The sequence below is a fragment of the Ensifer adhaerens genome (genome assembly GCF_002007205.1).
In the GTDB taxonomy this organism is placed as follows: domain Bacteria; phylum Pseudomonadota; class Alphaproteobacteria; order Rhizobiales; family Rhizobiaceae; genus Ensifer; species Ensifer adhaerens_D.
This window is the reverse complement of the sequence record NZ_LAZS01000001.1, coordinates 171,378-228,435: the sequence shown is the minus strand read 5'-3', so window position 1 is coordinate 228,435 and position 57,058 is coordinate 171,378. Positions and strand designations below refer to the sequence as shown.

Sequence of the window (57,058 nt, the reverse complement as noted above, 5' to 3'; positions counted from 1 at the left end):
GGGTTGGTAATCTCGCGATCGCGCGCCTCTATCTGCTGGCGCAGGTGCTCCAGCGACAGCCGGTTCTCGCCGGTCAGCGCATTCATCGCCGGCACGAGATCTTCGAGCCGGTCGCGCAGGATGAAGTCCTCGCCCCGGTCCATGAAGGCCTGGACCGGCCCCGGCGGGTTCTTGCCGAGCCGCTTCAGGAGAAGCGCGATGCTCTTGCCGGTGAGATCGGGATTCTGCTCGGAGCCGGAAAGCGCGAACTCTTTCTTGATGATCGCCCGCGTCAGCACGAACCAGCTGTAGTCATGGCCGCTGTCGCGGATCGCCTGCAACGTGCCGAGCGTGTCGAAGCCGGGCATGGCCGGGGCGGGAAAACGGTTGCCGTCCGCGTCGCACCAGAAGGACGAAGGACCCGGCAGGATGCGGATGCCGTGGTCCGGCCAGATCGGATCGAAGTTCTTCAGGCCCTCCGTGTAGTGCCACATGCGGTCCGCGTTGATGACCGCACCGCGCGCCCGGCTGGCGATCTCCAGCATGCGCCCGTCGACATGGTGCGGCACGCCCGCGACCATCGTCGCCGGCGGCTGGCCGAGCCGCTTGCGCGGCCAGTTGCGGCGTACCAGATCGTGGTTGCCGCCGATGCCGCCTGACGTGACGACGATCGCGTCCGCCGAAATCTCGAAATCGCCGACCACGTCGCGGGAACTGCGCTCGCCGCGCCCGACCGGATCCTCCTTCAGGAGCACACCGCGCGCACCCGCCACCCGGCCGTCGGTGGTCACGAGTTCGTCCACCCGGTGGCGGAACCGGAACCGTACGAGACCACGGCTCTCCGCCTCCCGCGTCAGGCGGATGAACGGTTCGAGCACCGCCGGGCCGGTACCCCAGGTGACGTGGAAGCGCGGCACCGAATTGCCGTGGCCGTGGGCGAGCCCGCCGCCACGCTCGGCCCAGCCGACGACCGGGAACCAGCGCATGCCGAGCGCATGCAGCCACCGGCGCTTTTCGCCCGCCGCAAAGTCGATATAGGCTTCCGCCCAAAGCCGCGGCCAGTGATCTTCGGGGCGATCGAACTGCGACGATCCCATCCAGTCCTGGCGGGCCAGCTCGTGGGTGTCACGGATGCCCATGCGTCGCTGTTCGGGGCTGTCGACGAAGAACAGGCCACCGAGCGACCAGAATGCCTGTCCGCCGAGATTCTGCTCCCCTTCCTGGTCGAGTATGATGACCCTGCGACCGAGTGCTGCCGCCTCCGCCGCGGCGACGAGGCCGGCAAGCCCTGCGCCGATAATCAATACGTCGCAATCCATGAAATGCTCTCCCCTCGCATCCCATCCGGTACCTGCGCCATGACATGCAAAGGTTGCCGCGCCATCTGAATGGCTGCAGCAACTGTTACGCGTACGTCAAGGTCAATTCAAGGACGGACTACAGCGCCGCGCGTCTTATCAGACGCGCAAAGGTCGCTGTAGAACTTTGAATTGCTGCATGTTTTTGTCTTTTAATCGGCTACGATCAAAGGAAACATGCAGTAGCATCGCCGGCGAGTGCCCGGAATCGGAGGCTTACTTCTCGGTCAACTTGAGCTCGATACGGCGGTTCTGCGCCCGCGCTTCCGGGCTCTCCCCCGGCGCGATCGGCTGATACTCGCCGAAGCCGGCCGCGACCAGCCGGTCCGCCGGCACGCCCCTGGAGATGAGGAACTTGACCACGGAGGTCGCGCGCGCTGACGAAAGCTCCCAGTTGTCGGCAAAGCGCCCCGCGCCGGAAAGCTGCACGTTGTCGGTGTGGCCGTCGACACGCAGGACCCAGTTGATCTCGGCGGGGATCTCCTTGGCAAGATCGAGCAATGCCGTGGCGAGCTTGCCCATCTCCGCCTGCCCTTCGGGGTTGAGGTCGTTGCCGCCGGAGGGAAACAGCACTTCCGATTGGAAGACGAAACGGTCGCCGACGATGCGGATGTTCTCGCGATCGGAGAGGATTTCCCGGAGGCGTCCGAAGAAGTCGGAGCGGTAGCGGTTGAGTTCCTGCACCCGCTGGGCAAGCGCCACGTTGAGGCGCCGGCCGAGATCGGCGATCTTGGTCTGCGACTGCTGGTCCTTGGCCTCCGATGCCTGCAGCGCCACCTCGATGGCGGCGATCTGGCTGCGCAGCGCGGCAATCTGCTGGTTCAGCAGTTCGATCTGGCTCATCGCCCGGGCGCTGATCTCGCGCTCGGTCTCAAGTTCGGAGCCGAGGCGGCCGATCTTCTGATTGGCAGCGTCGGTGCTGCCGCTCCCCTGATCTAGCAGGGCTTGCAGCCGCGACCGTTCACCTTCCGAGCTGGCAAGCGACGCCTGGAGGTTGGCGAGCGAATCCTCGAGATCCTGCTTGCCGCTCTTCTCCAGCGCCAGAAGCTGAGTGAGTTCGTTGATCTGGCTGTTCAGCCGGGTCAGCACCTCGTCCTTGCCGCTGATTTCACGGCTGAGCAGAAACTGTGCCAGGACGAAGACGGTGAGCAGGAACATGATCGACAGGAGCAGCGTCGACAGAGCGTCGACGAAGCCCGGCCAATAATCGATCGTGCGCTGAGAGCGGCCTTTTCGCGCGAGCGCCATGGATCACTCCCCTCCGGTCTCGTCCATGCGCGCGATCTTGGCCGGCATCGGCGACTTGTCCCCATGCGGCAGGGAGCGGTCGGAAGCGGCGACCCGCGACGCCAGCTTGTCGAGCGTCTTGCGCATCGCCTTGGCCTCGTCCTGTTGCGCCTCGATCCAGTCCCTGAGCATCTGCTGTTCGCCGCGCATGTTCTTGACCAGGCCCTGGATGCCTTCGGCAAGGCTCGCCATCGCCGCGGTCGTGCGCTGGTTGGCGCCGCCCTCGTGGTTGAGGCGCACGAGCTGGTCGGTCAGTCTCTTCAGCTCCTCGACCGGAGCGCCGGCGGGCAGGTCGAGTGTCGGCGAAAGCTCCGAGCCGACATCGGTCACGGAGGAAAGCCAGTTTTCAAGCTCGGTATAGAAACGGTTCTGCGCACGGCCGGCCTGCAGATCGAGAAAGCCGAGGATCAGCGAACCCGAAAGGCCGAACAGCGACGTCGAAAACGCCGTGCCCATGCCGGTGAGCGGCGCCGACAGGCCATTCTTCAGCGCCGAAAGAATGTCTTCCGTCGTTCCCGACCCGGCATCCAGCGACTGGATGACCGTATTGATCGAGCCGATCGTTCCCAAAAGCCCCCAGAAGGTGCCGAGCAGGCCGAGAAACACCAGAAGCCCGGTCAGGTAGCGGGAAATGTCGCGCGATTCGTCGAGGCGGGTGGCGATGGAATCGAGGATCGAACGCAGCGCCGTGGTCGAGATCGCCGTCTGGCGACCGCCGATCAAGGCCCGCATCGGAGCCAGCAGCACGGGATCGCGCCCGACCTTGTCGGCGCTGCCGGCGGCCCGGAACGAGTTGAACCAGCGCACCTCGGGGCGCAAGCCCAGCACGTGGTTGAAGACGAGCAGAATGCCGATCAGGAGAACGCCGAGGATGAGGCCGTTGAGGCCCGGATTGGCGAGAAAGGCATTGTGGGCCTGGCGAAAGAGGATCGCACCCACGAAGCCGACGATGATCAGGAAGACCACCATCGTCCAGAAATAGTGCATGGGGCTCGAAAGCTTGTGCGGGTTGTAGCCGTCTTCCATGCCTTCCCGACCGTTCCATCCGGACAGATGCAGTTTCGTCATGGGTATGAGTATCTCCCGCTTTGCTTGACGGAACGGCGCCGCGCCGGCCCGGAGCCTACCGCATAATTCCTGAAACCGAAATCGATTCAAGGGCCAATTTCTGCATGCGGCCGGGATGGCGCCGCGGCCTGCAGGTCGCCAGTTAGGCACAGGCCTGTGGCGGTGTCGTGTTGGTCCGGCCCGGCCCGGACCAAAAACAAAGCCTCCGATGCGCAATGCGCATCGGAGGCTTCGAAACAAATGGGATGCGGCTTACTTCGTCGGCACCGGACGATGAACGACTTCCGTCAGCGCCTTGACGATGTACTCGTTGCCGCAGATGACCGAACCGTCATCGACCGGACGGGCGCCACCGTTGATATCGTGCGTCCAGCCACCGGCTTCGCGGATGAGAAGCACGCCGGCAGCGATGTCCCAGGCGGCAAGGTCGCGCTCCCAGTAGCCGTCGAAACGGCCGGCCGCCACGTAGGCGAGATCGAGCGAGGCCGAGCCCATACGGCGGATGCCCGCGACTTCGCCCATCACGTGGCGCAGCTCGATCAGGTACTTGCCGTGGTTGCCGCGGCCGAGATGCGGGGTGCCGGTGGCGATCACCGCGTCGGAAAGATGCTTGCGCGCGGCGACGCGCAGGCGGCGGTCGTTGAGGAAGGCGCCACCACCGCGCTCGGCGGTGTAGAGTTCATCGGTCGCGGGGTTGAAGACGACGGCGCCGACGATCTCACCCTGGCGTTCCAGTGCGATCGAAACGGCGAAATGCGGAATGCCGTGCAGGAAGTTGGTGGTGCCGTCGAGCGGATCGACGATCCAGCGATGCGCGCCGTCGGTGCCGACGATCTCTTCGCCTTCCTCGCCGAGGAAGCCATAGGTCGGGCGGGCCTTCAGGAGTTCTTCGCGGATGAGCTTTTCGGCCTTGCGGTCGGCCTGCGAAACGTAGTCGCCCGGTCCCTTGAGCGAGACCTGCAGGTTCTGGACTTCGCCGAAATCGCGGGCCAACAACTTGCCGGCCTTGAAGGCGGCCTGAACCATGACATTGAGAAGAGCTGAACGGGCCATCTGGCGATCCCTTGATAACGAAGGCCGATCGAACGCTTCGATCGGACGTTGAACCTGCTTGACGGAACATGGCGGCATTGCCGGCCCTTCCGCGATTCCCTCGATCGGAAACGATCCAAGGACGCAGGGCAAGCTGCAGATTGAGCTCCGTCGTCAAAAAACCGAGTGAATTCTCACTCCGCTCGCCGTCGCCGCCAAGATATCGCGGCACCACGAGCAAAAACCGCGGCCTCAGAACCACAAATGGCCCGCAAGTTCAAGCGAAATAGCATTTTTGCCGAACGGCCGCGGCGGATTCCGTTCCGATCGGAGCCGTTCAGCTCCGGCGGTATTTGTTGGCGGCGCTCAGCGCCTGCTTCTGCTGCTCTTCGTTGAGACCGAGATAGAAGTCCTCGAGCGCGTCGTCCTTGAGACCGGCGCGGCGCGACAGCACATACCATTTCGCCGCCTCGACCGGGTTGGGCCTGGTGCCGATTGCGTTGACATAGAGGTGCGAGAGCCGGTTCTGCGCAACCACGTTGCCACCCTCGGCGGCCCGCCGCATCCAGCCGAAGCCGTCCTCCAGGTTCCGATCGCCGGCAATGCCTTCGACCATCCAGATGGCGATGTCGAGCTGGGCCGTGTCAAACCCTGCCCGGGCCGCACGGATCAGCCATTCGCGCGCCCGCGCCCGCTTGCTCTCCTCGATGCCGTCGACATTGATCAGGATCTGCGACAGCGCATATTGCGCGTCCGCTATGCCCTGTTCAGCCGATTTCTCATAGTAGGGCATCGCCAGCTTCAACCCCTTCGGCCCGGGATTGTCGGCGACGAGCGTCTGGCCGTAATTGAACTGCGCCGAACCGTTGCCGAGATCGGCTGCCTTCTTCATCAGCTCTTCGGATTTCTTCCGGTCACGCTTGGCGTAGCGCCCCTCCATCAGGATCAGCGCATATTTGAACATCGCCGCCGGATCGCCTTTTTCAGCCGCCTGGCCATACCAGAAGGCGGCCTGCTGGGGATTGCGCACGACGCCGAGCCCCTGCTGCAGGATTTCGGCGATCAGCGTCTGTGCCGCCGGGTCGCCAAGCTGCGCCCGCGGCAGCGCCAGATCCATCGCCGTCAGATAGTAGCCGCGCTGGAACGCGCCATAGGCCTCGTCGACCTTGCCGGCGAAGGGCTTTTCCGCCGGCAGCGCCGGCAGTTCGGCCCCCATCCGGTCGAACACCCCGACACCGGCCGATGGCGCCGCGCCGTCGGCCGGCTTCTTTAAGCCCGACTTGTCGCCAGTCTCGGGCTTTGCCTCTTCGGGCATCGCCGCGCCGTTAAAGGGCGTAATGCGGCCGCGCTTCTCGACGCCGGCATCGTTGCTCGCGGCCGGCTGCTCCTGCGCATGCGCCGGCAGCGCCAGGGCAACGGCCACGGCAATAAGGGAAAGGCCTCGGCTCAATCTGGAAGACGGACGGTTCAACATCGAAACGTCTTAATCTTCAAACCGTGGCGCTTTTTCGTCAAGAAGGGCGTTGACCGCAGCCACGACCGAAGGCGCCTGCCCGACCTCGCCGAAGACGGCAAGTCGAAGCGCCACGAACTCGGCACCGGTCTCCGCCACCGCAAGCGCGGATTGCGGATCGGTGCCGCCCATGACGATGCAGGGGATCTCGATCATCGACGCCCACCATTCGGCAAGTGCCAGGTTCTTCGAATGCGCCTCCGGCTTGATGTCGCCATCGGTCTTGCCGAAGAACACATAGTCCGGGCGCACTTCGCCGATTTCGAGCGCATGGTGACGGTCGGCCGCATTGCCGCCGCCGACGATCAGCTTCGGTGTGTGCTTCTCGACTGCCTCGCCAAGCACTTCGGCATTGCCGGCAATGTGCAGGCCGTCAGCCTTGGCGCGCCCCGCAACGCGGGAGTCGCCCGCGATCAGCGCCGCGGCACCGGCTTCCTGGATGACCGGAACGAGACGCTCGGCGTGTTTCTGGAACTCGGTGTCGTCGAGTCCGTATTGCGGCACGATCACCGAGGCGACGTCGCCGCCCTTCAGCGCGTCGGCGAGCACCTTGGCACGTTCCGCCGCATCGGGCATGTCGGGCGCGATCAGCACCAGGCGGCAGCGTTCTGTTGTCATTGCTCTGATATCCATTTCCGGCTGCGTCCGCCCGAAGGCGAAACCAGCGCTCGATTTCACTTGGGAAAACCGATAGACGGAGACTGCAAAAGGATCAACCGCCCCCCATGCTTCCCGATCTCGACTTCTACCTTATCGCCATCCCGGCCGTTCTGCTTGTCGGCCTCAGCAAGGGCGGCATGGGGGAAGCGCTCTCGCTGATGGGTGTGCCGATCCTGTCGATGGCGGTCTCGCCGGTCCAGGCCGCCGCTCTGCTGCTTCCGATCCTGATTGCGATGGACATCGTGTCGCTCTGGATGTGGCGCAAGCATGGCGACCGCAAGACTCTTCTCATGCTGCTGCCCGGCGCCATCGCCGGCATCCTCATCGGCTGGGCAACCTCGGCCTATGTCTCGCGGGACCTGCTTCGCCTGATCATCGGCCTGATCACCGTGCTCTTCGTGCTTCGCTACGTCTACAATGTCTGGCGCATGCGCCTTGGCGCAACCATCGCACCAAAGAAGCAGCGGGCCGGGCCGGCAGCGCTTTGGGGCTCGTTCGCCGGCTACGGCAGCTTCGTGGCGCACGCCGGCGGCCCGCCCTTCCAGATCTACGCGCTGCCGCTGCAACTCGACCCGCGCGAATATACCGGCACGATCGTGCGCTTCTTCGCGATCCTGAATGCGGTGAAGCTCATTCCCTACTTCGCCCTCGGGCAACTGGATCTGAGCAACCTGAAAATCTCGGCGACGCTCTTTCCGCTGGCGATCGTCGCAACGGTCTGCGGGGCCTTTATCGTTCGCCGCATGAAGCCGCAAATTTTCTACCCCTTCATGTATACCATGGCCTTCATCGCGGGCTCGAAATTGCTGTGGGACGGTATCGTCGGCCTGGTCGCAGCCGGCTGAGCCGTCGCTCAAGTATTACGGAAATATTGCAAAGCAAAATTAGCATTTCGCATCGCACAAAATTCTTGCTGCCTTGCAAGATTTCGCCTAACGTCCGCCCATGACGATCGCGGACCCTTTCGATGCCATTGCGGACCCGAACCGGCGCCACCTGCTGGAGGAACTGCGGCGCGCGCCGAAAACCGTGAACCAGCTGGCCGAGGGGCTGCCGATCAGCCGCCCGGCCGTATCGCAGCACCTGAAGGCCTTGCTGGACTGCAATCTGGTCTCGGTATCGGCGAGCGGCACCCGGCGGATCTACGCGATCAACCGGCCGGGGTTCGACCGTCTCAATCTGTGGCTCGACCAGTTCTGGTCCTGAGCTTGCCAGCCGCGAAGGCCGCTCCGGAAACAAACAGACCGGGCGTCAAGCCCGGTCCAGAATTCCGTATATTCCACTGTGGGGGATTGGTTCTAAACCTTGTTGCGCCTACTCAGAGGGGAGATGGCGCCTCCCGATGGTCCTGGGAAATACCGTTGATAATCAGTGAGTCGAGGAGCGAAGCCTTTCGATTTCGTCCTTGATGCGCAGCTTCCTTCGCTTGATATCGGTAATCAGTTCGTCTTCCACGGACGGCTGATTCATTGCTACGTGGAGCTCCTGCTCCAGGGCGCCATGTTTTTTCTCAAGCGTTGCAAGATGAGCCTCAACAGTCATTTGGCAGTCCCTTCCTTTTGCTTGCATCCGGCACGCAAATGCCGGATGTTTCATGGTTGTAACCTTACTACTGTGCCACGCCATTTTTCATTTGTCGAAGGCGAAATGATGACGACGGATAACTTCCCGTTACCGCCCAAGATGTGATAGAGCGGCGCATGAAATTCCGGTTCGAGGAGGACTTCGCAACCGGGCTGATGGGGATCGCTTTGCATGCCGGACCAGGACCAGGCCGAACTCAGATTGACCGCCGCGCGGCTGAGGCAGGAACATGAAGACTATGACGCTGCCATCAACGCCATGATCGAGACCGGCTGCGACGCGCTGAGAGTCCAGCGCATGAAGAAGAAGAAGCTGGCGATCAAGGACAAGATCAGCAAGATCGAAGACCAGATCATTCCCGATATCATTGCCTGAACGCGGAACAGGACAGACGTGATCGACACCACGACCCCACCCGTCGCCATCATCATGGGAAGCCAGTCGGACTGGGAGACGATGAAGAACGCCGCCGATACGCTCGACGCGCTCGACATTCCCTACGAGGCGCGCATCGTTTCGGCCCATCGCACGCCCGATCGGCTGGTCAGCTTCGCCAAGGGCGCCCGCGACGAGGGCTTCAAGGTGATCATCGCCGGCGCCGGAGGTGCGGCACACCTGCCCGGCATGTGCGCCGCGATGACGCCGCTGCCGGTCTTCGGCGTTCCCGTGCAATCCAAGGCATTGTCCGGTCAGGACAGCCTGCTGTCGATCGTCCAGATGCCGGCCGGCATCCCGGTCGGGACGCTCGCGATCGGCCGCGCTGGCGCCGTCAACGCCGCGCTTCTTGCTGCAGCCGTCCTTGCGCTCGGCGACGACGACCTCGCCGACCGGCTCGACGACTGGCGCGAACAGCAGACAATTGCCGTTGCCGAGTATCCGGTGGACGAGCAATGACCACCATCGGCATTATCGGCGGCGGCCAGCTCGGCCGCATGCTGGCGATGGCAGCCGCCCGACTGAACTTCAGCATCGTCATCCTGGAGCCGCAGGTCGACTGTCCGGCAGCCCAGGTCGCGAACGAGCAGATCGTCGCTGCCTATGACGACGAAATCGCGCTCGGCAAGCTTGCTGAAGTCAGCGACATCATCACCTACGAGTTCGAGAATGTTCCGGTCGCGGCCGCCGACCGGCTGGCTGCGAAACGCCCGGTCTTTCCGCCGCCGAAAGCCCTGGAAGTCGCCCAGGACCGCCTCGTCGAGAAGCGTTTCATCAACGGTTGCGGCATTGCGACGGCGCGTTTCCATGCCGTCGACAGCCAGGCCGACCTCGAGGCGGCGCTTGCCGATTTCGGCGGGACCGGCGTGCTCAAGACCCGCCGCCTCGGCTATGACGGCAAGGGGCAGCGCGTCTTCCGCTCGGCTGCGGACAGCCCGGCCGGCGCCTTCGCAGCGCTCGGCGGCGTGCCGCTGATCCTTGAAAGCTTCGTGCCCTTCGAGCGCGAGATCTCGATCATCGCCGCCCGCTCGACCGACGGCGCCGTTGCCTGTTTCGACCCGGCAGAAAACGTGCACCGCAACGGCATCCTGCACACCTCGACGGTTCCCGCAAAGATCGGTGCTGCGACCGGCGAAGCGGCACGCGTCGCCGCCAAGGCGATCCTCGATGCGCTCGGCTATGTCGGCGTTATCGGCGTCGAGTTCTTCGTGCTCGCCGACGGCAGCCTGATCGTCAACGAGATGGCGCCGCGCGTGCACAATTCCGGCCATTGGACGGAAGCGGCCTGCGTCGTCTCGCAGTTCGAGCAGCATATGCGCGCCGTCGCCGGACTGCCGCTCGGCAATCCGCGCCGGCATTCGGACTGCGTGATGCAGAACCTGATCGGAGACGACCTCAACGCGGTCCCCGCATGGCTCGCCGAGGACGATGTGCTGGTGCACCTCTACGGCAAGACCGAGGCCCGCGCCGGCCGCAAGATGGGCCACGTCACCCGGCTCGTCCGCGGCTGAAGACCATAGAAATGCGGGGCAAGACGCCAAAATGGGGCGTCTTGTGGTTGACACAACAGGGGTGACACGGTATTTGCCATCCCACCTTAAAGGAGCGCGCTCACCGGCGCGCTTTTGATTGTTAGAGATACCGGGCGAATTTTCATTCCCCGAAACCTGCGGATCAGGAAAATGAAGATCAAGAATTCGCTCAAGTCGCTCAAGACCCGCCACCGCGAAAACCGTCTGGTTCGTCGCAAGGGCCGCATCTACATCATCAACAAGTCCAACCCGCGCTTCAAGGCTCGTCAGGGCTGAGACCCGGCAGGGTGCTTGGGGACAGCGCTTAAGCGATGTCCCAGAATTGATTTTGAAGTTATTCCGTGGCGAGCTAACATGCTCGCCATGCGAGTTTTTATACCCTTGATTCTGGCGTGTTCCGCCCTGCTCGCCACCTCCACGGGAGCTGGCAGCCTCTCCTTCGCGGCGGAGCCCTCGCCTCAGACGGAATCGGCCAGCCTCACTACTCCCAAACAACGCGTCGATGCGCTGTTCGCCGACCTGAAGAAGGAACGCGACGCCGACAAGGCGCGCGAGCTTTCCAATCAGATCCGCTTGGAGTGGCAGGATTCCGGTAGCGCGACGGTCAACCTGCTGATGCAATGGGCAGACAAGGCCATCTCCGACAACAAGCAGGCAGCAGCGCTCGATATTCTCGACCAGGTCATCACGCTTGCGCCCAACTATGTCGAAGGCTGGAACCGCCGTGCGACCTTGCACTACACCATGGGCAACTACCGAAAATCCATGTCGGACATCAATCGCGTCCTGGCGATCGAGCCGCGCCATTTCGGTGCGCTTGCCGGCATGGCGGCGATCCTCGGCGCCTCCGGCAAGGATGAGCTCGCCCTGCGCGCCTGGGAGCAATTCCTGGCAATCTACCCCGCCGACCGCAAGGCGCAGGAGCAACTGGGTGAGCTCGCCGAAAAGCTTGCCGGCAGCAAGACCTGACAGCCGCGCGCCAGTCGATTGTCGAGCCCGTCAAAGCCCCTTCCCGCTGACCAGACGTCTCTTTTCGAGATCGCGATTGCCGCGCGCCGTTTCATCGAACCGATCTGGCTGGAATGGCATCGGACGCGGGGCGGCGACGCTCCCCCGATCGCCTCGCAGTGGACGTGCGGCCGCTCGAGCCTGTTTCTGAAGCGTGTCTTGAATGCCCGAGGCCTCGATGCCGATTGGGTTTCCGGAACGCCGCGCAGCGCACCCACGGGACCCGAAATCGGACCGTTCGGTTTCTTCTGCGGGAAGAGCTGGCAGAGCCACGCCTGGGTCGAGTGCGGCGATTTCATCGTCGACATCACCGCCGATCAGTTTGGCGCCTCCCCGGTCCTCGTTGTCGACAGCACGGACAACCGCTACAACAAAGGCAGCCGGGATGTGGCGCTGCCGCAGTTCGTGCTGGCCCGCCAGCGCGCCGTGGACGCCATCTGGCCGCGATGGCAAAGGATGAACGCCGGGGCCTCAAAGGTTCGCTCGTACCTTGAAAGCCCGGCGCCGGAAGACAGATAGAGACGATGCTTCCAGTCACGCTCCTGTTGATTGCACTGATTCTTGCCGGCGTCGCCTATAGCCTCTGGCATGCGCGCGCCTTCGCACGGCGGTTTCCCAATGTCGGCGAACTGATCGACATCGGCGGCTATCGCATGAACAGCGTGCATGTGCCCGCCGGCGAGCAGGCCGATCTCCTGCCCGTCGTCTTCATCCATGGCGCCAGCGGCAACCTTCTCGACCAGTTGCATGCCTTCGCACCGGCGCTTGATGGCCGCGCCGAGATGCTGTTCGTCGATCGGCCAGGCCACGGCTACTCGGAGCGCGGCGGGCCGGAAAACGACCTTCCGGACGGCCAGGCGGAAGCGATCGCAAAGCTGATGGACAGGCGCGGTCTCCGACGTGCCGTCATCGTCGGCCACTCCTTCGGCGGCGCGATTGCCGCGAGCTTCGCCCTCAATCACCCGGACAAGACCGCCGGCCTCGTCCTGCTGGCGCCGGCGACCCATCCCTGGCCCGGCGGCATCGACTGGTATTACCGCCTGACGGCCCTGCCCTTCGTCGGCTGGCTCTTCGCCCACACGCTGGTGACGCCGCTCGGACAGCGGCGCATCGAGGGCGGCACGCACTCGATCTTTTCGCCCAATCCACGGCCGGCCGACTACATCGACAAGACCGGCCCGCATCTCGTGCTGCGTCCCTCGACCTTCCTCAGCAATGCCCGCGATATTGCCAACCTGCACGCCTATCTGACAGCGACCGCGCCGCGCTATCGCGAGATCGCCGCACCGACGGTGATCATCACCGGCGACAGCGACGGCGTCGTGCTGGCCGATATCCACTCGCGCGGGCTGGCACGCGATATCCCCGGCGCCGAGCTGCTCTGGATCGGCAATCTCGGCCACAAGCCCGATTACGTGGTCACGGACGTCGTCGTCGCCGCGGTCGAAAAGCTGGCCGGCAAACCCGGCGACCTGGAGGCGGTGGTAAAGCTCGCGGAGCAGAGGCTCGCAGGCGCCAAGGCGCCCTGACCGGGCGGGGCCACACCAAGACGCCTTGCTCGACCGGACAGCCCCTCGCCGGCACCGCTATTCACCCACCATGTCCTGCCCATGGATGGCGACGCCGGGGACGAGCACTCGGTCCTGCCCAATAAAGCACGAAGCCCCAGGAGCGGGATCAACGCTCCTGGGGCCTCGCCGTAAACCCAAAACTTTGCGGGCGTCAGACGCCGCTCATGCCGTCCGAACCGATATAGGCGATACGCAGCATGTTGGTCGCGCCGGGGGTACCGAGCGGCACGCCGGCCGAAATGATGATGCGTTCGCCCGGCTTGCCGAAGCCTTCCGAGGCAACGATGCGGCAGGCGCGGTTGACCATGTCGTCGAGATCAGTCGCATCTTCGGTGACGACGCAATGCAGACCCCAGACGACTGAGAGGCGGCGTGCAGTCTGCACGATCGGCGACAGCGCGATGATCGGAACCTGCGGCCGCTCGCGAGCAGCGCGCAGACCCGTCGTGCCCGACGAGGTGTAGCAGACGATTGCGGAGAGCCGAAGCGTCTCGGCGATCTGGTGGGCAGCGAGCGAAATCGCATCGGCGCCGGTCGCCTCCGGCGGCGTGCGCTGCGCGTAGATGATGCTGGAATAATGCGGGTCGCGCTCGACGTTGCTGGCGATCGACGCCATGGTCGAAACGGCTTCCACCGGATACTCGCCCGAGGCCGATTCTGCCGAAAGCATGACGGCGTCCGCGCCTTCGAACACGGCCGTCGCGACGTCGGAGACCTCGGCGCGCGTCGGAACGGGTGCCGAGATCATCGATTCCAGCATCTGCGTGGCGACCACCACCGGCTTACCGGCGCGGCGACATGCGCGCGTCAGCTGCTTCTGCAGGCCCGGCACCGATTCCAGCGGCATTTCGACGCCGAGGTCGCCGCGGGCGACCATCAGCGCGTCGGAGAGCTCGATGATCTCGTCGATGCGGTCGAGTGCCTGCGGCTTTTCGATCTTCGACATCAGGCCGACGCGGCCGCGGGCGATCTTGCGAACCTCAGCCAGGTCTTCCGGTCGCTGTACGAAGGAAAGCGCCACCCAGTCGAACTCGCCGGTCGCCAGAACGGCGTCGAGATCGGCACGATCCTTGTCGGTGAGCACCCCGACGGCAAGCAGCGTATCGGGCAGGCTGACGCCCTTGCGGTCGGAAATCCTGGTGCCGGCGACGACCGTCGTGACGATGCTCTTGCCGTCGGTCTTTTCAGCCTTGAGGTGCAGCTTGCCGTCGTCGATCAGCAGGCGATGGCCGGGCTTGACCGCTTCGAGGATCTCCGGATGGGGCAGATAGACGCGGGTGTTGTCGCCCGGCTCGTCCCTGTTGTCGAGCGTGAAGGTCTGGCCGACCTTGAGATCGACCTTGCCTTCGGCGAACTTGCCGACACGCAGCTTCGGTCCTTGCAGGTCGCCGAGAATGCCGATCGGCCGGCCGCAGCGCGCCTCGACCGCGCGGATGCGCTGCACCAGCGTGCGCATCACGTCGTGGCTCGCGTGGCTCATGTTGATGCGGAACAGATCGGCCCCGGCCTCGTGCAGCTTCTGGATCATCTGCTCGTCCGAAGACGCCGGTCCGAGCGTTGCGAGGATTTTGACTTTTCTGTTCCGCTTCATCAATTCTGGCTTTCCTGCGTGCCGGACGGATCCGAAAGCTGAACCATCCAGCTTCCCTGCCGCCCCGTGTCGTACTCTTTGAATCCCATGCGCTGGAAGCCGCGGGCGAAGCAGTCCTGCACGCCCGTGATTTTGAATTCGTTCTCGGCAACGCACATGTTGACGTCACCGGTCCAGCGGCCGCCACGGGCCGCATCTTCCGCGTAAAGATAATAATATCGTGACTGAAGCTCGCCCTCGATCAGGGTCGCGCAGGTGTTGGCGGGCACCTGCCACCAGCCTTCCGTCATCCAGCCGTCCTTGGCCCGGTAGCCGATGGCTACGCCGACCAGTGTCTGGGTGCCGTTGCACACGCGAAAGTCGGCGCGTGCATCGCTGGCAAAGAGAAATGAGCTTGATGTTGCCAGGAGAAACAGGAGGATGCCTCCCAGTGTCGCCAGCCCCGGCTTCGCTTTGGAAAAAGGATATCTGGACACGGTTTCCGATGGAACTCCGTTTTGATTTGCGTGGCACTTTCTTGCGACGGGTGGCCCCGAAAGTCAACGCAACTCTAATCGATTACAATCGGTAAATTGCTTTCGGATTTCGATAAACAGTTGCGTTTTTCTTGCGATTGACGCCCACGCGTGCGATCAGCGACACGGGGCGCTGAAACGGACTGGACCGGCATGCAACACTATTCTCCCTATGAGATTATCGAAGCCAAGCCCACAACCGGGCTCGTGCTCCTTGCCGATCATGCCATGAACCGGCTGCCCGCCGAATATGGCAGTCTCGGCCTTCCCGCCTCGGCCTTCGAACGGCATATCGCCTACGATATCGGCGTCGAAGCGCTCGTGCGGCGCCTGTCGGCAATGCTCGATGCGCCGGCCGTTCTCGGTTGCTTCTCGCGCTTGCTGATCGATCCCAACCGCGGCGAGGACGACCCGACGCTGATCATGCGGATTTCCGACGGAGCGATCATTCCGGGAAACCACCCCATCACCGAGCAGGAGTGGGAAAACCGGCTGAACCGGTTTCATCGCCCCTACCACCGTGCCGTATCCGAGACGATCGACCGGAGCGCAGAGGCGCACGGCGCAGCACCACTGGTCATCTCCATCCATTCCTTCACGCCGGCCTGGAAGAGTGTCGCCCGCCCCTGGCACGCCGCCGTCCTCTGGGACAGCGATGCCCGCGCCGTGCTGCCGCTGATCGAGAAGCTCGAAGCCCCAGGCGATATCGTCGTCGGCAACAATGAACCCTATGACGGCGCGTTGCGCGGCGATACGATGTTCAGGCACTGCATGGTGCCGGGCATTGCGCATGCCCTGATCGAGGTGCGGCAGGATCTGATCGCCGACGCGGCCGGCGTTGCCGCCTGGGCGGAGCGCCTGGCGCCGATCCTGGCAAGCCTCAACGCCATGCCGGAACTGCATCGCTACGAGCGACACATCTCGCGCACCGGCGCCTATTAGAGCATTTCCAGCAAGAGCGCGCAGCGGTTCTGCGTCCGGCGATGCGTGGTAACTGAAGAGGATGAGCGACCATGACCGAACTGACCCCGGAGCAGCAGACCGCCTTTGAGGCCGCTGCCTTTCGCCGGCTCGTCACCCATCTGCGCGAGCGCAGCGATGTCCAGAACATCGACCTGATGAACCTCGCCGGCTTTTGCCGCAACTGCCTTTCAAACTGGTATCGCGAAGCCGCCGAACAGGCGGGCGTTCCGCTTGCCAAGGAGGAATCGCGCGAGATCATCTACGGCATGCCCTACGAGGAATGGCGCGAGCGCAACCAGAAGGAAGCGTCTGCCGAGCAAGAGGCGGCGTTCGAGCTCAACCGGCCGAAGGAATAGGGCCGGTTCGGCTGCCTCTGCCACGGAAATGACCGCGTTGTTGCGCAATCACCCTTGACCTTGGCGGCCGTTTTCGGCACGTCACGGCACCCACGAAATTCATTCCCCCTATCAAGGAGAAGACCATGTCGGATGCTCACGGCGTCGCACGCGATCAGCTTCGCGCTTTCATCGAACGGATCGAACGCCTGGAAGAAGAAAAGAAGACCATCGCCGACGACATCAAGGACGTCTACGGCGAAGCCAAGTCCATGGGCTTCGACACCAAGATCCTGCGTAAGGTCATCTCGATCCGCAAGCAGGACCACGACGAGCGCATGGAACAGGAAGCAATCCTCGACACCTACCTCCAGGCGCTCGGCATGGTGCCGGCCGCCGCCGAGGAATAAGCAGGTCTTTGAAGGCCGCCGACAGGCGGCCTTCGCCTTCGCGTGAACTCCCGCCCAGATGCTCCCAATGCAGCCGGGAGTCAGCAGAAGGCGAATGCACAATACAGACACGAAAAAGCCCGCCAGGTCGGCGGGCTTTTTCGTGTCTGCGGTATGATGGAAGCTCAGTTGGTGCTGAACTTCTTCACTTCCATGAAGTTGACGGCATTGCCGCTGAAGCGGGCCGTGTCGACGTTTGGTCCGGCGCTGCTGGAAAAGCCGGCGGCATAGACCGTCGTCGGGGCGGTACGCAGAGACTTGCTGACGAAGCGCGGCGCCTTCACCGGCTTGGAAAGCGTTGCGACGCGGCCGGTCGAAAGCGCCCATTCGGAAATGATCTTCTGGGTCAGCTTCGGCTCGGCGCGCACCGACGAGCGGGTCGCGGCTTCGGCGTCGTTCTTCTTCGGTCGGCCGCCCTTGGCCGGAGCTTCCGCCTGCGTGTCGAAGGCGCTGTCGAAGATCGCGGCGCGCGCATTCGTGCCCGACTGCGGCGCATAGGCTGCCATCTCGATCGGCTGCGGCTGGGCAACCGGCTGACGTTCAGCTGGCGTCGGCTGGGCAAGCGCGACACGGGTCTTGGCTTCGGCCGCCACATCGCGCGGCGGTTCGGCGGATGCCACGACCGGGCGCTCCGCGAAGGAGGGGATCACGACCTGTGCATCGGCAACGGCGGCAAGCGCCGCGTCACCCGCGGGCCGCACGGCCGGAACCGGCACGAAACCGAGCGCCTGCATGTCCGGCTCGGCATCGGCGGATGCGACGAGCGTGTTCATGTCGCGGCGGTCAAGCATTTGCGGGACCGGAACCTTCATCGAGCCGAGGTCGGCAAATTCGCTCGGCATTTCCGAGGTTGGCGGCAGGGCCGCGGCAAGGGCTTCCTGCGCCGGGTTCTTCTCCGGCGCCACCAGGGCCACGGCTACGCCACCATCGGCAGGCGCCTGCTTGAAGGCGGGCCGCACCGCCGGGACCGGCGCATTGATGTTCTGTTCGGCAGCAACCGTCGGCTCGGCGGCGACAGAGCCGGCGACGCCGGGCAGCGCTTCTTGAGCGGCGGGCGCGGCAGCCGTCTGCACCTTGGCAGGGGCTGCGCCACCTTCGTCGTCGGAGCCGGGACCGGCTGCGATTGCCGAGGGTTCTTCATCCTCGTCGCCACCGCCGCCAAAAAGCATGGCAAACAGGTTGCCTCGGCGCTTGCCGCTTGCATCCCCTGGCCCCTTGTCGCCACCGCCGGCAACCTCGATCGCCGAGGCGCCGACGCGACGCTTGTAGTCGGCGACCGCCTGCTCATAACCCGGCAAAGGCTTGCCGTCGGAGGGAAGATGCATGGTCTTGCCGTCGGGGAAGATGCGTGCGAGTTCGGCACGGCTCATGCGCGGCCAGGCGCGAACACCACCGACGTCCATGTGGACGAAAGGCGAGCCGGAGCTCGGGTAATAGCCGACGCCGCCCACCTGGAATTTCACGCCGATTTCGCGCAGCGTCTTCAGCTTCACGTCCGGCACGTAGAAGTCCATCGCCTTGCCGAGCATATGCTGACTCTTCTTGGCGACACCCTTCGAGCGCGAGCGCAACATGCCGTTGGTCGCCGGCGAACGATAGGCCGACACGACGTGGATATAATCGCGCGATCCGCTCTTCTGGTAGACTTCCCAGACGAGATCGAGTAGGCGCGGGTCCATCTTCGTCGGCTCGTTGCGGCGCCAGTCGCGCAGGAAACGATTGATTTCCTGCAGACCCTTGGCGTCGTAGCGGCCATTGCGCTTGTAGGTGATCTGCGCCTTTTCCTGGGTATGAATGAAATAGAGCTTCAGTGTCCGGGTCTGTCCTGCGGCCTCCACGGGAGGCGCAAAACCAGGAGTCACGAGGGAAGCCGCGAGAGCAACGGATGTCAGAACCTGCGGCACCCGGCGGGTGACCGCCGCGCAGACTCTCGCTAAGGAGCCAAGCGGCTTCTTAAAACCGAACAAATTTGGCATTCAATCCCCGTCCGACGGACAACCGTGCTTCGCTGTCTCAGATGACTGTCAAATAAGGTGACAGCATGGCAATTTTGCCACAGTCGTCACCGCCCCTTATAATATAGTGAATACTTCACTAACAAGGTCTAAACGGCGGTGACTGAAGAGCACGGCTATTGAAGCGTGAATGCGTCGATTTTATGCCGCCTCTCTCAAGGGGTTATCGGGATCGATGCCATAATCTTTCAGCTTGCGGTAGAGGGTAGACCGGCCGATGCCGAGCTTGCGGGCCACCTGGCTCATCTGTCCGCGGTAGAATTTCAGCGCAAAACGAATCAGTTCCTCCTCGACTTCCGCTAGCTTGCGGACGTCGCCGCCTTCGTCGACGCTGGCGATCGCGTTCTCCATGCGTGGATCGGCGGAGGTCTCTGCCTCCATCGACTTCGCCGCACTCGCGAAGTCGGGATAGACGCTCGGCACGGTTTCGCCGGCCGCGGTCCGCTCCGGACCAGCCTCGCCCCAGGAGAAGCCGGCGCGGTCGGAAACCACATAGCCGGGTATCTGGGTGGCAATCTGCGGGAAATCCTTCACCGTCAGTTCGTTGCCCTCGGCAAGAACGACGGCGCGGAAGATCGCGTTCTCGAGCTGGCGGATATTGCCCGGCCAGTCATAGGCGGTCAGAAGCGCAAGTGCGCCGCTCGATACCGTCAGCGGCTGGTTCAGTCGCTGCTCGGCGGCGAAGCGCTCGACGAAGGAGCGCACCAGAACCGGGATATCTTCCTTGCGCCGGCGAAGGGCCGGAATGGTGATCGGGAAAACATTGAGGCGATAGTAGAGATCTTCGCGGAAACGCCCCTCCCGAACCTCGTTGATGAGGTCCTTGTTGGTCGCCGAGATCAGCCGCACGTTCACCTTCTGCGGATGGCGCGCGCCGATCGTCTCGACCTCGCCCTGCTGCACTGCGCGCAGCAGCTTCACCTGAACTTCGAGCGGCAGGTCGCCGATCTCGTCGAGGAACAGAGTCCCCCCGTCCGCGTCGACGAACTTGCCGGTGTGCTTTTCGGTCGCGCCGGTAAAGGCGCCCTTCTCGTGGCCGAAGAGGATGCTCTCGACCAGATTGTGCGGGATGGCGCCACAGTTGACGGTAATGAAGGGCTTGCCGGTCCGGTCGCTTGCCGACTGGATGGCGCGCGCCACCATTTCCTTGCCGACGCCGGATTCGCCTTCGAGCACGATCGGAATGTTGGACTGCGCGGCGCGGCGCGCAAGATCGATCACCCGGATCATCGCCGGGCTTGCCGAGACGACGTCGTCGAAGCCGACGGCGCCGCCGCGCGGACGGCGCGAAGTTTTCACCTTGCCGTCACGGCTCGCCATCTTCAGCGCGTTGCTGATCGCCACCGACAGCCGCTCCGGAGAGACGGGCTTCACCAGGAAATCAAAGGCGCCGGCCTGCATCGCGTGCACCACGGTCTCGATACCGCCCTGCCCGGTCTGGACGATGACGGGCGTGTCGACACCGCGCTCGGCCAGCGCTTCCAGGAAGCCATGGCCGTTCATTTCCGGCATCAGGAGATCGAGCAGGATGACATTGATCATGCCGCCCTTGCGCTCCAGCAACTCCAGGCCACTGCGGCCGTTATCGGCGAGATGCGCCACATGACCGAGGCGCTCGATCATGTTCGTCAGCAACCGGCGCTGCACCGGATCGTCATCAATGACCAGAATGTGTGATGTCACGGAAGCCTCCTGCTTTGGACACGCGGTACTCTTTGGCCAACGTCATGTGCCAAATCACGTCAGGCATCTGTGCCATAAAGGGCTGAACATCATGTTTTGAGAAATGCTTGCATTTTATCCATTGCCGGCGATAGCAATGGGGCCCATATCGCTTGCCTCTTCCTGTCACGAACGAGAGAAATCCGACGATGACCTTCCGCCCCCTCGCCCCCGAGCAATTCGTTGTCCGCGCCGCCGCCGGCCAGAGCCATGGCGCCGCTGCCGACCTCGGTGACCTGCCCTCCTGGCGGCTGGAGGACCTCTATCCCTCCGCTTCCTCGGATGCGTTTCGCAGCGACCTGAAGAAGGCCGATGCCGACGCGATCGCCTTCGAGGCCAAGTGGAAGGGCAAGCTGGCCGACGCGGCGACGAAAAGCGGCGACGCGGGCATCGGCGCTGCCGTGCGGGAATTCGAAGCGCTCGAAGACATCATGGGCCGCCTCGCCTCCTTTGCCGGTCTCACCTATTTCTCCGACACCTCGAAGCCCGAAAACGGCAAGCTTTACGGCGACGTACAGTCAAAGCTCACCGACATGTCGGCGCATCTCCTGTTCTTCTCGCTGGAACTGAACCGGATCGACGACGCGATCCTCGACAAGGCGCTCGAAAACGATGTGCTTGCCGCCCACTACAAGCCCTGGCTGACCGACCTGCGCATGGACAAGCCCTACCAGCTCGACGACAAGCTGGAGCAGCTTTTCCTGGAAAAATCGATGACGGGTGCCGCCGCCTTCAACCGGCTGTTCGACGAGACGATGGCGAGCCTGACTTTCAATATCGACGGTGAAGCGCTGCCGCTCGAGGTCACCCTCAACCTGTTGCAGGACCCGTCGAGCGACGTTCGCAAGAAGGCGGCGATGGCGCTGGCCGAAACCTTCAAGGCCAATATCCGCACCTTCACGCTGATCACCAACACGCTGGCCAAGGACAAGGAAATCTCCGATCGCTGGCGCGGCTTCAAGGACATCGCCGACAGCCGGCACCTGGCCAACCGCGTCGAGCGCGAGGTCGTCGACGCGCTCGCCGAAGCGGTCAAGTCCGCCTATCCGCGCCTGTCGCATCGCTACTATTCGCTGAAGGCAAAGTGGCTCGGCATGGAACAGATGGATTTCTGGGACCGCAACGCGCCGCTGCCGGAAACCCCGAACGCGCTGATCTCCTGGGACGAGGCCAAGGACACGGTGCTCTCCGCGTATAATGACTTCGCTCCGGAAATGGCTGATATCGCCCGTCGCTTCTTCGACGAGCGCTGGATCGACGCGCCGGTGCGGCCCGGAAAGGCGCCGGGCGCCTTCGCCCATCCGACGGTGCCCTCTGCCCACCCGTACGTGCTCGTCAACTACATGGGCAAACCGCGCGACGTGATGACGCTCGCCCACGAACTCGGCCACGGCGTGCACCAGGTGCTCGCCGGCGGCCAGGGCGCGCTGATGGCCTCCACCCCGCTGACGCTGGCCGAAACCGCATCCGTTTTCGGCGAGATGCTGACGTTCAGAGCGCTACTCGACCAGACGAAGGACAAGAGCGAGCGCAAGGCCATGCTCTCCCAGAAGGTCGAGGACATGATCAACACGGTCGTGCGCCAGATCGCCTTCTACGAGTTCGAGCGCAAGGTGCACACTGCCCGCAAGGAGGGTGAACTGACGGCCGACGATATCGGCAAGCTGTGGCTGTCGGTGCAGAACGAGAGCCTCGGCCCGGCGATCCGCATCTCCGAGGGCTACGAGACCTATTGGGCATACATCCCCCACTTCATCCATTCGCCCTTCTACGTCTATGCCTATGCCTTCGGCGACTGCCTGGTGAACTCGCTCTACGCCGTTTACCAGAACGCCGAGCAGGGCTTCCAGGACAAGTATTTCGAGCTTCTGAAGGCCGGCGGCACCAAGCACCATTCGGAACTGCTCGCCCCCTTCGGCCTCGATGCCACCGATCCGTCGTTCTGGGCACAGGGACTGTCGATGATCGAAGGGCTCATCGACGAACTCGAGGCACTTGATAAGGCCTGATCCGGGTAACAATCCGGATCGCGGCGCGATCGACAAGACGACTTTATGAGTGACACCGCACCCTATGTGCTGTTCCGGGACGACAGCGAAAACCGCACGACGGTTTTCGCATCGCCTTCGCACGTCATAACCGCCCGCACCAAGGCGGAATTTGTCCGCGGCCTTGCGGAGCTTGAACGCGCGCACAAATCCGGCAAATGGATCGCCGGCTTCATGTCTTATGAGGCCGGGCATCTCTTCGAGGAGAAACTCGCAGGCTTCGCCGAGGAAGATCGCGAAACGCCGCTGATGTCCTTCGGCATCTTCGATGCGCCGAGCGAAGACCACCCCCTCGCCGAGCAGCAGCGGCGCACCGAGAACGAGCCCTTTTTGAGCGAGCCGCGCGCCGGCTGGGACTTCGATACCTACCAGGAGCGTTTCGACCGCCTGCACCAGCATCTGCGAAAGGGCGATTGTTACCAGGCGAACCTGACGATGCCGATCCGTGCGCGCTGGTCGGGCGACCCACGCGCGGCCTTCTGGTCGCTCATTGACCGGCAGCCGGTCAAATACGGTGCGCTCGTCGCCCTTGATGGACCGGTGCTCCTGTCGCGCTCGCCGGAGCTTTTCTTCCGCGTCGATGCGGACGGCTGGATCGAAACCCACCCGATGAAGGGCACGGCCAAGCGCGGCGCGACGGCCGCCGAAGACGCCGAGATCATCGCGGCCATGCGCGCCGACGAAAAGACCCAGGCCGAGAACCGGATGATCGTCGACCTCCTGCGCAACGACATCTCGCGCATCACCGAGGTCGGCACGCTCAGCGTCCCCAAGCTCTTCGACATCGAGACCTATCCGACCGTGCACCAGATGGTGAGCCACGTCCGGGCGAAACTTCTGCCCGACATCACCCTCAAGGACATTTTCGCCGCACTCTTCCCCTGTGGCTCCATCACCGGGGCGCCGAAGATGCGCGCCATGGAAATCCTGCACGACCTGGAAGACGGTCCACGCGACGCCTATTGCGGCGCCATCGGTTTCATCGCGCCGAACGGCGTCATGCGGTTCAGCGTCGCGATCCGGACGATATCGCTCTTCGAAAATGGCGATGCCGTCTTCAATGTCGGCGGCGGTATCGTCTTCGACAGCACCGCCCAATCCGAATACGAGGAGTGCCTCTTGAAGGCCCGCTTCGCCATCGGCGACGACAGGATCGCGCTCGGCGGCCGGATCGCGCAATGACGGATTTCTCGCTGATCGAAACCCTGCGCTACGAGCCCGAAGCCGGTTTCATCCGCTTGCGCCTGCACCTCGCCCGGCTGGTCCGGTCCGCCCGTCGTCTCGGCATGTCCGGCGCCGATGCCGCGCAAGCAGCACTGCTTGCGGCGGTCAAGGCCGGCGACGCAGGAACCGCGCTTCGCGTGCGCCTCGAGCTTTTCCCGGACGGCCGCATCGAAGTGAAGACCGCTCCCTTCGCGCCGCTACCCGAAGATGCGGTCTGGCGGGTGCGGATTGCCGCCATCCGGCTCAATTCGAGCGACCCGCTGCTGCGCTACAAGACCAGCCGCCGCGCCGCCTATGAAGCCGCACGCGCCGAATTCACGCCTGACGCGGCAGACGAGGTTCTGCTGCTTAACGAGAAAGGTGAGGTGTGCGAAGGCACGATCACCTCCGTCTTCCTCGACGACGGCAGCGGCATCCTCAAGACGCCGCCGATCGCCTGCGGCCTGCTTGCCGGCGTGCTGCGCACCGAACTCATCTGCCAGAGGCGCGCGCGCGTCGCGCGGCTTTCGCTTAACGACCTCGCCCGCGGCGACCTTTATCTCGGCAACTCGCTACGGGGCCTGATCCGGGTGAACCTCCTGGTCTGAGCCGGGAAGCGTGTGGCGCCTGACCTGGTCCCGTCCATCGCGCTTGGCGAGGTAGAGCGCCTGATCGGCGCGCGCATAGAGGTCGCTGACCGTGTCCCCGTCGCGATACTCCGCAACCCCGACCGAACAGGTGTAGAAGAACTCCGGGATGTTCTCGAGCGGGCGGGAATTGCGCACCCGTTCGAGCAGACGATCGAGAATGCGGTGGCCCTCGCTGATGGTTGTATCAGGCAGGATGAGCATGAATTCCTCGCCGCCAATCCGGCCGAAGCAGTCCGAACGGCGCACGAATTCCTGCATCTGGCGCGCAAAGTCGAGTAAAACCTCGTCGCCGCGCTGGTGCCCGTGGCGGTCATTGATCGCCTTGAAGTAATCGATATCGATGATCGCGACACAGCCCCACATATGCGGGTTCTCGGCGCAGTTGGCGATGAACTCGGTGAGACGGCCCATCGTGTAGCGGCGGTTGGGCACGCTCGTCAGCTCGTCGACCTGGGCGGCCCGAAGCGCAAAGTCGCGGTCCTGGCGCAGTTCCCGTTCTTCCGCATGGATCGTCGTGACGTCGACGGCGATGCACAGCATGCAGCCATCCGCATCCACCGTCTCCGTCATCCACAGCCAGCGACCGTCGTGCAGGTCCGTTTCCATGGCGCGGAACGGCACCTTGCCGCGCCGGTGCAATGTCGAGGCGATCCAGGCATCGATGTCTTCCGACTTCAGGATCGTGCCCTGTCCGGCGGCATGGTTCCGACGCATGATCTCTTCCCAGGTCGGGCTCTCGTCCGGACCGACATGGTAGGCGGCGCGGAATGCCGGATTGGCAAAACGCAGTCGATCGTGCTGATCATAAAGTGCGATCAGCACGGGTGTTTTACTCTGTAGGGCCGCAAGGGCCTTGAGATGACTACCGGTCACGGTCTGTCACGCCTCCGGAACTATCAATCATGGCGCGAAGCGGATGCTTCTACCGTAGCTATAGCACGAAGCGCTTGTGACAAGCTTTCCACCGTGCGAAACGATAGGGAATATGGTTAAATCACAGCCTGGACCGGCCGCTCCGCATGAAGCATACGCCCTACGACGGTTCTTCAAAACCTTTCACCATCGGCCTAGCGCAACTTGATCCCGATCGCTGGATCGAGCCTGACGACCAGTTGCGGTACTATCTGGACGAAAAGGCGCGTCTGCTCGCAGAGGATCGGGACGCGGTTTATGCAGCGGCGGAGGGCACGGAACGCGCCCAGCGCGAACTGCTCGGCGTCTTGATCGACTACCTGCCCGCCACATATCCTGCAGTGTACCGCCGGGACGGCGACCGCATGATCGTCGGCGGCGCGCCCGTGCCCCTTGCAGGGGATGTGCCGCTGGCCGTCGCCGGATCCCTCGTCCAGGACGATCTGGCCATCATGCAAAGGACCGACGACGGCTGGCGCCTCAACGCCGCCTATGTCGCCTTTCCCTCCTCCTGGTCGCTCGCCGAAAAATACGGCCGCACCATGAACGAGATCCATGGTCCGGTCCCGGGCTTCGAGCATGGCACCCGCAATGCCGAACTGATTGCCCGCATGTTCGACAATCTGCCGCCGGGCCGTTTCGTCGAGCGCTTCAACTGGGCGGTCAATGTCGACGGCGCGCTGCACCTGCCGAAATCGAAATCCGAGGGTCTTGCCGCCGGCGCGATCGAGATGACCGAGGAGCGGACCTTCATCCGCATCGAGCGGCAGACGCTGCGCAAGCTGCCGGAGACCGGCGCGCTCGTCTTCACCATCCGCATCTATTCGGACCCGCTCGCAATGCTGCGCAACCGGCCGGATGCCGCAGCCCTGGCCTCATCCTTCATCGAGCAGTTGCGCGCCCTGACCTTGCCGCAGGCCGCCTACAAGGGGCTTGTCAGCAAGCGGGACGGGCTGATCGCGGCCCTGCAATCGATCGCCGGTTAAGCACACCCTGAAATAGCGGTTGACCTTCCCGCTCTTTATTGTGACAGCAATCTATGCTCTACAGCGCCGCGTGCCCCACGGGCATTGCGGCCGTTTCGGCACACTCATACGAGCCAGAACAGCGGCCACAGCCGCTTCCTCATGCTTAGTTACCCACCGCCACAGGGAAGTTTTCTCAGGAGTAAGACAAAAATGGCAGATACCACCTATCCGGTTTATGGCGAGATCACCGGTCCGATCGTGATGATCGGTTTCGGCTCGATCGGTCGCGGCACGTTGCCGCTGATCGAGCGCCACTTCAAATACGACAAGAACCGGTTGATCGTGGTCGAGCCCCGTGAGGACGCTGCCGACAACGAGCTGTTCGAACGGCATGGCGTACGTCACGTTCGCGCGCATGTGACGAAGGACAACTACAAGGAACTGCTGAAGCCGCTCTTGACGGAAGGCGAAGGCCAGGGCTTCTGCGTCAACCTGTCGGTCGACACCGGCTCGCTCGACCTGATGAAGATGTGCCGCAAGCTCGACGTGCTCTACGTCGACACGGTCGTCGAGCCGTGGCTCGGCTTCTACTTCGACGCCGAAATGGACAATTCCGAGCGCACCAACTATGCGCTGCGCGAAACCGTGCGCAAGGAAAAGGAAAAGAACCCGGGCGGCACGACCGCGGTTTCCACCTGCGGCGCCAACCCCGGCATGGTTTCCTGGTTCGTCAAGCAGGGCCTCCTGAACCTCGCCAACGACCTTGGCGTGAAGTACGAAGAGCCGCATCAGGACGACCGCGAAGGCTGGGCCAAGCTGATGAAGAAGGTCGGCGTCAAGGGCGTGCACATCGCCGAACGCGACACCCAGCGCACCAAGAACCCGAAGCCGTTCAACACCTTCTGGAACACTTGGTCGGTCGAAGGCTTCATCTCCGAGGGCCTGCAGCCGGCAGAACTCGGCTGGGGCACCCATGAAAACTGGATGCCGAAGAACGCCAAGAAACACAAGAAGGGCTGCAAAGCGGCGATCTACCTGGAGCAGCCGGGCGCCAACACCCGCGTGCGCACCTGGTGCCCGACCCCCGGCCCGCAGTATGGCTTCCTCGTGACCCACAACGAGGCGATCTCGATCGCCGACTTCTTCACGGTTCGCGACAAGGACGGCGAAGTCACCTATCGCCCGACCTGCCACTATGCCTACCATCCGGCCAACGACGCCGTTCTGTCGCTGCACGAAATGTTCGGCAACGGCGGCAATGCCCAGCCGGTGCACCACGTGCTTGACGAAAAGGAACTGGTCGACGGCGTCGACGAACTCGGCGTGCTGCTCTACGGCCACGACAAGAACGCCTACTGGTTCGGTTCGCGCCTGTCGCTGGAAGAAACCCGCCGCATCGCGCCTTACCAGAACGCGACCGGCCTGCAGGTGACTTCGGCCGTTCTCGCCGGCATGGTCTGGGCTCTCGAGAACCCGAAGGCCGGCATCGTCGAAGCCGACGAGATGGACTACAAGCGGTGCCTCGAAGTGCAGCTGCAGTACCTCGGCCCGGTCGAGGGTCACTACACCGACTGGACCCCGCTCGACGGTCGCCCGGGCCTGTTCCCCGAGGACATCGACACCAAGGATCCGTGGCAGTTCAAGAATATCCTCGTTCGCTAAGCTTTTGACGCGAAACGTCATCCGGCCCGGGACACGAACGTGCCCCGGGCCTTTTCATCTCTGGCGGAAAAGCCCGAGGCTGCAGCCCGCCGCTCTTGCTTTCAACTCATGATCGCGGCATGGTCTGCCGGAATGAAACAATCCGCTCGACCCAAACGCGGGGGAAATCGCCTATGAAGCCATTCGCCGTTCTGACCCTTCTCGCAACCGCGGCGGCGCTCGCCTCCTGCCAGTCGTCGCCACGGATCATCGATGAGGGTGGACAGCCGGCGCGCCAGGCCTCCGGCGTCGAAGGCTCCTGGGTGGACCCGAACGGCATCGTCTCGACGTTTGCCGGCGGCACCTTCTCCACCCGCACGACCGATACCAACCAGCTGCTCGCCTCGGGCAACTACGTCAAGACGAGCCCGACGCTTGTCGAGATCAACATGACCTCGCTGGTGCGCAACACCCAGTCCAAGGTCGCTTGTGCGCTGGTCACGCAGAACCAGCTCAACTGCACCACCGACGCCGGGGCACAGTTCTCGCTCGCGCGTCGCGGCTAAAACAGAAAACACGAAATTGCAAAAGCCTCCCCCCGGAGGCTTTTTTCGTTTGCGGGCCACGACTTAACCTTAACGGTAAACCCGACAACCAGGGCATGGTTTTAGCGCTTGAAGTCGCCTTCAAGTGATGAAAACATCCGGCCCGGCAAAGCCACCCCGACCGTGGGGACCGGATCCGTTTCGACGGACCGGATGCGGTCGGACGACAACCGGCAAAACAGGAGAACATCATGATCAGACACGTGCGGACCGGCCTGATGACCGCGTCCATTCTTGCCCTTTCCTCGGGCGCTGCCTTCGCCGATTATGAGTTGAACATCCTGCATATCAACGACCTTCATTCCCGCATCGAGTCGATCAACAAGTTCGATTCCACCTGCTCGGCGGAAGAGGAAGGCAAGAACGAGTGCTTCGGCGGCGTCGCGCGCCTGAAGGCGCTGATCGACCAGAAGCGTCAGGATCTCTCGGGCAAGAACGTGCTGCTCTTGAATGCCGGCGACAACTTCCAGGGCTCGCTGTTCTTCACCACCTACAAGGGCCTGGCGGAAGCAGAATTCCTCAACCTCATGAAGTTCGACGCGATGACCGTCGGCAACCATGAGTTCGACGAGAGCGAGGATGGCCTTGCCGGCTTCCTCGACAAGATCGCCTTCCCGGTCGTCACCGCCAACGTGCTGCCGAGCCAAAAATCGAAGATCGGCGACCGCATCAAGCCGTCGATCGTGCTCGACGTCGGCGGCCAGAAGGTCGGCATCGTCGGCGCGGTCGCCAACGACACGCCGGAACTCTCCTCCCCCGGCCCGGACATCCTGATCGGCGACGACGTCGCCACCACGACGGCGGCCGTCGAGGAGCTGAAGAAGCAGGGCGTCGACAAGATCATTGCGCTGACCCACGTCGGCTATCCGCGCGACCTCGCGGCGATCGCCAAGATTCCGGATGTCGACGTCGTCGTCGGCGGCCACTCGCACAGCCTGCTCTCCAACACCGATGCAAAAGCTGAGGGTCCTTACCCGACGATGGTCGACAACCCCGGCGGCTACAAGGTTCCGGTCGTCCAGGCCGGCTCCTACACCAAGTATCTCGGCGACCTCGTCGTCACCTTCGACGACAAGGGCGTGGTCAAGGCCGCCAAGGGCGACCCGATCCTGGTCGACAGCTCGGTCAAGCCGGATGAGGCGGTGCTGGCGCGCGTCGCCGAACTCGGCAAGCCGATCGAGGAACTGCGCTCGAAGATCATCGCCAAGACCGAGGCGCCGATCGACGGCTCGCGTGAAAATTGCCGCGCCAAAGAGTGCGAGATGGGCAGCCTGCTCACCGACGCCATGCTCGACCGCGTCAAGGGCCAGGGCGTGACCATCGCGATCACCAACGGCGGCGGTTTGCGCGCGTCGATCGACGCTGGCGACGTTTCGATGGGCGAAGCCATCACCGTCCTGCCGTTCCAGAACACGGTTGCGACCTTCCAGATCAAGGGCGACGGCATTCGCGAAGCGCTGGAAAACGGTCTCAGCAAGCTTGAGGAAGGCGGCGGCCGGTTCCCGCAGGTGGCCGGCATGAAGTTCTCCTTCGACAAGTCGAAGCCGGTCGGCAGCCGCGTCGTCTCGGTCGAGGTGAAGGAAGGCGAAGCTTACGTCCCGCTCGACCCGGCCAAGACCTATTCGCTGGTCACCAACAACTACATGCGCAATGGCGGCGACGGTTACGACGTCTTCAAGGAAAAGGGTGAAAACGCCTACGACTACGGTCCGGGCCTCGAAACGGTGCTTGCCGACTACCTCGCCGCTCACCAGCCGTTCAAGCCCTATACCGACGGCCGCATCACCGAGGTCGCCTCAGTGGCCGGTGCCGCGACGGCGGAGCCGGCAGCGGAAGCAAAGCCTGCCGCCGACGCCACGGCAGCCCAGCCGGCGGCAACCGCCGGCGGCACGGCGGCAGCGAGCGGCCCGCAGAAGCACGTGATCGCCAAGGGCGACACGCTCTGGGATCTCGCCAAGGCCTTCTATGGCGACGGCGCGCTCTGGGCAAAGATCTCCGAGGCCAACGGCAAGCCGGCGCCGCGCCACCTGCATGTCGGCACCGAACTGGAGATTCCGGCAAAGTAAGACAATTTGCCTCTACTTTCCGAGCCGGCGCGGGCTTCCCCGCGCCGGCTTTTCTTTTTAGAAGGATTTGAAACCGAAAGCAGTGTCCCGATTGAACGGGACCGACGAGGACCAAGATGACCGATCAGCTTGCCGTGACCACCCCTGCCAACCACCCTTCCGTCAAATCCGGAAAGGTCGGTATCCTGCTGGTCAATCTCGGCACGCCCGATGGCACCGACTACACCTCGATGCGCCGCTACCTGAAGGAGTTCCTGACCGACCGCCGGGTGATCGAGTGGTCGCGCTTGTTCTGGTACCCGATCCTGTTCGGCATTGTGCTCAACACCCGTCCGGGCAAGGTCGGCAAGGCCTATGAGACGATCTGGAACAAGGACCTGAACGAAAGCTATCTCAGGACCTACACCCGCAACCAGGCCGAACTGATGGCCAAGTCCTTCGCCAACCAGCCTAACGTGATCGTCGACTGGGGCATGCGCTACGGCCAGCCGTCGATCGCTTCGCGCATGGACGTGCTACAGAAGGCCGGCTGCGAACGCATCCTCGTCTTCCCGCTCTATCCGCAATATGCCGCCGCCACCACGGCCACTGTCAACGACAAGGCCTTCGAGGCGCTTCTGAAGATGCGCTGGCAGCCGGCGCTGCGCACCGTTCCGCCCTATCATGACGACCCCGTCTATATCGACGCGCTGGCGACCTCGATCGAGCGGCACCTCGCGAGGCTCGACTGGGAACCGGAAGTGGTTCTGACTTCCTTCCACGGCATCCCGAAGAGTTATTTCGACAAGGGCGACCCCTATTACTGCCAGTGCCAGAAGACGGCGCGCCTGCTGCGCGAAAAACTCGGCTGGTCGAAGGACAAGCTGCAGGTCACCTTCCAGTCGCGTTTCGGGCCTGAGGAATGGCTGCAGCCCTATACCGACAAGACCGTGGAGAAGCTCGCCCAGGATGGCGTCAAGCGCATCGCCGTCCTCAATCCCGGCTTCGTCTCCGACTGTCTGGAAACGCTGGAAGAGATTGCCGAACAGGCAGCCGAAAGCTTCCACCACAATGGCGGCGAAAAGTTCACCCACATCCCCTGTCTGAACGACAGCGCCGAAGGCATGGCCGTGCTCGAACACGTCGTGCGCCGGGAGCTTGCCGGCTGGCTCTGATTTCAGAGCGAGCCGCGCTTGAAAACGACGCCCTGATCACCGCCTCAAGATGAAAGAGTCGCGCCCTCGCCCACCGGTGAGTGCGGCATTCTAACATTTTGAATTTACGCGCAATCCGCGGAAAACCGATTCCGAAGGCAAACGGAATACGCTAGACTGCAGCCACAGGTCGAGATTGCAATTTAAGGGGGTATGTCTTGGGCGGAATGGATATCGTCGTCATTGGCTTCGTGGTGCTCATCATCCTGGTCCTCTTCATGGGGATCAAGACGGTGCCCCAGGGCTACCGCTATACGATCGAACGCTTCGGCCGTTACACGAAAACGCTGGAACCCGGTCTCAACCTGATCGTTCCCTTCATCGACCGGATCGGTGCCAAGATGAATGTGATGGAACAGGTGCTCGACGTTCCGACACAGGAAGTCATCACCAAGGACAATGCCAGCGTCTCGGCCGATGCGGTCGCCTTTTACCAGATCCTGAACGCAGCGCAGGCCGCCTACCAGGTTGCCCATCTGGAAAACGCCATCCTCAACCTGACGATGACCAATATCCGCTCGGTCATGGGCTCGATGGATCTCGATGAGCTTCTGTCCAACCGCGACACGATCAACGACAGATTGCTGCACGTCGTCGACGAAGCCGCCAGCCCCTGGGGCATCAAGATCACCCGCGTCGAGATCAAGGACATCGCGCCGCCGAAGGATCTCGTCGACGCCATGGCCAGGCAGATGAAGGCCGAGCGCGAAAAGCGCGCGCAGGTGCTCGAAGCCGAAGGTGCGAGAAACGCCCAGATTCTGCGCGCCGAAGGCGCCAAGCAGTCGGCGATCCTGCAGGCCGAGGGTCAGCGCGAAGCAGCCTTCCGCGACGCCGAAGCGCGCGAGCGTCTGGCCGAGGCCGAGGCCAAGGCGACGAAGATGGTCTCGGAGGCCATTGCCGCCGGCGACGTGCAGGCGATCAACTACTTCGTCGCGCAGAAATACACCGAAGCGCTCGCCTCGATCGGCACCGCCAACAACCAGAAGATCGTACTGATGCCGATGGAGGCCTCAGCCCTCATCGGTTCGCTCGGCGGCATCGGCGCCATCGCCAAGGAAGTCTTTGGCGACAGCCAGACGGCCCCCGCAGCCCGCCCGCGCCAGTCGACGCCGCGCACCACGCCGGCCTTCCCGGCCGATCCCTCGCAAGGGAAGTAGGCGATGATCGAACGCGCCATTCAAGAACTCGGGCCCTGGAGCTGGTGGGTCCTGGGCTTCGTGCTTCTAGCCGCCGAGCTCGTCGCGCCCGGCGTGTTCCTGATCTGGATCGGCGTCGCCGCCCTGGTCGTCGGCATCCTGTCCCTCCTCCTCTGGGAGGCCAGCTTCTGGATTTGGCAGGTTCAGCTCGTGCTGTTCGCACTGCTCTCGGTGGCGGCCGTTCTGCTTGGTCGCCGCTTCGTTCTCTCCACGTCCGAAACCAGTGACGAGCCGCTTTTGAACCAGCGCGCCGAAAGCCTCGTCGGCCGCACGGCAGTGCTGGAAAAACCGATCGCCGAGGGCCGCGGGCGCATCCGGCTCGACGACACGTTCTGGATCGTCGAGGGACCGGACCTGCCGGCCGGCACAAGGGTGCGCGTCGTTTCCACCCACGGCAGGAACCTGACCGTCGAAACCGCGTGACCGCAAGCGGCTGATGCCACGACGTTTTTGCCGCTTGGAAACGATTGCTTAACCACGTCGCTTTACGATTGCGAAAGGATTGCAATCAGGCTCGTGGACAAACGGCATATGGTGCCAGGCTCATCTCGCTCGATCAAAGGAGGCGCGCGGCGTTCGATGTCGCTGGCGTTGCTGCTGGCCGGCACGGCGATGCTTGCCCCCGCATCCTTGAACGCCCAGACCGCCACGACCGCACCCGCCTCGACTGCGCCCACGACGGCCTATTCCACGGGTGGCACGCCTTCGGCCGTCCCGGCCACGACGGCCGCGATCACCGATCCGCAGACCACCGGCGCCGTCAGCGCCGACGACCTGACGCCGGCTTCAAACGAGGATTACCTCCGCCTGAACCAGCGCGAGCCGACGATCGACGGCCTCAGGCTGCGGACCTACAACCCCGAATACGATCGCGCCCCGGGTATCCGCATCGGCACTTTCACGCTGCGCCCGAGCGTCAGCGAGACGATCAACCACGAATGGCGCAAGGACGGCGACACCAAGACCAACCGCGGCTATCTCGAAACAGGAATCCGTGGCACCTTGACCTCGGACTGGTCGCGCCACCAGCTGACCGTCACCGGCGACGGCGTGCTGCAGAACAACATCTCCGGCGAGGGCGAGGAAGAGCCGCGCGCCAATGTCGATGCCGAACTGCGGCTCGATCTCTGGGACGAGACGGTCGCGCGTCTGCGCGCCGGCTACAGCTTCGAGCGCGAGGACGCCGACGATCCGAACGCGATTTCCAACGCCAAGGAACAATCCGCGGTCAACACCTATCGCCTCGGCACGGCGATCGAGCGCGACTTCGGCCTGATCCGCGGTTCGGTCGGCATCGACTTCGACCGGCGCACCTATGGCGATGTCGAGCTGGAAAACGGCACGAACCTGTCGGTCAAATATCGAAACCGCAACACCGGCACGCTGACGGCGCGCGTCGGCTACGAACTGTCTCCGGCGCTGATCCCGTTCATCGAGGCCTCGGTCGGCAAGTCGCTCTACGATCTGCGCGAGGATCCGCTCGGCTTCGAGCGCTCCTACCAGACCTATGCGACACGCGGCGGCATCGAGCTTGACCTCGGCGAGAAACTCTACGGCGAGCTCGGCCTCGGCTACGAGACTTACAATTTCGAGGATGGCCGGCTCGGAGACCTTAGCGGCCTGTCGGTCGACGGCCGCCTCAACTGGTCGCCGCAACGCGGCACCGACGTGCTCTTTGCGCTATCGACCGACCTCAACCCGTCGACGACGCCGGGCGATGCGGGCTCGATCGACTACAACCTCACCAACATCATCACCCACCAGATGCGCTCGGATCTGGTCGCGCGGCTGACGAACAGCCTGACGCTGCGCAACTACCCCTCGAACGCCCGCTCGTCTGACGAAACCACATGGCGGACCGGCGCGGGCCTGACCTACGACATCAACCGCTACCTGGCGCTGACTGGTGACGTCAGCTACGAGCGCACGACCCGCGATCGCGGCGACACGACGGACATCACCCGCGTCGGCGTCGGATTGACGCTGCGCCGCTGAGGCGATCCCTTCGCCCAGGCATGAAAAAAGGCCGCGCCCGATGGACGCGGCCTTTCCTGCCTTTGAGAAGAAACCGGTTACTTCAGGGCGCCGAGCAGGCTCTTCAGCGGACCTTCGACGGTCGGGCGGATGTCGCCGCGTTCCAGCGCAAAGGCGACGTTTGCCAGGATGAAGCCGTCCTTGGCGCCACAGTCATAGGTATCGCCACGGAAGTGGTAGGCGGCGAACTGCTGGTTGTCGGAAAGCTTCAGCATGCCGTCGGTCAGCTGGATCTCGTTGCCGGCGCCGCGCTCCTGCTTTTCGAGGATCGGGAAGATCTCCGGCTGCAGGATGTAGCGGCCGTTGATGAAGAAGTTGGAGGGTGCCGTGCCCGGTGCCGGCTTCTCGACCATCTTGGTGATCTTGAAGCCGTCGCCAACCTTGTCGCCGACGCCGACGATACCGTACTTGTGGGCCTGGTCCGGCGCGCACTCTTCCACGGCGATGACGTTGCCGCCGCTCTGTTCATAGAGCTCGACCATGCCCTTGAGGCAGCCCTTCTCACCCTTCATGATCATATCGGGCAGGAGCAGCGCGAAAGGCTCGTTGCCGACGAGATCACGGGCGCACCAGACCGCGTGGCCGAGGCCGAGCGGCGCCTGCTGGCGGGTGAAGCTGGTGGTGCCGGCCTTCGGCAGGATGCCGTCGAGCAGGGCGATCTCGGCCTTCTTGTTGCGCTCGCGGAGCGTCTGGTCGAGTTCGACCTGGATGTCGAAATAGTCCTCGATCACCGCCTTGCTGCGGCCGGTCACGAAGATCAGATGCTCGATACCGGCTTCCAGCGCTTCGTCGACCACATATTGAATGACCGGCTTGTCCACCACCGTCAGCATTTCCTTCGGCACGGCCTTGGTCGCCGGCAGGAAACGTGTGCCCAGTCCCGCGACCGGGAACACGGCTTTGCGGACTTTACGCTTGTCGGTCATCGATACCTCCTTGAAAGGATTTCACTCATAACTCTTGCCGAACGGTTCCGGACGTCCATTTGTCCAGAACCATACAGCGCTCCGTAATGGAGCCGCAATCTCTATGCCGTCAGCTGAACACAGCATGAACCGACGGAACAAATGCATATGCGAACTCCACGACCAAGGCTTGACATTTTCTGTGGCCGAAGACGCCACCACATTTTCATGGTAAAGGGTTTGTTGACCACGTTTCTGTAGATTCGTTGCAATCCGGCAATGCAACAAGCGCGGCCGGATCCGAAACAGGAGCCGCCGACGACTGCCCCCACCGTCCAGGCTGGCCCCAGACTGCCACCTTGCGGAATGATTCGGGCCATGACGGCCGAAGCTCCGCAGAGAAACGGAACCGACAGCTGATGATCAGAAACCGCAGGACGTTTTTCCGTCATATCGCAGCCGCCCTCGTCCTATCCGCCGCAACGCTCGGCGTTGCGCCTGCGCGCGCCGATACCGGGTTCCAGAACTGGATCAACGAGTTTTACGCGACCGCCGCCCAGGCCGGCATCACCAAGGCAACCTACCGCCAGGCCTTTGCCGGCGTGAAGTCGCCCGACCAGACGGTGATCGACAAGGCCAACTACCAGCCGGAGTTCAAGCACAAGATCTGGGAATATATCGATTCCCGCGTGAACCCCTACACCAAGCGCGTCGGCCAGGAGATGGCGACCAAGCACGCCCGCACGCTGAACGCGCTGGAGAAACACTTCGGCGTCGACAAGACCATTCTTCTGGCCATCTGGTCGATGGAGTCCAACTACGGCGCCGTGCTGGAGAAGGATGACCGCCTGCACTATGTGCCCCGCGCGCTCGCAACGCTTGCCTATGCGGACCCGAAGCGGTCGAACTATGCCAAGAAGCAGCTGATCGCCGCACTCAAGATCCTGCAGAAGGGCGATATCACCCCACGTGAGCTGACCGGCTCCTGGGCGGGCGCCATGGGCCACACCCAGTTCATCCCGACGAGCTATCTGCTCTATGCGGTCGATGCGGATGGAAACGGTCACCGCGACATCTGGAACTCGGTGCCAGACGCGCTGGCGACCGCCGCCAACCTTCTGAAGAAAAATGGCTGGCAGCCGGGCGAGACCTGGGGCTACGAAGTCGCCCCGCCGGCCAACGCCGCGAAGTATTCGGGCCAGACGAAGACGCTCAAGGAATGGGCGTCGCTCGGTTTTGCCCGGCCGAACGGCAAGGGCTTCCGCAACGGTAGCACGCGCGCCGAGCTCAAGCTGCCGAGCGGTGGCCAAGGCCCCGGCTTCCTGATGACCAAGAACTTCTTCGTCATCAAGCGCTACAATGCGTCGGACAGCTACGCGCTTGGCGTCGGCCTGCTCGCAGACCAGATCGCCGGCTACCAGGGCATGCAGCAGCGCTGGCCGCGTCCGGACGGATCGCTTGACATCAGCGAGAAGTTCGAGCTGCAGAACCGGCTGAAGGAGCTTGGCTACTACAGCGGCGAAGTCGACGGCAACTTCGGCTCCGGCTCCAAGGCCGCGATCCAGGCGTTCCAGTCGAAGAACGGGCTGGCACCGGATGGCGAACCGACCCAGATGCTGCTGCGGGCGCTCCGCAACTAGCAGACTCGAAACGGTTTCACGATCTCGATATCCGTGAGATACAATAGACCAAGCGCGCTGCACCCCCGTGCGGCGCGCTGAAACTTTGGAGCGGCAGGGCCGCCCGAGCGCGCGATGAACGGGGCAGAGAAGCAGATGATCAGCAGGCGCCGCAGGCACGATAGCCGAACGCCGTTCGGGATTGCCACGGTCTGCATTGCCCTTGTGGCGATGCTCACCGTCAGCTTTTTTGCAAGCTTTGCCGAGGCGCAGGAGCGCGTTCAACGCCGCACCTTGTTTCAGATGCTCTTCGGCGGCTTGACCCGCGAACGGCCGACCTACCAGGATCGCGACTATTATCCCGAGCAACCGCGCCCGAAACGCCAGCGCCAGCCGCAGCAGCGCCAGAAGGGCCAGGGCCAGGGCCAGCAGAAACAGAAGCCGAAGGTCGCCGACACCCCTGCCCCGGCGCCGGTAGTGGTGGAGAAGGCGCCGGATGCCAAGAAGGTGCTCGTCGTCGGCGACTTCATGGCCGACAGCCTTGGCGACGGCTTGAAGACCGCCTTCGAGATGACGCCCGGCATCACCATCGAGACGCGGGCGAACGGCTCGTCCGGTCTCGTGCGCGAGGACTATTTCAACTGGCCGGGCACGCTGCCGGGCTATGTCGGAGAAGTAAAGCCGTCGGTCATCATCCTCAGCCTCGGCGCCAACGATCGTCAGCAGATGCAGATTGGCAGCGCCAAGGAGAAATTCCGAAGCGATCTCTGGACGGAAGAATACCGCAAGCGCGTCAACGCGCTAGCCGCCCTTGCGCGCAAGGAAAAGCTGCCGGTCCTCTGGGTCGGCATGCCGCCGTTCCAGTCGGCCGCCATGACGGCGGACATGGTGACCTTCAACGGCATCTACCGCGAGGAAATCGAAAAGGTCGGCGGGCAGTTCGTCGACATCTGGGACGGCTTCGTCGACGAGGGCGGCAAGTTCGTGCTGACCGGCTCGGACATCAACGGCCAGCAGGTGCGCCTGCGCGGCGCCGACGGCATCAACCTGACCAAGGCCGGCAAGCGCAAGCTCGCCTTCTACGTCGAAAAGGACATCCGCCGGCTGCTCGGCGATGCCGCCGCGACCGACAAGAACGTGCCGGGCGCCGACGAACTCAAGGACCTGGTGGTGACGGCGCCGCTCGGCAACGAGGATATCGTCAAGACCCAGCCGATCGGCCTGACCGATCCGGCGCTCGATGGCGCCGCGTCCCTCCTCGGCAACGCCGCACCGGACAAGGGCAACGGCAAGAGCCCGCGCGATCTTCTCGTCGACAAGGGTGATGTCGCCGCCGCCCCGGCCGGTCGCGTCGATGACTTCCGCCTGTCGAAGCCGAGCACCATTATCAGCAACCCGGTGATCCGCAACTAGAGCGCCGTGCGTTCATCCGAACGCACAAAGGACGCTCTAGAACCTTGATTCTGGAGCATCTTTCCGCCCGTAGGTGATTCCACTTGAAGGTCGGATGCTCTAGATCGACAACACCATTCAGCCTTCTGGCACACCATGAAAAAAGCCCCGCATTGCTGCGGGGCTTTTTTCATGCTTGGGAGTAATGCCTTAGCGCGGCAGCGTGGTCGAGCCCATCAGCGCCTCGTCGATCGCGCGCGCGGCCTGGCGGCCTTCGCGGATCGCCCAGACGACGAGCGACTGGCCACGGCGCACATCGCCGGCGGTCCAGAGCTTGTCGACCGAGGTCTTGTAGTCGCGTTCGTTGGCAACGACGTTGGTCGAGCCGCGACGGTCGGTGTTGAGCGTCAGCTTGTCGCCGAGATCCTTCAAGACGCTGTTGGTGAAGGGGCCACTGAAGCCGATGGCGATGAAGGCGAGATCCGCCTTGATGATGAACTCGGTGCCGGCAACCGGCTTGCGGCGGTCGTCCACCTGGCAGCACTTCACGCCAGTCAGGTTGCCGTCCTCATCGCTGATGAATTCGAGCGTCGCCACTTGGAACTCGCGGATGGCGCCTTCGGCCTGGCTGGACGAGGTGCGCATCTTCGTCGCCCAGAACGGCCAGACGGCGAGCTTGTCTTCCTTTTCCGGCGGCTGCGGACGGATGTCGAGCTGGGTGACCTTGACCGCGCCCTGGCGGAATGCGGTGCCGACGCAGTCCGACGCCGTATCGCCACCGCCGACGACGACGATGTGCTTGCCACCGGCAAGGATCGGCTGCGACGGCCAGCCGACGCTGTCGATGTTTTCGCGGCCGACGCGGCGGTTCTGCTGGACGAGATAGGGCATCGCGTCATGAACGCCGGCGAACTCGACACCGGGGATGCCCGCGTCACGCGGCGTCTCGGAGCCGCCGCAGTAGAGCACGGCATCGTGATCGTCGAGCAGGCGCTGCATCGGCACGTCGACGCCGACATTGATGCCGCAGTGGAAGGTGACGCCTTCGCCCCGCATCTGGTCGACGCGGCGATCGATGAAGTTCTTCTCCATCTTGAAGTCCGGAATGCCGTAGCGCAGCAGACCGCCGGGCTTGGTCTCGCGCTCGTAGACGTGAACCTCGTGGCCCGCGCGCGCCATCTGTTGGGCAGCCGCCATGCCCGCCGGGCCGGAACCGATGACCGCGACCTTCTTGCCGGTCTTGGTGACGGCCGGCTGCGGCACGATGTAGCCCATCTCATAGGCCTTGTCGGCAATCGCCTGTTCGACGGTCTTGATGGCGACGGGCGTGTCCTCGAGGTTCAGCGTGCAGGCTTCCTCGCACGGCGCCGGGCAGACGCGGCCGGTGAATTCCGGGAAATTGTTGGTCGAGTGCAGGTTGCGGATCGCCTCGTCCCAGTTGCCGTTATAGACGAGGTCGTTCCAGTCCGGGATCTGGTTGTGCACCGGGCAGCCGGTCGGGCCGTGGCAATAGGGGATGCCACAGTCCATGCAGCGTGCGGCCTGCTTCTGCACTTCCGGTTCTGACATCGGAATGGTGAATTCGCGAAAATGGCGGATGCGGTCGGAGGCCGGCTGGTACTTTGCCACTTGCCGGTCAATCTCGAGAAATCCAGTTACCTTACCCATCGTTTCATCCTGAAAGCTTTGCGTCTGAACAGGCGCTCTTGACAAGCGCGCGTGAAGGGCCCCCGAACCAGTCTGTGATGAACCGGGAGCCTTGGTCACCGGGGCCTCCTATTCGGCCGCCTCTGCCATTTTCATGCGTTCCATATCCTCGAGCGCACGGCGGTATTCGACCGGCATGACCTTGCGGAATTTCGGCCGGAAATCCGTCCAGTGATCCAGGACCTCCTTCGCCCGGGGCGAACCCGTGTGGTGAAGGTGGTTGGAGATGAGCTGATAAAGCCGCTCCTCGTCGTGGCGCGTCATGTCGCCGGAGACGTCGACCATGCCCTTGTGCATGATGTCGCCGCCGTGATGATGCAGCTTCTCCAGCATGTCGTCCTCTTCCGGAACCGGCTGCAGCTCGACCATCGCCATGTTGCAGCGACGGGCGAAATCGCCTTCCTCGTCGAGCACATAGGCGACGCCGCCCGACATGCCGGCCGCGAAGTTGCGGCCCGTGCCGCCGAGCACGACGACGACGCCGCCGGTCATGTATTCGCAGCCGTGGTCACCCACGCCTTCGACGACCGCGACCGCGCCGGAGTTGCGTACGGCGAAGCGCTCGCCGGCGACACCGTTGAAGTAGCACTCGCCCGAGATCGCGCCGTAAAGCACGGTGTTGCCGACGATGATCGATTCCTCAGGAACGATCGTCGCGTTCTCCGGCGGCCGGACGATGATGCGACCGCCCGAGAGACCCTTGCCGACATAGTCGTTACCGTCGCCCACCAGATCGAAGGTGATGCCGCGTGCCAGGAACGCGCCGAAGGACTGGCCGGCCGTGCCCTTGAGGGTCACGTGAATGGTGTCGTCCTTCAGGCCCTTGTGGCCCCAGCGCTTGGCAAGCGCACCGGCGAGCATCGCGCCGGCCGAGCGGTCGACGTTCTTGATTTCGGCTTCGATCTTGACCGGGGCCTTGGTTTCGAGTGCGACCTTGGCTTCTTCGATCAGCTTGCGGTCGAGAACATCGTCGATCGGGTGCTGCTGGCGGGTCGTCCAGTAGGTCTCTTCCTTCTTGGCCTCCACCTTGTGGAAGATCTTCGAGAAGTCGAGGCCGTTGGCCTTCCAGTGCGCAAGCGCACTGTCCTTTTCAAGCAGTTCCGAAGCGCCGACGATGTCGTTGAGCTTCTTGAACCCGAGCGAGGCCAGGATCTCGCGCACTTCCTCGGCCACGAAGAAGAAGTAGTTGATGACGTGCTCGGCCGTGCCCTTGAAGCGCTTGCGCAGCACCGGATCCTGCGTCGCAACGCCGACGGGACAGGTGTTGAGGTGGCACTTGCGCATCATGATGCAGCCGGCGGCAATCAGCGGCGCGGTGGCAAAGCCGAACTCGTCGGCACCGAGCAGCGCGCCGATGATGACGTCGCGGCCGGTCTTCAGACCGCCGTCGACCTGAAGGGCGACGCGCGAGCGCAGGCCGTTCAGTACCAGCGTCTGCTGGGTCTCGGCAAGGCCGATTTCCCAGGGGCTGCCCGCATGCTTCAGCGAGGTCAGCGGCGAAGCGCCTGTGCCGCCATCGAAGCCGGCAACGGTGATGTGGTCGGCACGCGCCTTGGCAACGCCGGCGGCAACCGTGCCGACGCCGACTTCCGAGACGAGCTTGACCGAGACGTCCGCTTCCGGATTGACGTTCTTCAGATCGTAGATCAGCTGCGCCAGGTCTTCGATCGAATAGATGTCATGGTGCGGCGGCGGCGAGATCAGGCCGACGCCCGGCGTCGAATGCCGGGTCTTGGCGACGGTCGCATCGACCTTGTGGCCGGGCAGCTGGCCGCCTTCACCGGGCTTGGCACCCTGTGCCACCTTGATCTGCAGCATGTCGGCATTGACCAGATACTCCGTGGTCACGCCGAAACGGCCGGACGCGATCTGCTTGATCGCCGAACGCTCGGGGTTAACAGAGCCGTCGGGCAGCGGCAGGTAACGGTCACTTTCCTCGCCGCCCTCGCCGGTGTTCGACTTGCCGCCGATCCGGTTCATGGCGATGGCCAGCGTCGTATGCGCCTCGCGGCTGATCGAGCCGAAGGACATGGCGCCTGTCGAGAAGCGCTTGACGATGTCGACCGCCGGCTCGACTTCGTCGATCGAGATCGGCTTGCGGCCGAGAGCTTCGGCGCTCTTGACCGTGAACAGGCCACGGATCGTGTTCATGCGCAGCGCCGAATTGTTCACCATCTCGGCGAATTCACGGTAGCGATCCTGAGCATTGCCACGAACGGCATGCTGCAGCGAGGCGATCGCATCCGGCGTCCAGGCGTGGCTTTCGCCGCGCATGCGGAAGGCATATTCGCCACCGATGTCGAGTGTGTTGGCGAGAACCGGGTCGGCGCCGAAGGCCGCCTTGTGGCGGGCGACGGTTTCGGCGGCGATCTCTTCGAGGCCGATGCCTTCGATCGTCGTCGCCGTGCCGAAGAAAAACTGGTCGACGAGCTTCGACGACAGGCCGACGGCGTCGAAGATCTGCGCGCCGCAATAGGACTGGTAGGTCGAGATGCCCATCTTGGACATGACCTTGAGAATGCCCTTACCGACCGCCTTGATGTAACGGTAGACCACTTCGCTGCCGTCGACTTCCTTGGGGAACTCGCCGCGCTTGTGCATATCGGTCAGCGTATCGAAGGCGAGATAGGGGTTGATCGCTTCGGCGCCGTAACCGGCGAGCAGGCAGAAGTGATGCACTTCGCGCGGTTCGCCGGATTCAAGCACGATACCGACCGAGGTGCGCAGGCCCTTGCGGATCAGGTGATGGTGCACGGCGGCGGTCGCAAGCAGCGCGGGAATAGCCACCCGGTCCGGACCGACCTGGCGGTCCGAAAGCACGATGATGTTGTAGCCGCCCTTCACCGCCGCTTCCGCACGCTCGCAGAGGCGGTCGAGCATTTCCGGCATGCCTTCGGCATCGCGCGAAATGTCATAGGTGAAGTCGAGCGTCTTGGTATCGAAGCGATCCTCGGTGTGACCGATCGAACGGATCTTTTCGAGATCGCCATTGGTCAGGATCGGCTGGCGCACTTCGAGACGCTTGGCATGCGCCATGCCCTCGTGGTCGAGGATGTTCGGGCGCGGGCCGATGAAGGAGACGAGGCTCATCACCAACTCTTCGCGGATCGGGTCGATCGGCGGGTTGGTGACCTGCGCGAAGTTCTGCTTGAAGTAAGTGTAGAGCAGCTTGCGCTTGTCCGACATCGCCGAGATCGGCGTGTCGGTGCCCATCGAGCCGATCGCTTCCTGGCCGGTCGTCGCCATTGGCGACATCAGGATCTTGGTGTCTTCGAGCGTGTAGCCGAAGGCCTGCTGACGGTCGATCAGCGACACGTCGCGACGCAGCGCCCGCGGCTCCACCGGCTTCAGCTCCTCGAGGATCAGCTGGGTGTCTTCAAGCCACTTGCTGTAGGGGTGCTTCTGCGCGAGCGAGGACTTCACCTCCTCGTCGGAGATGATGCGACCCTGTTCCATGTCGATCAGGAGCATCTTGCCCGGCTGCAGGCGCCACTTCTTGACGATCTTGCTTTCATCAACCGGCAGCACGCCGGCTTCCGACGCGAGGATGACGCGGTCGTCCGAAGTGACAATGTAGCGGGCCGGACGCAGGCCGTTGCGATCGAGCGTCGCACCGATCTGGCGACCGTCGGTAAAGGCAACGGCGGCCGGTCCGTCCCACGGCTCCATCAGCGCTGCGTGGTATTCGTAAAACGCCTTGCGCTCGGGCGACATCAGTTGGTTGCCGGCCCACGCCTCGGGGATCAGCATCATGACGGCATGTGACAGCGAATAGCCGCCCTGCACCAGGAATTCGAGCGCGTTGTCGAAGCAGGCGGTGTCCGACTGGCCCTCGTAGGAGATCGGCCAGAGCTTGGAGATGTCGTCGCCGAAGAGCGGCGAGGAGACCGAAGCCTGGCGCGCCGCCATCCAGTTGACGTTGCCGCGCAGCGTGTTGATTTCGCCGTTATGGGCGACCATGCGGTACGGGTGCGCGAGCTTCCACGACGGGAAGGTGTTGGTCGAGAAGCGCTGGTGCACGAGCGCCACCGCACTTTCGAACCGCGGATCGGCCAGGTCCTTGTAATAGGCGCCTACCTGATAGGCGAGGAACATGCCCTTGTAGACGATCGTCGAGGACGACAGCGACACGGGGTAGAAGTTGCTCTCCTCGCCCTTGTATTCGTCATAGATGCGGTTGGAGATCACCTTGCGCAGCGTAAAGAGACGACGCTCGAACTCGGGGTTCGTGGCAGCGTCACGGCCGGCACCGATGAAGATCTGGACATGGCGCGGCTCGGTCGCGGCGATCTCGGGCGCCTTCGACAGGGACGAATTGTCGACCGGCACGTCGCGGTAGCCGATGAGCACCTGGCCCTCTTCAGTGACGACGTCCTTGATCACCTGCTTGAAGTGTTCGACGAGCGCATCGTCCTGCGGCATGAAGATATGACCGACGGCATACTCGCCTGCCTTCGGCAGGGTAATGCCCTGCTTGGCCATTTCCTCGCGGAAGAAACGGTCGGGAATCTGCACGAGAATGCCCGCGCCGTCGCCCATCAGCGGGTCGGCGCCGACGGCACCGCGGTGCGTCAGGTTTTCGAGCATGAAGAGGCCGTCGCGCACGATCTGGTGCGACTTCTGGCCCTTCATATGGGCGACGAAGCCGACGCCGCAGGCGTCATGCTCATTGCGCGGATCATAAAGACCCTGTTTTCGCGGCAGGCCAGTCGGGAATGCGGGCGTTTTTTCAGCCGTCGCAACGCTGTGTGCGAGGTTGAGCCCAGATTGCTGTGATGGCGAATGATCCGTCATCGTTTTCCCTCCTGTTGAACCCGGCGACCGCCGGGCATGGCACCGCCCGCGCATGACTCTTCGTTGCGTGCAAAGGCACGCTGAAAAGCCGGGGCACTCATCGTCTCATGATCCTGATCAGGTCGCAAACAAGCACGGCATCATCAGGCATTGATGTCTGCGACCATCCTGACGGCAGGCGATAACAACCGGATGAAATCCGGCCAATCCCCCCGCTTCGCACGCCGGATGCCACTTTTTTAGGCACTCACGGCGATTGTTCCGGTCCCTAGACCGAAATAGGACAGCAAACCTGTCCTATTTCATGTGCTCTATGCCAGAAACCACCCCCCTCCGCAAGAGGCATATCAGCAAATAATAGAGAAGATTTTGCCGAACATTGCCGGAAATTTCCGGCTTTTATAATTTAATTACGGCTTTCGGGCGTTTTCTTCCTTTTGGTTTCAAACTGGTCTCCTGTTGGCCTTTCGGCCGCTGACCGTGATTGATCCGGCTATAAACTCGGCTAAGGTCGGCAAAAGCCGTCGAATTGACGGTGAAACAGGGTGAGAAGTGATGATTTTTTCGTCTGATAACTGGGCTGGCGCCCATCCCGCGATTGCCGAAAGCCTGATGGCGCATGCCGGCGGTTATGCGTCCGCCTATGGCACCAGCGAGCTTGACCGGAAGGTGGAAAAGAAGTTCGCGGAAATCTTCGAAAGAGACGTCGCCGTCTTCTTCGTCGGCACCGGAACGGCCGCCAATTCGCTGGCGCTCGCGAGCGCCCATCGCGCCGGTGGCGTCGCCTTCTGCCATCGCGAGGCGCATGTGATCGCCGACGAATGCGGCGCACCGGAATTCTTCTCGCACGGCTCCAGACTGAAGCCCGTCGATGGTCCCCGCGGCAAGATGGAAGCAGCAAAACTGGAAGCCGAAATCCGCCGCTACCCGCTCGACAATGTCCATGGCGGCCAGCCGGCGGCGGTATCGCTGACGCAGGCGACGGAAAGCGGTACGGTCTATTCGCTCGCCGAAATCGAAGCGATCGCGGCCGTCGCCAAGGGACACAAGCTGCCCCTGCACATGGACGGCGCCCGCTTGGCCAACGCACTGGTCAGCCTCGACGCAACGCCCGCCGAAATGACCTGGAAACGCGGGGTTGATCTCGTCTCCTTCGGCGGCACCAAGAACGGCTGCTGGTGCGCCGAGGCTTTGGTGCTTTTCGATCTCTCCAGGGCGCATGAAATGCACTTCCTGCGCAAGCGCGCAGCCCAGCTCTTCTCCAAGTCGCGCTTTGTCTCGGCGCAGTTCGACGCCTACCTTGCCGGTGATCTCTGGCTGAACCTCGCGCGCCACGCAAACACCATGGCCACGCGTCTTGCCAAGGGCATCGCCGCCTCGAAGGCGAGCCGGCTTGCCTGGCAGGCCGACGCCAACGAGGTCTTCGCTGTTCTGACGAAGGATGTGGCCACGAAGCTTCGGCAGCAGGGGGCCGTCTTCTACGACTGGCCGGTGCCGCATGACCTCGAGGGCAGCCTCACAGAGAACGAAGGTCTCTATCGACTCGTCACCAGTTTTGCGACGAAGGCCGAGGATGTCGACCGCTTCGTTGCCGGCTGCTGAGCGGCATCAGCCCTGCCCCTGCAGCGTCCTCAGATTAGCGAGGATCTCGACCGAGAGCGCCGCACTCAGCTTTCGGTCGACGCCCTTGCTCGGCACCAGCACGAATTCCACGTCTTCGAGCGGCGGCAGGGGACCGCCCGGATTTCCTTCAGCCCCGGCGGCACCATGCTTCGTGGCTGCACAAGCACGCCCATGCCGGCGCGGGCCGCCGCCGTCAGGCCGCTGAGGCTGCCGCAGGTACAGACGATCCGCCACGGCAGGCGGTGGCGGTCGAGCACTTCGAGCGCGACGCTGCGGGTAATGCTCGGCGGCGGAAAGGCGATCAGCGGCAGCACCTTGTCGCGCTTGATCCTCTCGGGATCACGCGCCAACCAGACCAACGGTTCGCGATAGACGAGCTCGCCCCTCTGGTCGCCGAGCCTGCGCTTGGCGAGCACCAGATCGATCTCGCCATTGTCCTGCATCTGGTAGAGCACGCCACTCAGCGCGACTGTGAGTTCCAGATCGACCGACGGATGGGCGCGAACAAAGTCTTCGAGCACCGCCGGCAGCCGGCTCATGACGAAGTCCTCGGAAACGCCGAGACGCAGACGGCCGCGCAGGCTGCTTTCGGCAAAAAGCGCCCGGACCTCGCCGTCGATCGCCAACATCGAGCGCGCATGCGCAAGCAGCGCCTGCCCGTCCGCCGTCAACGAAACGCGGTGGGTATCGCGGGCAACGAGCGTGCGTCCGAGCGAGGCTTCGAGCCGCTGAATATGCTGGCTGACCGTCGATTGCCCGAGCGACAGTTTTTCCGCCGCAAGCGTGAAGCTGCCCATCTGTTCGAGGGCGACGAAACTGCGCAACTGCACGAGATCCAACATGGCTCATCTCATTTCGTGATAACTGTTATTCCTTGCATCCTGCTTCACAATGAGCGATCCCCACAAGACGTTCGTTAACGAGCAAGTGAGCTGACATGCGCCGCTACCTTCCCGATACCTTCACGATCCTGCTTCTGGCGACGGTGCTGCTTGCATCCGTCCTGCCGATCCGCGGCGAAGCGACCGAATGGTTCGGCATGGCGACGAAGGTGGCCGTCGGCATGGTCTTCTTCCTGCACGGCGCGCGTCTGTCGCGCGACGTGGTGATCGCGGGCATTCTGCATTGGCGCCTGCACCTGACGATCCTTGCCTCCACCTTCGTGCTCTTTCCGCTGATCGGCCTTGCGATTGGTTTCGTGCCGGATTCGATCCTGCCGCAGTCGCTTTACACGGGTCTCCTGTTTCTCTGCGTTCTGCCCTCGACCGTGCAGTCGTCGATCGCCTTCACCTCTATGGCGGGGGGCAACGTGCCGGCGGCGATCTGCTCGGCTTCCGCCTCCAACATTTTCGGTATGTTCCTGACCCCGCTTCTCGTCGGGCTGCTGTTTTCCGCCGGCGGGCACGGCACCGTCACGCTCGACGCGGTCAAGCAGATCCTGCTGCAGCTTCTCGCCCCCTTCGTCATCGGCCAGATGCTGCAGCCCTTCATCGGCAACTGGATCCGCGCCCGCAAGGGGCTGTTGGCGCCGGTCGATCGCGGCTCGATCCTGATGGTCGTCTACCTCGCCTTCAGCCAGGCGGTCACTTCGGGCCTCTGGCAGACCTTCTCGCTCACCGATCTCGGCGTGCTCGTCGTCATCGAAATCGTCATGCTGGCGCTCGTGCTCGCCGCCACCATGTTCGGCAGCCGGCTGCTCGGCTTCGACAAGGCCGACGAGATCGCCATCACCTTTTGCGGGTCGAAGAAGAGCCTGGCGAGCGGCGTTCCCATGGCAAGCGCCATCTTCGCCGGCCAGAACATCGGCGCGATCGTGCTGCCCGTCATGCTGTTCCACCAGATCCAGCTCATGGCCTGCGCCGTCATCGCCCAGCGTTACGCCGCCAAGAAACAGGCTGCCGCGATACCCGCGCCCGCACGTGGCTGACCAACAAAAAAGCGGCGCCCGCAAGGGACGCCGCTCTGTCTTGGGAGATTGGTTCTGGCGGACGAAAGTTAGAGGGTCTGTGCCTCGATCTGCTTCGGCTGCGAAGCCACGGACGCAATCTCGATCCGGCGTGGCTTGGCTGCTTCCGGGATCTCGCGGGTGAGATCGATGTGCAGCAAGCCGTTCTTCAGCGAAGCGGACTTGATCTCCACGTGATCGGCGAGCTGGAAGCGGCGCTCGAAGGCGCGCTTGGCAATGCCGCGATGGAGAAACTGGCTTTCCTCGCCCTTTTCTTCGGCCTTTTCGCCCTTGACCGTCAGCGTGTGCTCACGGGCCTCGATCGAAAGTTCGCTCTCGTCAAAGCCGGCAACGGCCATGGTGATGCGATAGGCATTCTCGCCGGTGCGCTCGATGTTGTAGGGCGGATAGGTCTGGGCATCACCCGGCTGGCCGAGGCTATCGAGCATCGTGAACAGGCGGTCGAAACCGACGGTGGAACGGTAAAGGGGGGAGAAATCGAAGTGACGCATGGTGTCCTCCTTGGAGCAACGTTTGCGATGTCTGGTCGGCCACCCCATTCTGGCAGCGGCAGGACCGGTGAACGGACCCGTCTTCGGCGCCCGTGACCCTGATTTGGGGAGGCGATTTCACGACTTCAAGACGCGCCCGTCGACGATTTTTCCGTGAACCCGACATGAACGCCGGCTTCGGCTGCCGTTCAGCCGGGCGGGACTAAAAGAAAATCCTGGGCCGCAAAGCCCAGGCTGAAGTGACATGTCCCTTCCCCTTCAGCGGCCGGAAACGGTGATCGTCCGGATTTCACCCACCGTTTCCGGCTTTTTTCTTTGACGGCGCAGACCCTGCCGCCTATCCCTGATGTTATCGATCAACACGCTCTTTTCCGGCCCCGCCTCAATGACTTCGATCCTCCACGCATCACCGGACAATCCGATCCCGGACAATCATGTGGCAGGCTTCTTCGACGGTGTCGGCGGCCGCAAGATCCGCTATGCGATCTTCAAGACGAAGCAGCCGGTGGCACGCGGAACCGTCGTGCTCCTGCAGGGCCGCAACGAATCGATCGAGAAATATTTCGAGACGATCACGGATCTCACCGCTGCCGGCCTCTGGGTCGCCACCTTCGACTGGCGCGGCCAGGCGGGCTCCGAGCGCCTCTTGCCGCACGCCGGGCGCGGTTACGTCGACCACTTCTCCGACTATGAACGCGACCTCAGCACCTTCCTGGAACAGATCGTGCTGCCGGATACACGCCTGCCCTTCTCGATTGTCGCCCATTCCATGGGCGCGCTCGTGGCGCTGTCATTGGCGCCGATGCTGGCAAGCCGGATCGACCGGCTGGTGGTTCTGGCGCCCTTCGTCGGCCTCGGCGGCCAGGCGCTTGGCGAAAAGAGCATCGCGGCGGTCGCGACCCTCATGCGCCTGGTCGGTCTCGGCGCCCTGCCGGCGCATCCCGACAAGGGCAACCGTCCGTTTGAAAACAACGTTCTGACCGCGGATCGCCGCCGCTACCTGCGCAACATCGCGCTAACCGACGCCCATCCGGACCTGAGGCTCGGCCCACCGACGGCACGGTGGCTGAGCGAAGCCTTCCGCGCCATGCGCCGGATCATCCGTCGCGAGCACCTGACGCGCATCACGCTGCCGACGATCATCCTGGCGCCGACGGCGGATCGCCTGGTGCCGCATCTCGCCGTCGAGTGGCTGGCGCGCAACTTCCGCGCCGCCCAGATGATCCCGATCGACGGCGCCCGCCACGAGCTGCTGCACGAGGCGGATCGTTACCGTGCCCAGGCGATGGCGGCGATCCTCGCCTTCGTCATCCCCGAAGAAGGCGACGCGCGCGAAACCAGCGCCGCTTGAAGCAGGCGGCGCCTTCGCCAATCCTCTGTTTTCATGGATCTCTTGGTCCGCCGCGCGAGAGCGCCGGACGCATCAGCCCTTCAGGATTTCCAGCGCCTGCGCGTGCAGTTCGGCGTTGCCTGCGGCGATGACCTCGCCGCCCATTTCCGCCGGGCCGCCCTGCCAGTTGGTGACGATGCCACCGGCCTGCTCGATCAGCGGGATCAGCCCGCCGACATCATAGGGTTTCAGCCCGCATTCGATCACCAGATCGACATGGCCGGCGGCCAGAAGCGCGAAAGCGTAGCAATCGCAGCCGTAGCGGAAGAGCCGGACCTTGCTTTGCACCGTCTCGTAGCGGGTCTTGAGATCGCCGGCATAGAGATGCGGCGACGTGGTGAAAAGCACTGCATCGTCAAGCGATTGGCAGGCGCGCGTCGAAAGCACCTGTTCGCCGCCCGGTCCGCGGTAAAACGATTTCGTGCCGTCGGCGAAATAGCGCTCGCCGGTGAACGGCTGGTCCATCAGGCCCATGACCGCATCGCCATTGCGATAGAGGCCCACCAGCGTGCCCCACACAGGCAGACCGGAGATGAAGGCGCGCGTGCCGTCGATCGGGTCGATCACCCAGACATATTCGCGGTCGAGACCGACATTGCCGTGCTCTTCGCCGAGGATGCCATGGTCCGGGAAATGCGCCTCGATCAGCGCACGGATCGCCGCTTCCGCCGATTGGTCCGCTTCCGTCACCGGATCGAAGCCGCTTTCCAGCTTGTTGACGACGCTGGTGCCGATCCGGAAGCGCGGCAGGGTTTCCGCCTTGGCGGCATCGGCAAGACGATCGAAGAAGGCGCGGTCGGGCAACATGGCGATCTCTCAAGGAAGAAACGAAGGAAGAGCTTGTTCTGCATAGCCGATATTCGGCGAAAGGCAACGAGGTCCGACTGGAGCATGCGCGCAAAAGTGCGCAGCAGTTTTGCGCTAACGACATGCGACAAATCAGTAACTTAAAAGCGCACGGCGCGAATCTGAACGATCGCGGCGCGCTTTGCGCGCGAGCTCCAGGAGCCGCTATTTAGCGATTCAATCGGTTCAGGCCGCGTTTCCGAGTGAAATTCTTTTGATGCAGCGCAAAAGTTTTCACCGCCGCAACTTGACAATTGTGCAGTGCAATATTAAGGTTTGGGTACAGTCACCTGTGACTGTAAATACCCTCCTTGGGTGTTTCCTCCCTAGACTTGACCGCGCCGTTGGCGCGGTTTTTTTTGAAGCTCCCCGACACAAAATGCGAAGCGCCTCCAGGACATTGCTGGACGCCATGACGCGTGGGTTCGCTGGGAAAGGCTACTCGGCGGCCAGCGGGAGGTAAGCGCCATAGTCCTCGACATGGCGGGCGAGCGACCCGATGAAGGTCGTGAGGTCGGCGACCAACGCGCCGAAGCCCGGCTTGCGCGCCAGCGTCGTCTCGTCGACATAGAGCGCCCGATTGATCTCGATCTGCAGCGCATGCAGCCCGCGGGTCGGGCGTCCGTAATGCTCGGTTATGAAGCCGCCGGCATAGGGCTTGTTGCGCACGACGCTGTAGCCGAGCTGCTGCAACAGATCGACCGCGGCGCGCGACAGCTCGCCGGCGGCACTGGTGCCGTAGCGGTCGCCGATGATGAAGTCGGGTCGCTGGGCGCTGCCGGGCAGATGCACGTTGCCCGGCATCGAATGGCAATCGATCAGCACGGACATGCCGAACTGCACATGGGTGCGCGCGATCAGCTTGCGGAGTGTCGCATGATAGGGCTTGTAGATCGTCTCGATCCGCGTCAGTGCGTCTTCGACCGGGAAGCGTCCGCGATAGATCTCCATGTTCTCGGCGACCAGCCGCGGGATCGTGCCAAGCCCGCCGGCGACGCGCATCGAGCTGATATTGGCATGCGGCGGCAGCGACCCATCGAACATGCGCGGGTCGAGTTCGTAGGGCTCGCGGTTGACGTCGAGGAAGGCGCGCGGAAAATGCGCAAGCAGCATCGGCGCCCCAAGGAAAGTCGCGTTCTGGAACAATTCGTCGACATAATGATCTTCCGACCGGCGTATAGAAAGCGCGTCGAGCCGTGACTGATCGAGGAAACTCTGGGGATAGGCGCGGCCGCTATGCGGCGAATTGAACACAAAGGGAATGCGCTGGATTGGAGGTTCCAGAACCTCGAACAGTTCCCTCTCCGCAAATTCCCCCATCTGTACCCTTTTTTACCATATGCGGTTCTTACAATTGTCATCATGTTGCCAGTTGGCCTGCTCTGTGTCCATAGTGGCCAATCACAGCAATCAGGGGAATTGACGTCCCCTGTTCACGAGATATTTACCGCGTTGCGGTTTGGATAAAACGCCGCAATCTACGCGCAATGAACTGAATAAAGAGAAGCACGGCCCAATTCATGACTGCGAAAATCCTTCTTGCCGAAGACGACAACGACATGCGCCGATTCCTGGTGAAGGCGCTGGAAAAGGCCGGCTACAAGGTCATGTCCTATGACAATGGCGCCAGCGCTTACGACCGGCTTCGCGAAGAGCCCTTCTCGCTTCTCCTGACTGATATCGTCATGCCCGAGATGGACGGCATCGAACTGGCGCGGCGCGCGACGGAACTCGATCCGGACCTCAAGGTCATGTTCATCACCGGCTTTGCCGCTGTCGCGCTTAACCCGGACTCCAAGGCGCCGAAGGATGCCAAGGTGCTTTCGAAGCCCTTCCACCTGCGTGACCTCGTCGACGAGGTCAACAAGATGCTTGCTGCTGCCTGATCAAGGCAGTTTTCCACAGGCGCGCCCTCCCGCGACTGTACAGAATGCGACTTCGAACCGACCGCCGCGATCCACAGGGATCTCCGGCGGTCTTTTCGTTTCAATACCTTAGCGGAAACTCAGGAAATCCGGGGTCCTGCCGGTGCCTCATCAACGCCGGTCCAATACGGAAAATCACCGCCTGGAAATTTCTGTCAAAAAACCTTCGAAAACCCTATTGACGCGACAACGGCTTTTGTGGTCTATGCGCCACATCGGATGGGCGTGTAGCTCAGCGGGAGAGCACTACGTTGACATCGTAGGGGTCACAAGTTCGATCCTTGTCACGCCCACCATTCGAATTCAAAAGGCCTTTCGAGACATCGAAAGGCCTTTTTCGTTTTCCCCCGTTTCTTCCTGGCTGCAGCAGACGAACGGCCCGCTCGCAGCGACCTTGATCAGAACGTTGCGTGCCAAGTTACCCACAGCTGGCGCCACAGCGCCGCGCGTCTTATCAGACGCGCAAGGGTCGCTGTAGAACTTTGAATTCCTGCATGTTTTTGTCCATTAATCGGCTACGATTAAAGGAAACATGCAGTAGGACTTTGGTCCGACAGGGGTCGGCAAAGGTCCGGGGCGCATTGTCGAATCGGTTTCGCGGTGACTTGATGCCGAAGCGCCCGGAAGCACAGCCCGCCTCCTGGGCGCAACCGGTCCCAGAGCGATGCCCCGTAGCCCCAATACGCCGCTCTGGGACCCCGTCTTCTCCTCATCCTGTCGCCATCCATCTGCTATCGCGGCCACCCGCCTGCGGGGACGCGCAGGGTTGGTCTTCCGTCACGAAAATTTGTGGTTTGCGTCATGGAACGCACGCCTTCTCGCCCTAATTTACGTCTGCAATCTCAACGCCTTGCCACGCGCGAGGCGCAAAGCAAGGGACCCCACCAAACAGACGACGGGCAGCATGCCTCGCATCCTTCACCACGAGCGAGTGTGATGCGAAACCGAATACCTCTCCATTCAAAGCGAAAGGAACGGACTATGCCGGCAGTCAAAAACATCGTGCTTGTGCACGGCGCCTGGGGTGACGCCTCCCATTGGCGTCACGTCATCCCCCCGCTGCATGCCAAAGGATACAGAATTGCAGCGGTACAGAACCCGCTCACTTCGCTTGCCGACGACGTCGAGCGCACCCGCAAGCTCGCCGAATCGCTCGAGGGTCCGACCCTGCTCGTCGGGCACTCCTATGGCGGCGCGGTGATCAGCGGCGCTGGTCACGCTTCCAATGTCGTCGGCCTGGTCTATGTCGCCGCTTTCGCGCCGGATGAAGGCGACAGCCTCGGCGGCATCTTTGCAAGGCGCGAGCCGCCGTCCGGCGCTGCCAGCATCCGTCCGGACAAGGACGGTTTCCTCTGGCTGGCGCAGGATACCTTCCGCCAGAGCTTCGGCCAGGATCTCAGCGAGACCGAGGCGCTGGTGATGGCGGTAACCCAGAAGCCGATCGCCGGGCGTTGCTTCGAGGACAAGGCAGGCGCGCCGGCCTGGAAGACGAAACCGAGCTGGTACCAGGTCTCGCGCCACGACAACATGATCCCGCCGGAAACCGAACAGTGGATGGCCGAGCGCATCAAGGCGAAGAAGATCATCACGCTCGATGCCAGCCACGCCTCGCTTGCTTCGCATGCCAAGGAGATCGTGGCGCTGATCGACGAGGCGATCGCGTCGCTCGGCTGAACTTCCGGCAGTGCCGCATCCTGACAAGAGAAGACCCCGTCGGCACCGGGCCGGCGGGGTCTTCTTCCTTCAGCCTCAAACGGGATGCGGCGTCAGGCATAGGCGCCACGCCGGCGCAGCCTCATGGATTTTGGCCCGCGCGAAAACGTATCGAGATCGATCGCCGCCCCTTCCGGCGCGCGGCACACCTCTTCCGGATGCCGGTCGCTCGCTTCGACGGCGAAATGGATCGCGGCGCTTTCGTTGGTAAAGAGACCGCCGACCAGTCCCTTGCGGTCGGAGACGACCCACCAGCCGTGCCGGTCGCGGCCGACGACGAAACGTGCGCGCGCGAGAAAGCCGCGGCGGATCTGCTGCATACTGCCCATGTGGAATGGTTCCTGTTGAAGATCGGAAGAGGTTAGCCGGCGATCCACGGAATGGCGGCCTGGATGCCGTAGGCGAGACCGAGCACGATACCGAGCCGAATACCGATACCGAGAAAGGCGTCGCGCACGGCAGTGTCGCTGCCGCGATGGCTTTCGGTGTGCTCGGCAGTTTGCGTCCGCCGGCGCAGTTCGGCCTGGGCGGCAAGGTGAGGAAGGCGTGACATCATCTGTCTCCTTTGGTGTTCAGGGAAAAATCCGGCCGAGCCTGTTCGAGGCCGGGAGGTAGGTGCGGGCCACCGCCCGTTCAGCTCGCGAGCGAGATGCGCACGCTGCGGCCGATCAGGGTCTCGCCCCTGATTTCGGTCAGCGGTTCGAGCGCTGCGCGGATCTCGGCTGCCGTTTCGGGCGTGACGCCGGTCAATGGAAGCCGAACATCCGGGCTGAGCGCGCGAACGACGTGCAGCGCGTATTTGATCGGCCCCGGATTGGTCTCGCGCTCCAGCGCGAGAAGCAGCGGCCGCAGTCGTTCGTGGATGGCGATCGCTGCCGCTACGTTGCCGGTCGCAATCGCCTGATGCATCGACACCATCAGCCTTGGAACCACATTCGACGCCACCGATATGGTGCCGTGACCGCCGCAGAGATTGAACGGCAGCGCCGTCTGGTCGTGACCCGAGAGCTGGCGGAGCCCGGTCTTCACGGCCGCCGGAGAAGAGAGGAAACGGCCGATGTCGCCGGTTGCATCCTTGATGCCGACAATGCCCGGAAGCTCCGCCAGCCGCTCGAGTGTCCGCGGCGCCAGATCGACGCCGGCGCGCGACGGGACGTTGTAGACGATGATAGGAAGCTCCACCGCCCCGGCAACCGCCTCGAAGTGGCGATAGAGCCCCTCCTGCGACGGCTTGCTGTAGTAGGGCGCAACGACGAGCGCCGCATCGGCCCCGAGCGCCTTGGCTTCCGCCGTCAGTGCGATCGTCGTCTCGGTGCTGTTGGTGCCGGTTCCGGCGATGACGGGGATCTTCCGCTCTGCCACTTCGACGCAGCGTTCGATCACCAGGGCGCGTTCCGCCCGCGACAGCGTCGGCGCTTCGCCGGTGGTGCCGCAGGGAACGAGGCCGGAGACACCATGGCGGATCTGCCATTCGACCAGCGACATCAGGCCGACGACATCGACCTTGCCGTCGCGAAACGGCGTGACGAGCGCCGTGAGCACCCCGTCGAGGCG

Annotated in this window: 51 protein-coding genes, 1 tRNA gene and 1 pseudogene (2 of these 53 only partly in view); 31 read left to right on the top strand and 22 right to left on the bottom strand. The window is 63.2% G+C overall.

Annotation, left to right across the window (positions count from 1 at the left end; all coding sequences use genetic code 11):
* From XB14_RS01025 to XB14_RS01000, 6 genes are all read right to left on the bottom strand, one after another.
* On the bottom strand, positions 1–1,298 hold the 5' portion of the coding sequence (locus tag XB14_RS01025) for an FAD-binding dehydrogenase (protein WP_077959767.1). The gene continues 349 nt to the left of window position 1, outside the view; the window shows 1,298 of its 1,647 coding nt (coding positions 1–1,298); the start codon lies at positions 1,296–1,298; the stop codon falls past the left edge of the window.
* Positions 1,299–1,553: 255 nt separating this feature from the next.
* The gene (locus XB14_RS01020; RefSeq protein WP_077959766.1) at positions 1,554–2,585 is read right to left on the bottom strand and encodes a peptidoglycan -binding protein; all 1,032 of its coding nucleotides are present in this window, start codon (positions 2,583–2,585) and stop codon (positions 1,554–1,556) included.
* Between the two features lie 3 nt (positions 2,586–2,588).
* Positions 2,589–3,692 (bottom strand): MotA/TolQ/ExbB proton channel family protein, encoded by a 1,104-nt coding sequence (locus XB14_RS01015; protein WP_077959765.1) that lies wholly within the window; start codon positions 3,690–3,692, stop codon positions 2,589–2,591.
* A gap of 252 nt (positions 3,693–3,944) precedes the next feature.
* On the bottom strand, positions 3,945–4,745 hold the full coding sequence (locus XB14_RS01010) for an inositol monophosphatase family protein (RefSeq protein ID WP_077959892.1): 801 nt from the start codon (positions 4,743–4,745) through the stop codon (positions 3,945–3,947).
* 316 nt (positions 4,746–5,061) lie between these two features.
* Positions 5,062–6,198, bottom strand: a complete 1,137-nt coding sequence (locus XB14_RS01005) for a tetratricopeptide repeat protein (RefSeq protein WP_077959764.1) — start codon at positions 6,196–6,198, stop codon at positions 5,062–5,064.
* Between the two features lie 9 nt (positions 6,199–6,207).
* Positions 6,208–6,855: a thiamine phosphate synthase gene (locus XB14_RS01000; protein WP_077959763.1), complete on the bottom strand. Its 648-nt coding sequence runs from the start codon at positions 6,853–6,855 to the stop codon at positions 6,208–6,210.
* Positions 6,856–6,962: 107 nt separating this feature from the next.
* Between XB14_RS01000 and XB14_RS00995 the strand changes: the two genes are divergently transcribed.
* Positions 6,963–7,742 carry a sulfite exporter TauE/SafE family protein gene (locus XB14_RS00995; protein WP_077959762.1) on the top strand — a complete coding sequence of 260 codons (780 nt, stop codon included), beginning with the start codon at positions 6,963–6,965 and terminating at the stop codon, positions 7,740–7,742.
* Positions 7,743–7,842: 100 nt separating this feature from the next.
* Complete coding sequence (locus tag XB14_RS00990) at positions 7,843–8,103, top strand: ArsR/SmtB family transcription factor (protein ID WP_077959761.1); 261 nt, start codon at positions 7,843–7,845, stop codon at positions 8,101–8,103.
* A 162-nt stretch (positions 8,104–8,265) separates the two neighbouring features.
* Here the strand turns inward: XB14_RS00990 and XB14_RS00985 are convergent, their stop codons facing one another.
* Entirely contained in the window at positions 8,266–8,439 is a 174-nt protein-coding gene (locus tag XB14_RS00985; RefSeq protein ID WP_034806123.1) for a YdcH family protein, read from the bottom strand.
* A 213-nt stretch (positions 8,440–8,652) separates the two neighbouring features.
* Between XB14_RS00985 and XB14_RS00980 the strand changes: the two genes are divergently transcribed.
* The 7 genes from XB14_RS00980 to XB14_RS00950 all read left to right on the top strand — a co-directional run bounded on the left by XB14_RS00980 (position 8,653) and on the right by XB14_RS00950 (position 12,985).
* A complete protein-coding gene (locus tag XB14_RS00980; RefSeq protein ID WP_034806122.1) occupies positions 8,653–8,856 on the top strand; it encodes a YdcH family protein in 204 nt (67 codons plus the stop codon).
* 54 nt (positions 8,857–8,910) lie between these two features.
* Positions 8,911–9,375: a 5-(carboxyamino)imidazole ribonucleotide mutase gene (purE, locus tag XB14_RS00975; RefSeq protein ID WP_077959891.1), complete on the top strand. Its 465-nt coding sequence runs from the start codon at positions 8,911–8,913 to the stop codon at positions 9,373–9,375.
* A complete protein-coding gene (locus XB14_RS00970) occupies positions 9,372–10,427 on the top strand; it encodes a 5-(carboxyamino)imidazole ribonucleotide synthase (RefSeq protein ID WP_077959760.1) in 1,056 nt (351 codons plus the stop codon). Before purE ends, XB14_RS00970 begins: the two co-directional genes overlap by 4 nt.
* A 171-nt stretch (positions 10,428–10,598) precedes the next feature.
* Positions 10,599–10,724 carry a type B 50S ribosomal protein L36 gene (gene ykgO / locus XB14_RS00965; protein WP_034806120.1) on the top strand — a complete coding sequence of 42 codons (126 nt, stop codon included), beginning with the start codon at positions 10,599–10,601 and terminating at the stop codon, positions 10,722–10,724.
* 78 nt (positions 10,725–10,802) lie between these two features.
* On the top strand, positions 10,803–11,417 hold the full coding sequence (locus tag XB14_RS00960; protein WP_077959759.1) for a hypothetical protein: 615 nt from the start codon (positions 10,803–10,805) through the stop codon (positions 11,415–11,417).
* 198 nt (positions 11,418–11,615) lie between these two features.
* Entirely contained in the window at positions 11,616–11,975 is a 360-nt protein-coding gene (locus tag XB14_RS00955) for a hypothetical protein (RefSeq protein ID WP_234803925.1), read from the top strand.
* A gap of 5 nt (positions 11,976–11,980) precedes the next feature.
* The gene (locus tag XB14_RS00950) at positions 11,981–12,985 is read left to right on the top strand and encodes an alpha/beta fold hydrolase (protein WP_077959757.1); all 1,005 of its coding nucleotides are present in this window, start codon (positions 11,981–11,983) and stop codon (positions 12,983–12,985) included.
* A gap of 193 nt (positions 12,986–13,178) precedes the next feature.
* Here XB14_RS00950 and pyk read toward each other — a convergent pair whose 3' ends face one another.
* Both pyk and XB14_RS00940 read right to left on the bottom strand, forming a co-directional pair.
* On the bottom strand, positions 13,179–14,618 hold the full coding sequence (gene pyk / locus XB14_RS00945) for a pyruvate kinase (protein WP_077959756.1): 1,440 nt from the start codon (positions 14,616–14,618) through the stop codon (positions 13,179–13,181).
* Positions 14,618–15,094, bottom strand: a complete 477-nt coding sequence (locus XB14_RS00940; RefSeq protein WP_077959755.1) for a DUF1036 domain-containing protein — start codon at positions 15,092–15,094, stop codon at positions 14,618–14,620. Before XB14_RS00940 ends, pyk begins: the two co-directional genes overlap by 1 nt.
* A 192-nt stretch (positions 15,095–15,286) precedes the next feature.
* Here XB14_RS00940 and XB14_RS00935 point away from each other — a divergent pair, with 192 nt between their 5' ends.
* The 3 genes from XB14_RS00935 to XB14_RS00925 all read left to right on the top strand — a co-directional run bounded on the left by XB14_RS00935 (position 15,287) and on the right by XB14_RS00925 (position 16,841).
* Positions 15,287–16,075 carry an N-formylglutamate amidohydrolase gene (locus tag XB14_RS00935; protein ID WP_077959754.1) on the top strand — a complete coding sequence of 263 codons (789 nt, stop codon included), beginning with the start codon at positions 15,287–15,289 and terminating at the stop codon, positions 16,073–16,075.
* Between the two features lie 71 nt (positions 16,076–16,146).
* On the top strand, positions 16,147–16,452 hold the full coding sequence (locus XB14_RS00930; RefSeq protein WP_077959753.1) for a DUF1244 domain-containing protein: 306 nt from the start codon (positions 16,147–16,149) through the stop codon (positions 16,450–16,452).
* 125 nt (positions 16,453–16,577) lie between these two features.
* Positions 16,578–16,841: a DUF2312 domain-containing protein gene (locus XB14_RS00925; RefSeq protein ID WP_057254644.1), complete on the top strand. Its 264-nt coding sequence runs from the start codon at positions 16,578–16,580 to the stop codon at positions 16,839–16,841.
* 164 nt (positions 16,842–17,005) lie between these two features.
* Here the strand turns inward: XB14_RS00925 and XB14_RS00920 are convergent, their stop codons facing one another.
* Positions 17,006–18,856, bottom strand: a complete 1,851-nt coding sequence (locus XB14_RS00920; protein WP_077959752.1) for a DUF882 domain-containing protein — start codon at positions 18,854–18,856, stop codon at positions 17,006–17,008.
* Positions 18,857–19,036: 180 nt separating this feature from the next.
* Positions 19,037–20,578: a sigma-54-dependent transcriptional regulator gene (locus XB14_RS00915; RefSeq protein WP_077959751.1), complete on the bottom strand. Its 1,542-nt coding sequence runs from the start codon at positions 20,576–20,578 to the stop codon at positions 19,037–19,039.
* A gap of 188 nt (positions 20,579–20,766) precedes the next feature.
* Here XB14_RS00915 and XB14_RS00910 point away from each other — a divergent pair, with 188 nt between their 5' ends.
* The 3 genes from XB14_RS00910 to XB14_RS00900 are packed head-to-tail and all read left to right on the top strand — an operon-like array spanning position 20,767 to position 24,476.
* A complete protein-coding gene (locus XB14_RS00910; RefSeq protein WP_077959750.1) occupies positions 20,767–22,626 on the top strand; it encodes a M3 family oligoendopeptidase in 1,860 nt (619 codons plus the stop codon).
* 45 nt (positions 22,627–22,671) lie between these two features.
* Positions 22,672–23,847, top strand: coding sequence for an aminodeoxychorismate synthase component I (locus tag XB14_RS00905; RefSeq protein ID WP_077959749.1), 1,176 nt, complete (start codon positions 22,672–22,674; stop codon positions 23,845–23,847).
* Positions 23,844–24,476, top strand: coding sequence for an aminotransferase class IV family protein (locus tag XB14_RS00900; protein ID WP_077959748.1), 633 nt, complete (start codon positions 23,844–23,846; stop codon positions 24,474–24,476). The genes XB14_RS00905 and XB14_RS00900 overlap by 4 nt, the downstream gene beginning before the upstream one ends.
* Here the strand turns inward: XB14_RS00900 and XB14_RS00895 are convergent.
* A complete protein-coding gene (locus tag XB14_RS00895; RefSeq protein WP_034806098.1) occupies positions 24,441–25,391 on the bottom strand; it encodes a sensor domain-containing diguanylate cyclase in 951 nt (316 codons plus the stop codon). The genes XB14_RS00900 and XB14_RS00895 overlap by 36 nt on opposite strands.
* Positions 25,392–25,537: 146 nt before the next feature.
* Here XB14_RS00895 and XB14_RS00890 point away from each other — a divergent pair, with 146 nt between their 5' ends.
* The 8 genes from XB14_RS00890 to XB14_RS00855 all read left to right on the top strand — a co-directional run bounded on the left by XB14_RS00890 (position 25,538) and on the right by XB14_RS00855 (position 35,094).
* On the top strand, positions 25,538–26,416 hold the full coding sequence (locus XB14_RS00890) for a heme-dependent oxidative N-demethylase family protein (RefSeq protein WP_077959747.1): 879 nt from the start codon (positions 25,538–25,540) through the stop codon (positions 26,414–26,416).
* Between the two features lie 192 nt (positions 26,417–26,608).
* Complete coding sequence (locus XB14_RS00885) at positions 26,609–28,060, top strand: homospermidine synthase (protein WP_077959746.1); 1,452 nt, start codon at positions 26,609–26,611, stop codon at positions 28,058–28,060.
* 173 nt (positions 28,061–28,233) lie between these two features.
* Positions 28,234–28,605 (top strand): outer membrane lipoprotein Omp10, encoded by a 372-nt coding sequence (gene omp10, locus XB14_RS00880; protein ID WP_077959745.1) that lies wholly within the window; start codon positions 28,234–28,236, stop codon positions 28,603–28,605.
* Between the two features lie 230 nt (positions 28,606–28,835).
* A complete protein-coding gene (locus tag XB14_RS00875; RefSeq protein WP_077959744.1) occupies positions 28,836–30,710 on the top strand; it encodes a bifunctional metallophosphatase/5'-nucleotidase in 1,875 nt (624 codons plus the stop codon).
* Between the two features lie 116 nt (positions 30,711–30,826).
* On the top strand, positions 30,827–31,864 hold the full coding sequence (gene hemH, locus XB14_RS00870; RefSeq protein ID WP_077959743.1) for a ferrochelatase: 1,038 nt from the start codon (positions 30,827–30,829) through the stop codon (positions 31,862–31,864).
* A 197-nt stretch (positions 31,865–32,061) separates the two neighbouring features.
* Positions 32,062–33,060, top strand: a complete 999-nt coding sequence (locus XB14_RS00865) for an SPFH domain-containing protein (protein WP_143348168.1) — start codon at positions 32,062–32,064, stop codon at positions 33,058–33,060.
* A gap of 3 nt (positions 33,061–33,063) precedes the next feature.
* Positions 33,064–33,522, top strand: a complete 459-nt coding sequence (locus XB14_RS00860) for an NfeD family protein (protein ID WP_077959741.1) — start codon at positions 33,064–33,066, stop codon at positions 33,520–33,522.
* A gap of 108 nt (positions 33,523–33,630) precedes the next feature.
* Positions 33,631–35,094 (top strand): outer membrane beta-barrel protein, encoded by a 1,464-nt coding sequence (locus XB14_RS00855; protein ID WP_077959740.1) that lies wholly within the window; start codon positions 33,631–33,633, stop codon positions 35,092–35,094.
* 77 nt (positions 35,095–35,171) lie between these two features.
* Here XB14_RS00855 and galU read toward each other — a convergent pair whose 3' ends face one another.
* Positions 35,172–36,059: a UTP--glucose-1-phosphate uridylyltransferase GalU gene (gene galU / locus XB14_RS00850; RefSeq protein ID WP_077959739.1), complete on the bottom strand. Its 888-nt coding sequence runs from the start codon at positions 36,057–36,059 to the stop codon at positions 35,172–35,174.
* A gap of 398 nt (positions 36,060–36,457) precedes the next feature.
* On the opposite strand from galU, the gene XB14_RS00845 reads away from it, so the two are divergent.
* Entirely contained in the window at positions 36,458–37,678 is a 1,221-nt protein-coding gene (locus XB14_RS00845; RefSeq protein ID WP_077959738.1) for a lytic murein transglycosylase, read from the top strand.
* Between the two features lie 135 nt (positions 37,679–37,813).
* Entirely contained in the window at positions 37,814–39,070 is a 1,257-nt protein-coding gene (locus XB14_RS00840) for a DUF459 domain-containing protein (protein ID WP_234803924.1), read from the top strand.
* Between the two features lie 189 nt (positions 39,071–39,259).
* Here XB14_RS00840 and XB14_RS00835 read toward each other — a convergent pair whose 3' ends face one another.
* Positions 39,260–40,717, bottom strand: a complete 1,458-nt coding sequence (locus tag XB14_RS00835) for a glutamate synthase subunit beta (protein ID WP_077959737.1) — start codon at positions 40,715–40,717, stop codon at positions 39,260–39,262.
* A gap of 108 nt (positions 40,718–40,825) precedes the next feature.
* Positions 40,826–45,550, bottom strand: a complete 4,725-nt coding sequence (gltB, locus tag XB14_RS00830) for a glutamate synthase large subunit (protein WP_077959736.1) — start codon at positions 45,548–45,550, stop codon at positions 40,826–40,828.
* A gap of 555 nt (positions 45,551–46,105) precedes the next feature.
* On the opposite strand from gltB, the gene XB14_RS00825 reads away from it, so the two are divergent.
* A complete protein-coding gene (locus XB14_RS00825) occupies positions 46,106–47,152 on the top strand; it encodes a threonine aldolase family protein (protein ID WP_077959735.1) in 1,047 nt (348 codons plus the stop codon).
* 6 nt (positions 47,153–47,158) lie between these two features.
* Here XB14_RS00825 and XB14_RS00820 read toward each other — a convergent pair.
* Positions 47,159–48,015: pseudogene (locus XB14_RS00820) on the bottom strand (LysR substrate-binding domain-containing protein).
* 95 nt (positions 48,016–48,110) lie between these two features.
* Here XB14_RS00820 and XB14_RS00815 point away from each other — a divergent pair.
* A complete protein-coding gene (locus XB14_RS00815) occupies positions 48,111–49,100 on the top strand; it encodes a bile acid:sodium symporter family protein (RefSeq protein ID WP_077959734.1) in 990 nt (329 codons plus the stop codon).
* A gap of 68 nt (positions 49,101–49,168) precedes the next feature.
* On the opposite strand, the gene XB14_RS00810 is transcribed toward XB14_RS00815, so the two are convergent.
* A complete protein-coding gene (locus tag XB14_RS00810; protein ID WP_077959733.1) occupies positions 49,169–49,630 on the bottom strand; it encodes an Hsp20 family protein in 462 nt (153 codons plus the stop codon).
* A 385-nt stretch (positions 49,631–50,015) separates the two neighbouring features.
* Here XB14_RS00810 and XB14_RS00805 point away from each other — a divergent pair, with 385 nt between their 5' ends.
* Positions 50,016–50,981 carry an alpha/beta fold hydrolase gene (locus XB14_RS00805; protein ID WP_077959889.1) on the top strand — a complete coding sequence of 322 codons (966 nt, stop codon included), beginning with the start codon at positions 50,016–50,018 and terminating at the stop codon, positions 50,979–50,981.
* 72 nt (positions 50,982–51,053) lie between these two features.
* Here the strand turns inward: XB14_RS00805 and hisN are convergent, their stop codons facing one another.
* Positions 51,054–51,827: a histidinol-phosphatase gene (hisN, locus tag XB14_RS00800; protein ID WP_077959732.1), complete on the bottom strand. Its 774-nt coding sequence runs from the start codon at positions 51,825–51,827 to the stop codon at positions 51,054–51,056.
* A 477-nt stretch (positions 51,828–52,304) separates the two neighbouring features.
* Entirely contained in the window at positions 52,305–53,186 is an 882-nt protein-coding gene (locus XB14_RS00795) for an N-formylglutamate amidohydrolase (protein WP_077959731.1), read from the bottom strand.
* A gap of 200 nt (positions 53,187–53,386) precedes the next feature.
* Here XB14_RS00795 and cpdR1 point away from each other — a divergent pair, with 200 nt between their 5' ends.
* The 3 genes from cpdR1 to XB14_RS00775 all read left to right on the top strand — a co-directional run bounded on the left by cpdR1 (position 53,387) and on the right by XB14_RS00775 (position 55,465).
* Positions 53,387–53,752: a response regulator CpdR1 gene (cpdR1, locus tag XB14_RS00790; protein WP_034786813.1), complete on the top strand. Its 366-nt coding sequence runs from the start codon at positions 53,387–53,389 to the stop codon at positions 53,750–53,752.
* A 260-nt stretch (positions 53,753–54,012) separates the two neighbouring features.
* Positions 54,013–54,087 (top strand) — tRNA-Val (locus tag XB14_RS00785).
* A 685-nt stretch (positions 54,088–54,772) separates the two neighbouring features.
* Entirely contained in the window at positions 54,773–55,465 is a 693-nt protein-coding gene (locus tag XB14_RS00775; RefSeq protein WP_077959729.1) for an alpha/beta fold hydrolase, read from the top strand.
* A gap of 92 nt (positions 55,466–55,557) precedes the next feature.
* Here the strand turns inward: XB14_RS00775 and XB14_RS00770 are convergent, their stop codons facing one another.
* The 3 genes from XB14_RS00770 to dapA form a co-directional block, all read right to left on the bottom strand.
* Positions 55,558–55,833: a hypothetical protein gene (locus XB14_RS00770; protein WP_077959728.1), complete on the bottom strand. Its 276-nt coding sequence runs from the start codon at positions 55,831–55,833 to the stop codon at positions 55,558–55,560.
* 32 nt (positions 55,834–55,865) lie between these two features.
* The gene (locus XB14_RS00765; RefSeq protein WP_077959727.1) at positions 55,866–56,057 is read right to left on the bottom strand and encodes a hypothetical protein; all 192 of its coding nucleotides are present in this window, start codon (positions 56,055–56,057) and stop codon (positions 55,866–55,868) included.
* A gap of 80 nt (positions 56,058–56,137) precedes the next feature.
* On the bottom strand, positions 56,138–57,058 hold the 3' portion of the coding sequence (dapA, locus tag XB14_RS00760) for a 4-hydroxy-tetrahydrodipicolinate synthase (protein ID WP_077959726.1). 18 nt of this gene lie beyond the right edge of the window; the window shows 921 of its 939 coding nt (coding positions 19–939); its start codon lies off the right edge, out of view — the gene reads right to left on this strand; it ends in the stop codon at positions 56,138–56,140.

Bases quoted from the DNA above. Each gene is read 5' to 3' on its own strand.
- XB14_RS01020 (WP_077959766.1), bottom strand. From the start codon at position 2,585: ATGGCGCTCGCGCGAAAAGGCCGCTCTCAGCGCACGATCGATTATTGG.
- XB14_RS00950 (WP_077959757.1), top strand. From the start codon at position 11,981: ATGCTTCCAGTCACGCTCCTGTTGATTGCACTGATTCTTGCCGGCGTC.
- hemH (WP_077959743.1), top strand. From the start codon at position 30,827: ATGACCGATCAGCTTGCCGTGACCACCCCTGCCAACCACCCTTCCGTC.
- XB14_RS00920 (WP_077959752.1), bottom strand. From the start codon at position 18,856: ATGCCAAATTTGTTCGGTTTTAAGAAGCCGCTTGGCTCCTTAGCGAGA.
- XB14_RS01015 (WP_077959765.1), bottom strand. From the start codon at position 3,692: ATGACGAAACTGCATCTGTCCGGATGGAACGGTCGGGAAGGCATGGAA.
- XB14_RS00845 (WP_077959738.1), top strand. From the start codon at position 36,458: ATGATCAGAAACCGCAGGACGTTTTTCCGTCATATCGCAGCCGCCCTC.
- gltB (WP_077959736.1), bottom strand. From the start codon at position 45,550: ATGACGGATCATTCGCCATCACAGCAATCTGGGCTCAACCTCGCACAC.
- XB14_RS00910 (WP_077959750.1), top strand. From the start codon at position 20,767: ATGACCTTCCGCCCCCTCGCCCCCGAGCAATTCGTTGTCCGCGCCGCC.
- XB14_RS00875 (WP_077959744.1), top strand. From the start codon at position 28,836: ATGATCAGACACGTGCGGACCGGCCTGATGACCGCGTCCATTCTTGCC.
- XB14_RS00795 (WP_077959731.1), bottom strand. From the start codon at position 53,186: ATGGGGGAATTTGCGGAGAGGGAACTGTTCGAGGTTCTGGAACCTCCA.
- XB14_RS00935 (WP_077959754.1), top strand. From the start codon at position 15,287: ATGCAACACTATTCTCCCTATGAGATTATCGAAGCCAAGCCCACAACC.
- XB14_RS00995 (WP_077959762.1), top strand. From the start codon at position 6,963: ATGCTTCCCGATCTCGACTTCTACCTTATCGCCATCCCGGCCGTTCTG.
- XB14_RS00990 (WP_077959761.1), top strand. From the start codon at position 7,843: ATGACGATCGCGGACCCTTTCGATGCCATTGCGGACCCGAACCGGCGC.
- galU (WP_077959739.1), bottom strand. From the start codon at position 36,059: ATGACCGACAAGCGTAAAGTCCGCAAAGCCGTGTTCCCGGTCGCGGGA.
- XB14_RS00860 (WP_077959741.1), top strand. From the start codon at position 33,064: ATGATCGAACGCGCCATTCAAGAACTCGGGCCCTGGAGCTGGTGGGTC.
- pyk (WP_077959756.1), bottom strand. From the start codon at position 14,618: ATGAAGCGGAACAGAAAAGTCAAAATCCTCGCAACGCTCGGACCGGCG.
- XB14_RS00775 (WP_077959729.1), top strand. From the start codon at position 54,773: ATGCCGGCAGTCAAAAACATCGTGCTTGTGCACGGCGCCTGGGGTGAC.
- XB14_RS00805 (WP_077959889.1), top strand. From the start codon at position 50,016: ATGACTTCGATCCTCCACGCATCACCGGACAATCCGATCCCGGACAAT.
- ykgO (WP_034806120.1), top strand. From the start codon at position 10,599: ATGAAGATCAAGAATTCGCTCAAGTCGCTCAAGACCCGCCACCGCGAA.
- XB14_RS00855 (WP_077959740.1), top strand. From the start codon at position 33,631: ATGGTGCCAGGCTCATCTCGCTCGATCAAAGGAGGCGCGCGGCGTTCG.
- purE (WP_077959891.1), top strand. From the start codon at position 8,911: ATGGGAAGCCAGTCGGACTGGGAGACGATGAAGAACGCCGCCGATACG.
- XB14_RS00840 (WP_234803924.1), top strand. From the start codon at position 37,814: ATGATCAGCAGGCGCCGCAGGCACGATAGCCGAACGCCGTTCGGGATT.
- XB14_RS00960 (WP_077959759.1), top strand. From the start codon at position 10,803: ATGCTCGCCATGCGAGTTTTTATACCCTTGATTCTGGCGTGTTCCGCC.
- XB14_RS01000 (WP_077959763.1), bottom strand. From the start codon at position 6,855: ATGACAACAGAACGCTGCCGCCTGGTGCTGATCGCGCCCGACATGCCC.
- XB14_RS00980 (WP_034806122.1), top strand. From the start codon at position 8,653: ATGCCGGACCAGGACCAGGCCGAACTCAGATTGACCGCCGCGCGGCTG.
- XB14_RS01005 (WP_077959764.1), bottom strand. From the start codon at position 6,198: ATGTTGAACCGTCCGTCTTCCAGATTGAGCCGAGGCCTTTCCCTTATT.
- XB14_RS00835 (WP_077959737.1), bottom strand. From the start codon at position 40,717: ATGGGTAAGGTAACTGGATTTCTCGAGATTGACCGGCAAGTGGCAAAG.
- XB14_RS01010 (WP_077959892.1), bottom strand. From the start codon at position 4,745: ATGGCCCGTTCAGCTCTTCTCAATGTCATGGTTCAGGCCGCCTTCAAG.
- XB14_RS00900 (WP_077959748.1), top strand. From the start codon at position 23,844: ATGACGGATTTCTCGCTGATCGAAACCCTGCGCTACGAGCCCGAAGCC.
- XB14_RS00985 (WP_034806123.1), bottom strand. From the start codon at position 8,439: ATGACTGTTGAGGCTCATCTTGCAACGCTTGAGAAAAAACATGGCGCC.
- XB14_RS00925 (WP_057254644.1), top strand. From the start codon at position 16,578: ATGTCGGATGCTCACGGCGTCGCACGCGATCAGCTTCGCGCTTTCATC.
- XB14_RS00885 (WP_077959746.1), top strand. From the start codon at position 26,609: ATGGCAGATACCACCTATCCGGTTTATGGCGAGATCACCGGTCCGATC.
- hisN (WP_077959732.1), bottom strand. From the start codon at position 51,827: ATGTTGCCCGACCGCGCCTTCTTCGATCGTCTTGCCGATGCCGCCAAG.
- XB14_RS00825 (WP_077959735.1), top strand. From the start codon at position 46,106: ATGATTTTTTCGTCTGATAACTGGGCTGGCGCCCATCCCGCGATTGCC.
- cpdR1 (WP_034786813.1), top strand. From the start codon at position 53,387: ATGACTGCGAAAATCCTTCTTGCCGAAGACGACAACGACATGCGCCGA.
- XB14_RS00765 (WP_077959727.1), bottom strand. From the start codon at position 56,057: ATGTCACGCCTTCCTCACCTTGCCGCCCAGGCCGAACTGCGCCGGCGG.
- XB14_RS00930 (WP_077959753.1), top strand. From the start codon at position 16,147: ATGACCGAACTGACCCCGGAGCAGCAGACCGCCTTTGAGGCCGCTGCC.
- XB14_RS00810 (WP_077959733.1), bottom strand. From the start codon at position 49,630: ATGCGTCACTTCGATTTCTCCCCCCTTTACCGTTCCACCGTCGGTTTC.
- omp10 (WP_077959745.1), top strand. From the start codon at position 28,234: ATGAAGCCATTCGCCGTTCTGACCCTTCTCGCAACCGCGGCGGCGCTC.
- XB14_RS00770 (WP_077959728.1), bottom strand. From the start codon at position 55,833: ATGGGCAGTATGCAGCAGATCCGCCGCGGCTTTCTCGCGCGCGCACGT.
- XB14_RS00815 (WP_077959734.1), top strand. From the start codon at position 48,111: ATGCGCCGCTACCTTCCCGATACCTTCACGATCCTGCTTCTGGCGACG.
- XB14_RS00905 (WP_077959749.1), top strand. From the start codon at position 22,672: ATGAGTGACACCGCACCCTATGTGCTGTTCCGGGACGACAGCGAAAAC.
- XB14_RS00970 (WP_077959760.1), top strand. From the start codon at position 9,372: ATGACCACCATCGGCATTATCGGCGGCGGCCAGCTCGGCCGCATGCTG.
- XB14_RS00890 (WP_077959747.1), top strand. From the start codon at position 25,538: ATGAAGCATACGCCCTACGACGGTTCTTCAAAACCTTTCACCATCGGC.